Origin of the sequence: Aquabacter albus (genome assembly GCF_040049275.1) — a bacterium.
In the GTDB taxonomy this organism is placed as follows: Bacteria; Pseudomonadota; Alphaproteobacteria; order Rhizobiales; family Xanthobacteraceae; genus Aquabacter.
Window position 1 is genome coordinate 342,577 of sequence record NZ_JBDZDT010000008.1, and the last position, 54,426, is coordinate 397,002.

Annotated in this window: 57 protein-coding genes and 1 tRNA gene (1 of these 58 only partly in view); 39 read left to right on the plus strand and 19 right to left on the minus strand. The window is 66.4% G+C overall.

Features of this window, described 5'->3' with window-relative positions; all coding sequences use genetic code 11:
• The 4 genes in view from ABLE91_RS21735 to ABLE91_RS21750 are tightly spaced (each overlapping or abutting the next) and all read left to right on the plus strand, a layout consistent with a single transcriptional unit that may run on beyond the window.
• Positions 1–899 carry the 3' portion of an ABC transporter ATP-binding protein gene (locus ABLE91_RS21735; RefSeq protein WP_348934224.1) on the plus strand. Its footprint begins 109 nt before the window's first position, so the window shows 899 of its 1,008 coding nt (coding positions 110–1,008); the start codon falls outside the window, past its left edge; its stop codon occupies positions 897–899.
• The gene (locus ABLE91_RS21740; RefSeq protein WP_348934226.1) at positions 896–1,900 is read left to right on the plus strand and encodes an ABC transporter ATP-binding protein; all 1,005 of its coding nucleotides are present in this window, start codon (positions 896–898) and stop codon (positions 1,898–1,900) included. The genes ABLE91_RS21735 and ABLE91_RS21740 overlap by 4 nt, the downstream gene beginning before the upstream one ends.
• Positions 1,900–2,820 (plus strand): ABC transporter permease, encoded by a 921-nt coding sequence (locus ABLE91_RS21745; RefSeq protein WP_348934227.1) that lies wholly within the window; start codon positions 1,900–1,902, stop codon positions 2,818–2,820. Before ABLE91_RS21740 ends, ABLE91_RS21745 begins: the two co-directional genes overlap by 1 nt.
• Positions 2,817–3,746 (plus strand): ABC transporter permease, encoded by a 930-nt coding sequence (locus ABLE91_RS21750; protein WP_348934229.1) that lies wholly within the window; start codon positions 2,817–2,819, stop codon positions 3,744–3,746. Before ABLE91_RS21745 ends, ABLE91_RS21750 begins: the two co-directional genes overlap by 4 nt.
• Before the next feature lie 38 nt (positions 3,747–3,784).
• Here ABLE91_RS21750 and ABLE91_RS21755 read toward each other — a convergent pair whose 3' ends face one another.
• Complete coding sequence (locus ABLE91_RS21755; protein WP_348934231.1) at positions 3,785–4,537, minus strand: creatininase family protein; 753 nt, start codon at positions 4,535–4,537, stop codon at positions 3,785–3,787.
• Positions 4,538–4,860: 323 nt separating this feature from the next.
• On the opposite strand from ABLE91_RS21755, the gene ABLE91_RS21760 reads away from it, so the two are divergent.
• The 12 genes from ABLE91_RS21760 (at position 4,861) to ABLE91_RS21815 (ending at position 16,074) form a co-directional block, all read left to right on the plus strand.
• On the plus strand, positions 4,861–6,387 hold the full coding sequence (locus ABLE91_RS21760; RefSeq protein WP_348934233.1) for an ABC transporter substrate-binding protein: 1,527 nt from the start codon (positions 4,861–4,863) through the stop codon (positions 6,385–6,387).
• A 38-nt stretch (positions 6,388–6,425) separates the two neighbouring features.
• Positions 6,426–7,550 (plus strand): M20/M25/M40 family metallo-hydrolase, encoded by a 1,125-nt coding sequence (locus ABLE91_RS21765; RefSeq protein ID WP_348934234.1) that lies wholly within the window; start codon positions 6,426–6,428, stop codon positions 7,548–7,550.
• Positions 7,551–7,956: 406 nt separating this feature from the next.
• Positions 7,957–8,931 carry a CobW family GTP-binding protein gene (locus tag ABLE91_RS21770; RefSeq protein ID WP_348934236.1) on the plus strand — a complete coding sequence of 325 codons (975 nt, stop codon included), beginning with the start codon at positions 7,957–7,959 and terminating at the stop codon, positions 8,929–8,931.
• Positions 8,932–8,974: 43 nt separating this feature from the next.
• On the plus strand, positions 8,975–9,478 hold the full coding sequence (locus ABLE91_RS21775; protein WP_348934238.1) for a DUF1097 domain-containing protein: 504 nt from the start codon (positions 8,975–8,977) through the stop codon (positions 9,476–9,478).
• Positions 9,479–9,512: 34 nt separating this feature from the next.
• Complete coding sequence (gene nthB, locus ABLE91_RS21780; RefSeq protein ID WP_348934240.1) at positions 9,513–10,256, plus strand: nitrile hydratase subunit beta; 744 nt, start codon at positions 9,513–9,515, stop codon at positions 10,254–10,256.
• 27 nt (positions 10,257–10,283) lie between these two features.
• The gene (nthA, locus tag ABLE91_RS21785; protein WP_348934241.1) at positions 10,284–10,901 is read left to right on the plus strand and encodes a nitrile hydratase subunit alpha; all 618 of its coding nucleotides are present in this window, start codon (positions 10,284–10,286) and stop codon (positions 10,899–10,901) included.
• A gap of 13 nt (positions 10,902–10,914) precedes the next feature.
• A complete protein-coding gene (locus ABLE91_RS21790) occupies positions 10,915–11,250 on the plus strand; it encodes a nitrile hydratase accessory protein (RefSeq protein ID WP_348934243.1) in 336 nt (111 codons plus the stop codon).
• 59 nt (positions 11,251–11,309) lie between these two features.
• Positions 11,310–11,975: an energy-coupling factor ABC transporter permease gene (locus ABLE91_RS21795; protein ID WP_348934245.1), complete on the plus strand. Its 666-nt coding sequence runs from the start codon at positions 11,310–11,312 to the stop codon at positions 11,973–11,975.
• Positions 11,976–12,073: 98 nt separating this feature from the next.
• Entirely contained in the window at positions 12,074–13,120 is a 1,047-nt protein-coding gene (locus ABLE91_RS21800) for a GlxA family transcriptional regulator (RefSeq protein WP_348934247.1), read from the plus strand.
• Positions 13,121–13,282: 162 nt separating this feature from the next.
• A complete protein-coding gene (locus ABLE91_RS21805; protein WP_348934248.1) occupies positions 13,283–14,089 on the plus strand; it encodes an ABC transporter ATP-binding protein in 807 nt (268 codons plus the stop codon).
• The gene (locus ABLE91_RS21810; protein ID WP_348934250.1) at positions 14,086–14,865 is read left to right on the plus strand and encodes an ABC transporter permease; all 780 of its coding nucleotides are present in this window, start codon (positions 14,086–14,088) and stop codon (positions 14,863–14,865) included. The genes ABLE91_RS21805 and ABLE91_RS21810 overlap by 4 nt, the downstream gene beginning before the upstream one ends.
• A 150-nt stretch (positions 14,866–15,015) precedes the next feature.
• Complete coding sequence (locus ABLE91_RS21815; RefSeq protein WP_348934251.1) at positions 15,016–16,074, plus strand: ABC transporter substrate-binding protein; 1,059 nt, start codon at positions 15,016–15,018, stop codon at positions 16,072–16,074.
• 179 nt (positions 16,075–16,253) lie between these two features.
• Here the strand turns inward: ABLE91_RS21815 and ABLE91_RS21820 are convergent, their stop codons facing one another.
• On the minus strand, positions 16,254–17,276 hold the full coding sequence (locus ABLE91_RS21820) for a Gfo/Idh/MocA family protein (protein WP_348934253.1): 1,023 nt from the start codon (positions 17,274–17,276) through the stop codon (positions 16,254–16,256).
• A 188-nt stretch (positions 17,277–17,464) separates the two neighbouring features.
• On the opposite strand from ABLE91_RS21820, the gene ABLE91_RS21825 reads away from it, so the two are divergent.
• Positions 17,465–18,241, plus strand: a complete 777-nt coding sequence (locus ABLE91_RS21825) for an SDR family NAD(P)-dependent oxidoreductase (protein ID WP_348934255.1) — start codon at positions 17,465–17,467, stop codon at positions 18,239–18,241.
• Between the two features lie 23 nt (positions 18,242–18,264).
• Here the strand turns inward: ABLE91_RS21825 and ABLE91_RS21830 are convergent, their stop codons facing one another.
• On the minus strand, positions 18,265–18,951 hold the full coding sequence (locus ABLE91_RS21830; protein WP_348934257.1) for a GntR family transcriptional regulator: 687 nt from the start codon (positions 18,949–18,951) through the stop codon (positions 18,265–18,267).
• Between the two features lie 211 nt (positions 18,952–19,162).
• On the opposite strand from ABLE91_RS21830, the gene ABLE91_RS21835 reads away from it, so the two are divergent.
• The 4 genes from ABLE91_RS21835 to ABLE91_RS21850 are packed head-to-tail and all read left to right on the plus strand — an operon-like array spanning position 19,163 to position 22,987.
• Positions 19,163–19,870, plus strand: a complete 708-nt coding sequence (locus ABLE91_RS21835) for a fumarylacetoacetate hydrolase family protein (protein WP_348934258.1) — start codon at positions 19,163–19,165, stop codon at positions 19,868–19,870.
• Positions 19,871–19,877: 7 nt separating this feature from the next.
• Complete coding sequence (locus ABLE91_RS21840) at positions 19,878–20,747, plus strand: polysaccharide deacetylase family protein (protein ID WP_348934260.1); 870 nt, start codon at positions 19,878–19,880, stop codon at positions 20,745–20,747.
• Positions 20,748–20,781: 34 nt separating this feature from the next.
• Complete coding sequence (locus ABLE91_RS21845; RefSeq protein WP_348934261.1) at positions 20,782–22,026, plus strand: MFS transporter; 1,245 nt, start codon at positions 20,782–20,784, stop codon at positions 22,024–22,026.
• 34 nt (positions 22,027–22,060) lie between these two features.
• Positions 22,061–22,987, plus strand: coding sequence for an ABC transporter substrate-binding protein (locus ABLE91_RS21850; RefSeq protein ID WP_348934263.1), 927 nt, complete (start codon positions 22,061–22,063; stop codon positions 22,985–22,987).
• A gap of 69 nt (positions 22,988–23,056) precedes the next feature.
• Here ABLE91_RS21850 and ABLE91_RS21855 read toward each other — a convergent pair whose 3' ends face one another.
• Positions 23,057–23,815 (minus strand): alpha/beta fold hydrolase, encoded by a 759-nt coding sequence (locus ABLE91_RS21855; protein ID WP_510181984.1) that lies wholly within the window; start codon positions 23,813–23,815, stop codon positions 23,057–23,059.
• Positions 23,816–24,354: 539 nt separating this feature from the next.
• Here ABLE91_RS21855 and ABLE91_RS21860 point away from each other — a divergent pair.
• The 6 genes from ABLE91_RS21860 (at position 24,355) to ABLE91_RS21885 (ending at position 29,985) form a co-directional block, all read left to right on the plus strand.
• On the plus strand, positions 24,355–24,606 hold the full coding sequence (locus tag ABLE91_RS21860; RefSeq protein ID WP_348934265.1) for a hypothetical protein: 252 nt from the start codon (positions 24,355–24,357) through the stop codon (positions 24,604–24,606).
• A 221-nt stretch (positions 24,607–24,827) separates the two neighbouring features.
• Positions 24,828–25,211 carry a response regulator transcription factor gene (locus ABLE91_RS21865; RefSeq protein WP_348934267.1) on the plus strand — a complete coding sequence of 128 codons (384 nt, stop codon included), beginning with the start codon at positions 24,828–24,830 and terminating at the stop codon, positions 25,209–25,211.
• Positions 25,212–25,305: 94 nt separating this feature from the next.
• Positions 25,306–26,772 (plus strand): two-component system sensor histidine kinase NtrB, encoded by a 1,467-nt coding sequence (locus tag ABLE91_RS21870; protein WP_348934269.1) that lies wholly within the window; start codon positions 25,306–25,308, stop codon positions 26,770–26,772.
• A complete protein-coding gene (locus ABLE91_RS21875) occupies positions 26,769–27,425 on the plus strand; it encodes a response regulator transcription factor (protein WP_348934270.1) in 657 nt (218 codons plus the stop codon). The genes ABLE91_RS21870 and ABLE91_RS21875 overlap by 4 nt, the downstream gene beginning before the upstream one ends.
• 184 nt (positions 27,426–27,609) lie before the next feature.
• The gene (locus ABLE91_RS21880) at positions 27,610–29,004 is read left to right on the plus strand and encodes a DUF3300 domain-containing protein (protein WP_348934271.1); all 1,395 of its coding nucleotides are present in this window, start codon (positions 27,610–27,612) and stop codon (positions 29,002–29,004) included.
• A gap of 18 nt (positions 29,005–29,022) precedes the next feature.
• Positions 29,023–29,985: a DUF2950 family protein gene (locus ABLE91_RS21885; protein WP_348934272.1), complete on the plus strand. Its 963-nt coding sequence runs from the start codon at positions 29,023–29,025 to the stop codon at positions 29,983–29,985.
• A gap of 9 nt (positions 29,986–29,994) precedes the next feature.
• Here ABLE91_RS21885 and ABLE91_RS21890 read toward each other — a convergent pair whose 3' ends face one another.
• The 8 genes from ABLE91_RS21890 to ABLE91_RS21925 form a co-directional block, all read right to left on the minus strand.
• Positions 29,995–30,666 (minus strand): aspartate/glutamate racemase family protein, encoded by a 672-nt coding sequence (locus ABLE91_RS21890; protein ID WP_348934274.1) that lies wholly within the window; start codon positions 30,664–30,666, stop codon positions 29,995–29,997.
• Positions 30,667–30,678: 12 nt separating this feature from the next.
• On the minus strand, positions 30,679–31,311 hold the full coding sequence (otnC, locus tag ABLE91_RS21895; RefSeq protein WP_348934276.1) for a 3-oxo-tetronate 4-phosphate decarboxylase: 633 nt from the start codon (positions 31,309–31,311) through the stop codon (positions 30,679–30,681).
• A 5-nt stretch (positions 31,312–31,316) separates the two neighbouring features.
• Positions 31,317–32,594 (minus strand): 3-oxo-tetronate kinase, encoded by a 1,278-nt coding sequence (gene otnK, locus ABLE91_RS21900; protein WP_348934278.1) that lies wholly within the window; start codon positions 32,592–32,594, stop codon positions 31,317–31,319.
• Between the two features lie 33 nt (positions 32,595–32,627).
• A complete protein-coding gene (locus ABLE91_RS21905) occupies positions 32,628–33,572 on the minus strand; it encodes a 3-hydroxyacyl-CoA dehydrogenase (protein ID WP_348934280.1) in 945 nt (314 codons plus the stop codon).
• Positions 33,573–33,624: 52 nt separating this feature from the next.
• Positions 33,625–34,356 carry an ABC transporter ATP-binding protein gene (locus ABLE91_RS21910; protein WP_348934281.1) on the minus strand — a complete coding sequence of 244 codons (732 nt, stop codon included), beginning with the start codon at positions 34,354–34,356 and terminating at the stop codon, positions 33,625–33,627.
• The gene (locus ABLE91_RS21915; RefSeq protein ID WP_348934282.1) at positions 34,343–36,097 is read right to left on the minus strand and encodes a branched-chain amino acid ABC transporter ATP-binding protein/permease; all 1,755 of its coding nucleotides are present in this window, start codon (positions 36,095–36,097) and stop codon (positions 34,343–34,345) included. The genes ABLE91_RS21910 and ABLE91_RS21915 overlap by 14 nt, the downstream gene beginning before the upstream one ends.
• 10 nt (positions 36,098–36,107) lie before the next feature.
• The gene (locus ABLE91_RS21920) at positions 36,108–36,983 is read right to left on the minus strand and encodes a branched-chain amino acid ABC transporter permease (RefSeq protein ID WP_348934283.1); all 876 of its coding nucleotides are present in this window, start codon (positions 36,981–36,983) and stop codon (positions 36,108–36,110) included.
• Positions 36,984–37,102: 119 nt separating this feature from the next.
• A complete protein-coding gene (locus ABLE91_RS21925) occupies positions 37,103–38,242 on the minus strand; it encodes an ABC transporter substrate-binding protein (protein WP_348934284.1) in 1,140 nt (379 codons plus the stop codon).
• A gap of 209 nt (positions 38,243–38,451) precedes the next feature.
• Between ABLE91_RS21925 and ABLE91_RS21930 the strand changes: the two genes are divergently transcribed.
• Positions 38,452–39,078 (plus strand): GntR family transcriptional regulator, encoded by a 627-nt coding sequence (locus ABLE91_RS21930; protein ID WP_348934286.1) that lies wholly within the window; start codon positions 38,452–38,454, stop codon positions 39,076–39,078.
• Positions 39,079–39,265: 187 nt separating this feature from the next.
• Here ABLE91_RS21930 and ABLE91_RS21935 read toward each other — a convergent pair whose 3' ends face one another.
• Complete coding sequence (locus ABLE91_RS21935) at positions 39,266–39,547, minus strand: HdeA/HdeB family chaperone (protein ID WP_348934287.1); 282 nt, start codon at positions 39,545–39,547, stop codon at positions 39,266–39,268.
• Between the two features lie 267 nt (positions 39,548–39,814).
• On the opposite strand from ABLE91_RS21935, the gene ABLE91_RS21940 reads away from it, so the two are divergent.
• Both ABLE91_RS21940 and ABLE91_RS21945 read left to right on the plus strand, forming a co-directional pair.
• Positions 39,815–40,048 (plus strand): hypothetical protein, encoded by a 234-nt coding sequence (locus tag ABLE91_RS21940; protein ID WP_348934288.1) that lies wholly within the window; start codon positions 39,815–39,817, stop codon positions 40,046–40,048.
• Between the two features lie 62 nt (positions 40,049–40,110).
• Entirely contained in the window at positions 40,111–40,539 is a 429-nt protein-coding gene (locus ABLE91_RS21945; protein WP_348934290.1) for a hypothetical protein, read from the plus strand.
• A gap of 14 nt (positions 40,540–40,553) precedes the next feature.
• Here ABLE91_RS21945 and ABLE91_RS21950 read toward each other — a convergent pair whose 3' ends face one another.
• Positions 40,554–41,102: a hypothetical protein gene (locus tag ABLE91_RS21950; RefSeq protein WP_348934291.1), complete on the minus strand. Its 549-nt coding sequence runs from the start codon at positions 41,100–41,102 to the stop codon at positions 40,554–40,556.
• A gap of 13 nt (positions 41,103–41,115) precedes the next feature.
• A complete protein-coding gene (locus ABLE91_RS21955; protein ID WP_348934293.1) occupies positions 41,116–42,822 on the minus strand; it encodes a cache domain-containing protein in 1,707 nt (568 codons plus the stop codon).
• Between the two features lie 201 nt (positions 42,823–43,023).
• Between ABLE91_RS21955 and ABLE91_RS21960 the strand changes: the two genes are divergently transcribed.
• On the plus strand, positions 43,024–43,299 hold the full coding sequence (locus ABLE91_RS21960) for a con-10 family general stress protein (protein ID WP_348934294.1): 276 nt from the start codon (positions 43,024–43,026) through the stop codon (positions 43,297–43,299).
• 94 nt (positions 43,300–43,393) lie between these two features.
• Here ABLE91_RS21960 and ABLE91_RS21965 read toward each other — a convergent pair whose 3' ends face one another.
• The 3 genes from ABLE91_RS21965 to ABLE91_RS21975 form a co-directional block, all read right to left on the minus strand.
• Positions 43,394–44,098 (minus strand): outer membrane protein, encoded by a 705-nt coding sequence (locus ABLE91_RS21965; RefSeq protein ID WP_348934296.1) that lies wholly within the window; start codon positions 44,096–44,098, stop codon positions 43,394–43,396.
• Between the two features lie 574 nt (positions 44,099–44,672).
• Positions 44,673–44,748, minus strand: a tRNA-Ala gene (locus ABLE91_RS21970).
• 114 nt (positions 44,749–44,862) lie between these two features.
• Positions 44,863–45,267, minus strand: a complete 405-nt coding sequence (locus ABLE91_RS21975; protein WP_348934298.1) for a TIGR02300 family protein — start codon at positions 45,265–45,267, stop codon at positions 44,863–44,865.
• Between the two features lie 174 nt (positions 45,268–45,441).
• Here ABLE91_RS21975 and aroA point away from each other — a divergent pair, with 174 nt between their 5' ends.
• The 7 genes from aroA (at position 45,442) to ABLE91_RS22010 (ending at position 52,593) form a co-directional block, all read left to right on the plus strand.
• The gene (aroA, locus tag ABLE91_RS21980; protein WP_348934364.1) at positions 45,442–46,800 is read left to right on the plus strand and encodes a 3-phosphoshikimate 1-carboxyvinyltransferase; all 1,359 of its coding nucleotides are present in this window, start codon (positions 45,442–45,444) and stop codon (positions 46,798–46,800) included.
• Between the two features lie 8 nt (positions 46,801–46,808).
• Positions 46,809–47,435: a (d)CMP kinase gene (gene cmk, locus ABLE91_RS21985; RefSeq protein ID WP_348934365.1), complete on the plus strand. Its 627-nt coding sequence runs from the start codon at positions 46,809–46,811 to the stop codon at positions 47,433–47,435.
• 158 nt (positions 47,436–47,593) lie between these two features.
• Complete coding sequence (gene rpsU, locus ABLE91_RS21990) at positions 47,594–47,824, plus strand: 30S ribosomal protein S21 (protein ID WP_348934300.1); 231 nt, start codon at positions 47,594–47,596, stop codon at positions 47,822–47,824.
• Between the two features lie 378 nt (positions 47,825–48,202).
• Positions 48,203–49,675 carry a glucose-6-phosphate dehydrogenase gene (gene zwf, locus ABLE91_RS21995; RefSeq protein ID WP_348934302.1) on the plus strand — a complete coding sequence of 491 codons (1,473 nt, stop codon included), beginning with the start codon at positions 48,203–48,205 and terminating at the stop codon, positions 49,673–49,675.
• A gap of 191 nt (positions 49,676–49,866) precedes the next feature.
• Positions 49,867–50,574: a 6-phosphogluconolactonase gene (gene pgl / locus ABLE91_RS22000; RefSeq protein WP_348934303.1), complete on the plus strand. Its 708-nt coding sequence runs from the start codon at positions 49,867–49,869 to the stop codon at positions 50,572–50,574.
• Between the two features lie 16 nt (positions 50,575–50,590).
• Positions 50,591–52,231: a glucose-6-phosphate isomerase gene (pgi, locus tag ABLE91_RS22005; RefSeq protein WP_348934304.1), complete on the plus strand. Its 1,641-nt coding sequence runs from the start codon at positions 50,591–50,593 to the stop codon at positions 52,229–52,231.
• Positions 52,232–52,359: 128 nt separating this feature from the next.
• The gene (locus tag ABLE91_RS22010) at positions 52,360–52,593 is read left to right on the plus strand and encodes a hypothetical protein (RefSeq protein ID WP_348934306.1); all 234 of its coding nucleotides are present in this window, start codon (positions 52,360–52,362) and stop codon (positions 52,591–52,593) included.
• A gap of 77 nt (positions 52,594–52,670) precedes the next feature.
• Here ABLE91_RS22010 and oxlT read toward each other — a convergent pair whose 3' ends face one another.
• Positions 52,671–53,981 (minus strand): oxalate/formate MFS antiporter, encoded by a 1,311-nt coding sequence (oxlT, locus tag ABLE91_RS22015; RefSeq protein WP_348934307.1) that lies wholly within the window; start codon positions 53,979–53,981, stop codon positions 52,671–52,673.
• Here oxlT and ABLE91_RS22020 point away from each other — a divergent pair.
• Complete coding sequence (locus ABLE91_RS22020; RefSeq protein ID WP_348934367.1) at positions 53,899–54,189, plus strand: hypothetical protein; 291 nt, start codon at positions 53,899–53,901, stop codon at positions 54,187–54,189. The two genes, oxlT and ABLE91_RS22020, sit on opposite strands and share 83 nt — an antisense overlap.
• Positions 54,190–54,426 lie beyond the last annotated feature (237 nt).

The window sequence follows — 54,426 nt, forward strand, 5'->3', positions numbered from 1 at the left end:
GACTGGTCGGGGAATCCGGCAGCGGCAAGAGCATCACCGCCATGTCGCTCCTCTCCCTGATCGAGAGGACGAAGATCGCCCATCACTCAGGCGAGATCCTCTTCGAGGGACGGGACATCAGCAACCTGTCGTCGGCCGAGCTGCGCACCCTGCGCGGCAACGAGATCACCATGATCTTCCAGGAGCCCATGACATCGCTGAACCCGGTGCTGACGGTGGGCTGGCAGATCAGCGAAGTGCTCGTGCGCCACCGCGGCATGTCGCGCCGCGCGGCAGCGGCAGAGGCGGTGGAGCTGCTGGCGCGCGTGGGCATCCCCTCCCCACGGGAGCGGGCGCGGGATTTTCCCCATCGCCTGTCCGGCGGCATGCGCCAGAGGGTGATGATCGCCATGGCCATCGCCTGCCGCCCCAAGCTCCTCATCGCCGACGAGCCCACCACCGCGCTTGATGTGACGGTGCAGGCGCAGATCCTCGAACTGATCGACGGCCTGAAGCGGGAGCTGAACATGGGGGTGCTGCTCATCACCCACAATTTCGGCATCGTCGTGCAGACGGCGGAGCGCACCGCCGTGATGTATGCAGGGCGGATCGTGGAGAGCGCCGCCACCGTCGACCTGTTCGACCGGCCGGGCCACCCCTATACGGCCGGCCTGCTCGGCGCCATGCCGCGGCTGGGAGATCGGGCGCGCCACGGGCGCCATCGGCTGCGGGAAATTCCAGGCATCGTGCCGCGCCTCACCGTTGAGCGACGCACATGCAGCTTCGCGCCCCGCTGCAATCAGCGGTTCGCCGCCTGCATCGAGAGCCAGCCCCCCGCCTTCGAGCTGGAAGCCGGCCACAGCGCCCGCTGCTTTGCCGCCGCCCGCGAGGCGGGGCTCCTGACGGAGGGCGCGGCGTGAGCGAAGGCGACACCATCCTGCAGGTGCGGGGGCTCACCAAGCATTTCGTCGCCCGCGGCGGGCTGCTCGGGCGGGAAACCGGACGGGTGCGCGCCGTGGACGGGCTCGACCTCGACGTGCGGCGCGGCGAGACCTTGGGGCTGGTGGGGGAGTCCGGTTGCGGCAAGTCCACGACGGGTCGGCTGATCCTGCGCCTCATCGAGCCGGACGAGGGGTCGGTGCGCTTCGAGGGCCGGGACATCGTCGCCGGCAGCCAGGCCGACATGCGCCTGCTCCGGCGCGACATGCAGTTCGTGTTCCAGGACCCCTACGCCTCGCTGAACCCGCGCCTGTCCGTGGGCGAGATCGTCGAGGAGCCGCTCATCGTCCACGGGGTCGGCTCCCCCGGCGAGCGGCGCGAGCGCATCGCCACGACGCTCCGCCGCGTGGGCATCCGGCCGGAGCTCATGGGCCGCTATCCCCATGAGTTCAGCGGCGGGCAGCGCCAGCGCATCGGCATCGCGCGCGCCCTCGTGCTGGGGCCGAAGCTCATCATCGCCGACGAGCCTCTCTCGGCCCTCGACGTCTCGGTCCAGGCCAGCGTGATGAACCTGATGCAGGAGATCCAGGAGGAATTCGGCATCTCCTTCATCCTGATCGCCCACGACCTCGCGGCAGTCGAGCACATGAGCCACCAGGTGGCCGTCATGTATCTCGGACGGATCGTGGAAGTGGCGCCGGCGGAAGAGCTCTACGCCGCGCCAAAGCACCCCTACACGCAGATCCTGCTGCAGTCCGTCCCGCCCCTCGACCCGCATCTGCCGCGCTCCTGGCCGCGCATCGAAGGCGAGGTGCCGAGCCCCATGCGACCGCCCTCGGGCTGCCCTTTCCATCCCCGGTGCCCGGCACGGATGGCCGTGTGCAGTGTCGAGCGCCCGCCGCTTCAGGCCCTGCCCGGCGGGCGGCGTGTGGCCTGCCATCTCTACGACGCTGAAGGCTCGACGGAAGCGGGGGTCAACTGATGCTCACCTTCCTTGTCCGTCGACTCATGCAGCTCATCCCCGTGGTGTTCGGCGTGTCGCTGATCGTCTTCCTGATGATCCACGTCATCCCGGGAGATCCGGCCCAGCTCATCGCCGGGCCCGATGCCACGCCGGAGGACGTGGAGGTGGTGCGCACCTCGCTGGGGCTCGACCGCCCCTTGCCGGTTCAGTATCTGAGCTTCGTCGGCAAGGCGCTCACCGGCGACCTCGGCATGAGCTTCCGCACCGGCCGTCCGGTGACCGAGGAGATCGGCGCGCGCTACGGCAACACGCTGGCGCTGGGCCTCGTGGCCATGGCGTTCGGCACCCTGGTCGGCCTCGCCGTCGGCATCGTCACCGCGGTCTTCCGCGGCGGCTGGATCGACAACACGGTCCTCGGCATATCCCTTCTGGGCATATCCGTGCCGCCCTTCTTTCTCGGCATCCTCCTGATGCTGCTCTTCTCCGTGGAGCTGAACTGGCTGCCCCTCACCGGAATGGGAAGCTGGCAGAACTTCGTGCTTCCCTCCCTGACCCTGGGCATCCCCAACGTCGCCGTGATCGCGCGCATCACCCGCGCGAACCTCGTGGAGGTACTTCAGCAGGATTATGTGCGCACGGCCCAGGCCAAGGGGCTTCCGGGAACCGTCGTGGTCCTGCGGCACGCGCTGCGCAACGCGCTGATCCCCGTGGTCACCGTGGTCGGCCTCCAGATGGGCTACCTGCTGGGCGGCGCGGTGGTCACCGAGACGGTGTTCGCCTGGCCCGGCATCGGCCGGCTCCTGATCCAGTCCATCTCCTCGCGCGACTTCCCCATGGTGCAGGCCTCCGTGCTGATGCTGGCGCTGACCTTCGTGCTGATCAACCTCATCAGCGACATCCTCTACCGCCTCGTCGACCCGCGGATCGAAATCAAATGAGCGCGCACACGCAGGATTACGCGCCGCGGGAACTGGACACCTCCCTGCCCCTCCCGCTCGCCGAAGAAGAGGCCGCCGCGCCGCGCAGCCGGCTGCAGCGGCAATGGTCCCAGTTCCGGCGCTCCAAGCTGGCACTGCCGGGCGCGGTGATCGTCATCGTCTTCATCCTGCTGGCCATCGCAGCGCCCGTTCTGGCGCCGTGGGATCCTTATGAAAACAACCTGATGGATATGCTCGTGCCCCCGAGCTGGGCGCATCCGTTCGGCACGGACGAACTCGGCCGGGACATCCTCTCGCGCATCCTCTACGGCGCGCGCCTGTCCATGGTGGAAGGGCTATTCTCCGTGGGCCTCGCCATGATCGTCGGCGTGCCCTTCGGCATGCTCGCCGCCTATGTGGGCGGGCGCACCGACACCGTGCTGATGCGCATCATCGACGTGCTGCTGGCCTTTCCCGGCGTCCTGCTCGCCATCGTCATCGTGAGCATTCTGGGCGCGAGCCTCATCAACGCGATGATCGCGGTGGCGATCTACACCATGCCCATCTTCGCGCGCCTTGCGCGCGGCTCAACGCTCTCGGTCAAGCAGGAGCCGTATATCGAGGCGTGCCGCGCCGTGGGCATGACCCATTCGCGCATCCTGTTCCGGCACATCCTGCCCAACATCGCATCGACACTCTGGGTGATGGCGGCGCTGCGCGTGAGCCTGGCGATCCTCACCGCCTCCAGCCTGAGCTTTCTCGGCCTCGGCGCGCAGCCCCCCTCGCCCGAATGGGGCGCCATGCTGGCCACCGGGCGCAACTACATGCTCATCGCGCCGCATGTGGCGCTGTTCCCGGGCGCGGCCATCGTGCTGCTGGTGCTGGGGCTGAACCTGCTCCAGGACGGCCTGCGCATGGCCCTCGACCCCAAGATGGCGGAACGCTGATGCGGCCCGGACGCCATCTCCCGGACCGCATCCTCGCCTCAATAGGCGATGAAGGCGCGGTATGCCTCGGAGAGATCGGTGACCGTGGCCTTCAGCAGCTTCTCCCCGTGCTCGGGGCAGGACATGGACGGATCGGAGCCGATGCGCCCGTCGGGATAGCGCATGCGGTAGTCGGTGGAGTGGAAGAAGTCGGAGCGCGGGTTGGCCACCTTCGGCGACATCTCCACATGCTTGATGTCGTCGGGCCGGTAGAACTGGGCGAGCGAGATCTCGGCGGCCGTGGCGTGGCTCCCGCTATTGCCGTGATAGAATTCTTCCGCCAGCGCCCGGGTGCGCCCGCCCGCCTGCCACATCATGGTCATGCAGCGGATCTTGAACCCGGCGGGATCGGGGCCGAGCGAGCCGTCAGCATAGATCTCGTCGAACGCGGACTTCAGCGGCGTGACGTTGCCGCCATGGCCGTTGAGGAAGAAGAACTTCTCGAAGCCGTGGATGGCGAGCGACTGCACGATGTCGCGCACCATGAGCGCCATGGTGCTCGGCCGCAGCGTCACCGATCCGGTGAAGCCGAGATGGTGCTGGGACATGCCGTAATTGAGGGTGGGCGCCACGTAGGCGTTGCATTCCTCGCCGACACCCTTGGCCACCACTTCCGCGCAGAGATGGTCGGTGCCGATGAGCCCGTTGGGACCGTGCTGTTCGGTGGCGCCGATGGGAATGATGATGCCGCGTGTGGTGTCCTTGGCGAGATAATCCTCGACCTCGGGCCAGGTGGCGTGAGCGAGCAGCATGACGCGGAACTCCTGAAAGCAGGCTCCGGCAGACAGGCTCCGACACGGCGCGCCCGTCCTGGAAGCATTGAGATGAAGCACACTGCGGCCTTCGCCGGAGGAGATGTGGCGACCGCATTTGCAGGTCCGCATTCTCGACGCTGCGCCAAGATTGTCAATATAGTTGCCAAAAGGAATGGATTATGAGCTGAATATAATCAGATCAACTTTTGTAGATGAAACTTTATTACTTAATTATCCTGAGTTTTCAGGAACGAGTATGCTTGTCTTTCGAGGAATGATGTAACTCTCACCGAATGGAAGGGCGACCGATGTCCCAAGGCGTGTCTCGACGGACCCTGTTCAAAACCGCGGCTGTCGCCGGGGGCGCCTTTGCCCTCGGCCAGATGCCGGGCGGCGCGGCCGCGCAGGCGGCGACCACGCTGAAGTTCGCCACCGGAACGGACGCCGTGACGATGGACCCGCATCAGGCGGTGGACATCCCCTCCGCACGCGCCTTCATGCAGGTCCACGAAACCCTCGTGGCGGCCGGGCAGGACGGCCAGGTGCGGGGCGTGCTCGCCGAGAGCTGGACCACCTCGCCCGACGGCCTCGTGTGGACCTTCAAGCTGCGCAAGGGCATCTCCTTCTCCGATGGAACGCCGTTCAACGCGGAGGCGGTGAAGTACAATTATGACCGCCTCGCCGACCCGGCCATGGCCTCCCCGCGGCGCGTCAGCGCCACCAACGGCATCGCCTCGGTGAACGTGGTCGACGACAACACGGTGGAGTACCGCACCAAGACGCCGCTGGCCCCGCTGCTGCTGCGCCTCGCCCACTACAACTTCGCCATCATGAGCCCCAAGGCGGCGCAGGAAGCGGGCAAGAACTACACCCGCGCGCCGGTGGGCACGGGCCCGTTCAAGATGGCCAAATGGGCGCAGGACGAGATGATGACGTTCGTGCGCAATGACGGCTATTGGGGCACCAAGCCCAAGCTCTCCACGGTGGAGTTCCGCGTGGTGCCGGAGGACAATACCCGGCTCCTCATGCTGCTCTCGGGCGACGCGCACCTCATTGCCAACGTCACCCCCGTCATGGTGCCGCGACTGAAGGGCTCGCCCAAGGTGTCGGTCGCCCAGGTGCCGAGCACCCGCGTGATCTATATCGGCATGAACCGGAACGTGGCGCCCTTCGACAAGCCGCAGGTGCGCGAGGCGGTGGCCGCGGCCATCGATTCCAAGGTGCTGGTGGACCAGGTGCTGCGCGGTTTCGGCACCCAGGCGGGCGCGTTCGATCCGCCGTTCATTCCCGGCTCCACCACCCTGCCGCCCTACAAGTACGACCCCGACCACGCCAAGAAGCTGCTGGCCGAGGCCGGCCTGCCCAACGGCTTCACTGCGGACTTCTACTTCACCACCGGGCGCTACCTGAACGACAAGGACGTGGCCCAGGCCATTCAGGCGCAGCTCGCCAAGGTCGGCATAACCCTCAACATGCAGAGCCCGGAATTCGGCACCTTCATGGGCCTGATCGGCTCGAAGAAGGCCAGCATGTTCATGGCGGGCAAGGGCAACCCCGCCTTCGACCTCGATGGCGGCCTCTCGCTCTACGTCACCACCGGCGGCGGCATGAACTACACCAATTATGCCGACCCGGAGATGGACAAGCTGGTGGCGCAGCAGCGCACCATCATCGACCCGGAGGAGCGCAAGGCGCTGCTGAAGAAGATCCTGGAGAAGATCCGCGCCGATGCGCCGGAGCTGGTGCTCTATTACGAGCAGATGATCTTCGCCATGCAGTCCAACGTGAAGGACGTGGTGGTGACGCCGAACGAGTACGTCTCGTTCGTCAACACCACCATCAACTGAGGCGCGCTGCCATGACGCGAAGCGGCACGGACGGGGCGATGGCGTTTGACGCGGAGGACATCCTCGCCGGGCTCCGCCCCTGGGTGGAGTGCGAGAGCCCGAGCTTCGATGCCGCCGCGGTCAACCGCATGATGACGCTGGCGAGCCGCGACTTCGCGCTCGCCGGCGCCCATATCGACCGCATCCCCGGCCGCCTCGGCTTTGGTGATTGCGTCAGGGCGCGGTTTCCCCATCCCAAGGCCAGCGAGCAGGGGATCCTGGTCTTGTGCCATCTCGACACGGTGCACCCCGTCGGGACGCTCGCCGCCTTGCCTTTCCGGCGCGATGGCGGGCGATGCTATGGACCCGCCATCCTCGACATGAAGGGCGGCACCTACACCGCGCTGCGGGCGTTGAAAGCGCTCCAGCAAGCTGGCATCGCCACGCAGCTTCCAGTCACCTTCCTTCTCACCAGCGACGAGGAAGCCGGCACCACCGCCAACCGCGACCTCATCCTCGCCGAGGCGAGCCGGCACTGTTTCATCCTGGCGCCGGAGCGCTGCCCCACCAATGGCGGGGTGATCTCCAGCCGCGCAGGCATCGCCCGCTTCTCTCTCGACGTGCGGGGCAAGCCGAGCCACGCTCTGGCCGCCGCCTCGGCTGGCTCGTCGGCGGTGCGGGAGATGGCCCGGCGCGTCCTCGAAATCGACGGCATGACCAGCCCGGCCAGCACCTTCGCCGTGGGGGTGATAAAGGGCGGCCAATGGGTGAATTGCGTGCCCATCGCCTGCCATGCGGAATCCATGGTGGTCGCCAAGACGCAGAACGATCTCGATGACGCGATCGCCCGCATGCACGCACTTGCGGGGACCGTGAACGGCGCGACCCTCATTGTCACCCATACCAACACCCGACCGCTTTGGAAGACCAATCCGGCGAGCCTCGCGCTCTACGAGCAGGTGCGCACCATCGCCGCCTCCATCGGCCAGACGATCCCGCTGGAGCCGGGCGGCGGAGGCTCCGACGGCAACATCACCGGCGTTGCGGGCTTCGCCACCATCGACGGCCTCGGTCTCAGGGGCGACGGCCTCCACACCCTTGAAGAACATATCGAGGTCTCAAGCCTGGCCGAGCGGGCAAGCCTTATGGCCGCACTGTTCCAGCATCTCTCCCCGCCGGCTTGAGACTAGAGGGCTGGAAGGAACCGGCGTGGCGCCCGGGCGCCATTTGCGGGGGGCGGCATCGCGCCGCCCACGCTCAGGACAGCATGGCCCCGTCGGGAAGCGAGCCAAAGCCCCGGTTTGGCGATGCCCCGCAAGATAAGCCACTTCCATTTAGCCCAAGAATTAGGCACGCACACTTTTCGCTCTGTTTTGGCCGAAAATACCCATTCTTTGTCCGAAAATGACGCCCCCATGCCCTTGCCGACAAGGGCTTGCTGCGGTGCAATCAGCTTCGAAATCGAAGTGAGAATGCAGCATTAGGCGCATCTAGTCTTTGATCAAACCGTAATCGACACCGCCGATCGCTTCATCGGGAGGGCGCTATTTGCCTTTTCGGGAAAGAAGACGCGATCTCGTGGAGCAAGCAATGCACAAGATACCCACAACCATCTTGACCGGCTTCCTGGGTGCGGGAAAAACCACCTTGCTCAATCACCTGCTGTCGCATGAATCCGGTGAGCGCATTGCGGTGATCGTGAACGAATACGGCGAGGTGGGCATCGACGGCCAGCTGGTGGTGGGCACGCAGGACGAGGTGATCGAGCTTAGCAATGGCTGCCTGTGCTGCACCGTGCGCGGCGACCTCATCGCGGCCATCGGCGACCTCATGGCGAGCGGCCGCCCCATCGACCGCATCGTGATCGAGACCTCCGGCCTCGCCGATCCCGCTCCGGTGATCCAGTCCTTCGTGCTCGACGACGTGCTCTCCCGGCGCCCCGCGCTGGATGCAATCGTCACGGTGGTGGACGCACGGCATCTTCCCCTCCAGCTTTCACAGGACGAAGCGCGCGAGCAGATCGCGTTTGCCGACGTGATCCTCCTCAACAAGACTGACCTCGTCGACGCCGCCGCCCAGGCAGCCGCCGAGCGCGATGTGCGCCGGCTCAACCCCATGGCGCGGCTCCACCGCACCCGCGACTGCGCCGTCGAGCGCGCCCATGTCTTCGACATCGGTGCCTTCGACCTGCAGAACCTCCTCCGCATCGATCCCGCGCTCCTGGACGCGCACGAACACGAGCACGACGCGGACATCGCCTGCATCGCGGTGCGCCATGCCGGCGCGCTGGATCCCGTGCAGTTCAACCGCTTTCTTTCGCAGCTCGTCGCCGAGAAGGGCGCGGACCTTCTGCGCATGAAGGGCATCGTCGACTTTGCCGGTGAGGCGCGCCGCTACGTGTTCCACGGTGTCCACATGACGCTGGACGGCCGGCCTGGCCGGCCTTGGGCGCCGGGCGAAGTCCGGCTCAACCAGATCGTCTTCATCGGCCGCGGCCTCGACGCCGCGATGCTGACGGAGGGGGTCGCCTCCTGCCAGGCAAAACTGCCGGCGCTGGCATCCTGACCATCATGCGTACCCAAAAAACAAAACCCTCCGGAGCCCTGCCATGCCAACACTCCTCGCCTCCATGGTCAGCCTTGGGATCCTCGGCGCCATCGACACGTACATCACCGCCACCATCCTTCCCCTGCCCGTCTGGGTCACCTTCATCGCGTGGGCGTCATTCTTCGCCTGCGGCGGCGGCCAGCACGGCTTCATCAAGTCCGTTGCGTCCAACTGGACCGGCATCGTCATCGCCACCCTCAGCCTGCTGGCCATCGCGCACGGGTGGAACCACCCGCTCTACGCGGCCATCTGCGTCGGCCTCGGCACCTCGGCCATGATCCTCGCCTCGGCCGTGCCGCTGCTCAATTTCCCACCGGCCATCGTGTTCGGCTTCGCCTCCTTCGTCGGCACCTCGATCGCCACCGGCAAGGATGTCCTCACCACGGACCTCTCGCACCCCGCCCTCGTCACGGCGGCGGCGATGTTGCTGGGCGCCGCGTTCGGATACGCGTCCCAGCTCGGCACCCAGATGCTCGCCCGCAAGGGCGTCCCCGCCACCACCTGAACATCGCGATCAAGCGCTCGGAAAGGAGCACGCCATGAAGCTGCAGCATTATCTCGGCGGCCTTGAGGGGCTGGGGCCGGTGAGCGTGGAAACACGCGTCTTCGTGGAGCCGTGGGAAACCCGCATCTTCGGCATCCACACGGCCATGATGGCCCTGTCTTCCCAATTGCCCCTGCCGGCAACGCCCTCCACCTTCCACACGGTGTGGACCTGGGCGGACCTGCGCAAGGGGGCGGAATCCCTGAACCCCTTCGACTATTTCAAGTTCCGCTATTACGAGAAATGGCTGGGCGGCATCTGCGGCTATTTCATCGCCAACGGCTACATCACCGAAGAGGAGCTGGAGGCGAAGACCCGCGAATATTATTCGGACCCGGGCAAGCCCTTGCCGGAGGCCGGTTCAGCGGCGATCGACGCGCGGATCGTGCAGTACCTGGTGGAGGGCGACAGCCCGAAGCGGGATGTGGCCTTCACCCATGACTTCGCAGTCGGCGACACGGTCGAAATCCGCAATGTCCCGAGCGTGGAGCACACGCGCCTGCCCGGCTTCCTGCGTGGCCACAGCGGCGAGGTGGAGACGGTCTATCCGGGCGCCTACACCTATCTGTGCGACACCGGCGCCGACGGCATCGGAACGCCCATGCCGGTCTATTGCGTGAAGTTCGATCCGGCCGCCCTCTGGCCCGGCAATGCCGAGCCGAACTTCACCCTCTATGCGGACCTCTACGCCGCCTATCTCGCCGCGCCGGCCGAGGCCGACGTCGCCGCAGCAGCCTGAGCCTGTTCCCCCAGACCGGAGCATCCTATGGATCCCCGCTTCAATTTCCCCGAAGACCGCGAAGCCCGCAGCGCCGCGCGCGCAAGGGCGCTCGAAGCCCTCCTGATCGAGAAGGGCGTCATCACCGCCGGGTCGGTGGACACCGTGCTCTCCTTCTTCGAGACCAAGATGGGGCCTTTCAACGGCGCGAAGATCGTCGCCCGCGCCTGGACGGACCCGGCGTTCAAGGCGCGCCTCGTGGCCGACACCCCGGCGGCCATCGCCGAGCTGGACCTGCCGGCGGGCATGGCGGGGGCGGAAGGCGAGCACATGCGCGCCGTGGCCAATGGCGAAGGGGTGCACAACCTCATCATCTGCACGCTCTGCTCCTGCTATCCCTGGCCGGTGCTGGGCCTGCCGCCCTATTGGTACAAGGACCCCACCTTCCGCAGCCGGGCGGCACGCGAGCCGCGCGCCGTGCTCAATGAATTCGGCCTTGCCGTCCCCCCGGACGTGGAAATCAAGGTGTGGGATTCGAGCGCCCAGATCCGCTGGTTCGTGGTACCCGAGCGCCCCGCAGGCACCGACGGGCTCGACGAGGGGCAACTGGCGGCCCTGGTCACGCCCGAGGCGATGATGGGCGTCGCCGTGGCCAAGGCCGCCTGACGGGGAGGCTCCGATGCTGACCCGTTTCGAGCACTTCGCGGTGACCACCATGACCGGGGCGGCCGACACGCCGCCCCGCGCCAACGGCGCCCTCTGCTTCGGGCAGGAGTGGGAGCGCACTGCCTTCGGCGTCGCCCTGGCGCTCGCCCGGGATGGGCATTTCGAGTGGGAGGATTTCCGCTCGCAGCTCATCGCCTCCATCGAGGGATGGGAGCAGGGCCACGCCCTCGATGACCCCTCCTGGAACTATTACGAGCAGTGGCTTGCCGCTCTGGAACAGGCGGTGATCGAAGCCGGGCTCGCCTCCCGCGCGGAGATCGATGCGCGCCTCGGCGGCGCATCGGCCTAGGTCAATCGAACCCGGCGGCAGGGGCCGCCTTTCCTTCGCTGCAAGACTGGACACGCACCATGCACATCGAGCCCGGTATCCTCTCCGCTGGAAAAATCCTCGCCGCAAACGCGGCCGCCGTCGCCACCCTCGGCAGCCATGCGGGCGGCTTCCTCCGCCGCCCGCTGGACCTGGTGAAGACGCTCCTCGCGGCCGTGTTCTTCTCCATCTTCATGCAGATGTGGCACATGTCGGTCGGGCCGTCGGAACTGCATCTGATCGGCGCCTCCACCATCTATTTCACCTTCGGCTTTTTGCCGACCCTGTTCGGCTTTGCCCTCGGCCTGCTGCTCCAGAGCGCCCTGTTCGAGCCGCAGGACCTCATCCATCTCGGCGTCAATTCGCTCTCGCTGATGGTGCCGCTCATCGCCGCCCATGCGGCCGTGGGGCGGGTGTGCTTCCGCGACGGCGGCGCGGCGGGCGACATCGCCAAGCTGAAATGGGCCACGGTGTTCAAGTTCGACGGCATCTATTACAGCGGCGTCGTCGCCATGGTCGGCTTCTGGCTGGCGCTCGGGAACGAGGCCACGCCCTTCACCGACTGGGGCCTGTTCGCGCTGTCCTACCTGCCGCTGGCGCTGTGCGAGCCGGCCATCAGCCTCGGCCTGCTGCGCCTGCTGGCACGCTTTCGCGACACCGGCCTCATCCGCCGCTTCACGGCGCTCGACCGGCTGGAATTTGCCTGACCGGAGGGGCGGGGCAACACGCCCCACCCTTCGCCTCGCATGACGCCGCCGTGCAGGCACGTGCAGGCGAGGCTATGATTGACGGCTTGGAGGCGCCCATGCGCATCGTGATCCTCGCTCCACCCGGTGTTCAATCGCTGGACGTTGTCGGCCCCGCGGAGGTGTTCTGGGAGGCCGCCCGGCGGCTCGGCGACCCGAGTGCCTACGAGGTGCAGGTGATGGCGACCACGGACGAGCCGGTGCGCGGCACGGGCGGCCTTCGCTTCCTCGCCGACAGGACCATTCACGACCCCGACGAGCCCATAGACACGCTGCTGGTGGGTGGGGACCCCTCATTCCAGGTCATCGACCCGGCGGTGATGGACTGGCTTCGCCGAAGGGCGCCGGGCGTGCGCCGTTACGGCTCGGTCTGCACCGGCGTGTTTCTGCTCGCGGCTGCCGGCCTGCTGGATGGCAAGCGCGTCACCACCCATTGGGAGTGCGCCGGCCAGTTGAAGGCCGAGTATCCCCACCTCGCCATCGACACCGACCAGATCTTCATCCGCGACGGCGCGCTCGTGACCACCGCCGGCGTCACCGCCGGCATGGACCTCGCCCTCGCGCTGGTGGAGGAGGATTACGGCCGGGATCTCGCGCTCATCGTGGCGCGGTACATGGTCATGTTCCTGAAGCGGCCGGGAGGGCAATCGCAGTTCAGTGCGCATCTGGTGGCGCAGATGTCCGGCAAGTCACCCATCCAGCAGGTGCAGGAATTCGTGCTGGGCCACCTCGCCGAACCTTTGACCGTGGACGCCCTCGCCTCCCGCGCGGGCATGAGCACGCGCAACTTCTCCCGCGTCTTTCGGCGCGAGATGGGCATGACGCCGGCTGATTTCGTGGATGCCGCGCGGCTGGACCACGCCCGCCGGATGCTCCAGGACACGACCATGCCGGCCCAGCGGATTGCCGCGCTGTGCGGCTTCGGCAATGTCGACGCCATGCGGCGCACCTTCGTCCGCAATCTGGGGGTCAGCCCCGTCGATTACCGGCGCCGCTTCCGGACGGCGTGGACCGATGCCGGCGACAAGCTTCAGGCCGTGACCCTGAAGGAGGATGCGCGTTTCAGCGGCGCGTCTCGCCCCACCGCCGCTTCGGCGGCGGGCTGACGCGGGCATGGATCCGCGCAGCCCGCGCGGCGCAGGACCTGGAATTTAATTCTCCGTTTGATCTTCGCAGAACGGCTGTGGCGCAGCGGGATGCTTCCTGTCACAATCTGTAGGCATGCCTACCAAAGCGGCAGACATCGCGCGTCCGTAAGCGGAGACGTTATGCTGGAGACAGTGAGCCAGGCGTCCGATTTCATCGTCATCAACGATATCGACGTGACATATGGAGAGGGCGAGGACGAAGTCCTTGCCGTCAAGGGCGCATCCATGACCATCAGCGAAGGCGAGTTCGTCGCCGTCGTCGGGCCGAGCGGGTGCGGCAAGTCCACCATCCTGAAGGTGGTGTCCGGGCTGCACCGGGTCAGCCGGGGTTCCGCCAAGGTGGAAGGCGAGGAGGTGGTCCGCCCCACCAAGATTTGCGGCATGGCGTTCCAGAACGCGACCCTGCTGCCCTGGCGCACGGCTCTCGACAACGTGCTGCTCTCGCTGGAGATCTCCCCGGCCACGGAGGCGCAGTTCCGCGGCCGCAAGGCCGAGTTCCGGGAGATGGCGCTGGAGATCCTGGCCCTGGTGGGCCTCAAGGATTTCGCCTCGAAGTATCCATGGGAGCTGTCGGGCGGCATGCAGCAGCGGGTCTCGCTCTCGCGGGCCCTCATCCACAAGCCGCGCATGCTGCTGTTGGACGAGCCGTTCGGCGCGCTCGACGCCTTCACCCGCGAAGACCTCTGGAACGTGCTCCAGAAGCTGTGGTTCGAGCTGCGCCCCACGGTGATCCTGGTGACGCACGATCTGCGCGAGGCGGTGTATCTCGCCGACACGGTGTACGTCTTCTCTCCCCGCCCCGGCCGCGTGCTCTCGCGCACGCCCATCGACATCCCGCGTCCGCGCAGCCTCGAGACCACGTTCGAGCCCGGCTTCCAGGATCTGGTGAACGGCCTCAGGACCCAGATTCAAAGGCCCGCGTCATGAGAAAGAAGAAGAAGAACCGCAACGCCGTGCTCGTGCCGCTGCTCATCACGGTGGCCTTCTTCGTGCTGTGGGAGCTGTTCTGCTGGGCGTTCAAGGTGGATGTGTTCATCCTGCCGCGTCCGAGCGTGATCCTCGCCTCCATGTGGAACCACCATACCATCATCCTCACCAACTCGATCCAGACCTTCGTCACCACCATGCTCGGCTTCGGGCTCGCGGTGGCGGTGGGGCTGCTGCTGGGGATGCTGGTGGGGGCCTCGCCCGCCGTCTACCAGGGGGTCTATCCCATCATGGTGGGGCTCAACTCCATCCCCAAGGTGGCGATCGTGCCGATCCTGGTGATCTGGTTCGGCATCGGCGCCGTGCCGGCGGTGCTCACCGCCTTCTCCATCGCCTTCTTCCCCATCATGGTGAACGTGGCGACGGGCCTTGCCACCATGGAACCGGAATTGCGCGACGTGCTGCGCTCACTGGGCGCGCGCAAGTCGCACATCCTCTGGAAGGTGGGCGTGCCCCGCTCCATGCCCTTCTTCTTCGCCTCCCTGAAGGTCGCCATCGGCATGGCCTTCATCGGCTCGGTGGTGTCCGAGACCATGGCGTCGAACAACGGCATCGGCTTCCTTATGATGACCGCCAGCGCCCGCTTCGACGTTCCGCTCGTCTTCGCCGGGCTCTTCGTCATCGCGCTGATGGGCGTCGGCATGTACGAATTCTTCGCCGCGCTGGAGCGGCGCGTGACCTTCTGGGCCATGCGCGGCAACGAAATCGTGACATGACGCGCGGGATGTCTTTTCCTCGCGGAGGACCCGACAATCCCTGCGCGGAGCGCCGCGCCGGCACCCCGCCGGCCTGAAACGTCACCCCTCGCCCGAAGATACAAAGCACGCGGGCGAGGCTCCCCATCTTCCAGAGAAGGACCTCAAACCATGCTGACTGAGTTCCGCAGCCAAGGCGCCCTTGCCGGTGCCGTGCTTTCAGCCCTGCTTTGCGCCAGCGTCCCGGCGGCGGCGCAGGTGGAGAAGAAGGACATCAAGATCAGTCTCGACTGGGCGTTCCAGGGGCCGCAATCCATCTTCACGCTGGCCGAGGCCAAGGGCTATTTCAAGCGCGAGGGGCTGAACGTCACCATCGACCGGGCGTCCGGCTCCAACGAGACCGTGACCCGCGTCGCCTCCGGCGCCTACGATTTCGGCTGGGGCGACTTCCCCACCATGGTGAAGTACGACGCCACCAATCCCGGCAACCGGCTCATGGGCGTCTACATGTCCGGCGACAAGTCGGCCAATGCCATCATGACCATCAAGGGCAAGGGACCGGCGACGCCGAAGGAGCTGGAAGGCAAGACGCTGGGCTCCACCGCCGGCAGCGCGGCCAATGCCATGTTCCCGCTGTTCGCCGAGAAGGTCGGCATCGATCCCGCCAAGGTGCAATGGAAGATGGTCAGCGGCGCGCTGCGCGAGCCCATGCTGGCGCGCGGCGAAGTGGACGGCGTCGCAGGGTTCGTGACCTCCTCCTTCATGAGCCTCGTGGAGCTGAATGTCCCCGCGAAGGACATCATCGTCATGAACTACAACGATTACGGCCTCACCCAGTATGGCACCACCATCTGGGCCAAGGCGGAGTTCGTGAAGGCCAACCCGAAGACGGTGGCGGCCGTGGTGCGGGCCTATAATGCGGCGCTGAAGGACGCCATCGCCGACCCCGATGCCGCGGTGGCGACCCTGAAGTCGCGCGACGGGCTCCTCAACATGGATGTGGAGTGCAAGCGCCTCATGGTGTCGCTCGCCCTCACCGCCACGCCCAATTACGAGAAGGAAGGGCTGAGCACGATCGACGAGAAGCGGCTCAACGATTCCATCGGCGAGATCCGCCGCGTGTTCGGCTTCAAGGAGGAGATCCCCGCCGACACGGTCTTCACCTCCGAATTCCTGCCGCCGAAGGCGGAGCGGATGCCGCCGAAGCTCGGCGCCTGCAAGGCGGGATGAAGACGGTTTTCACGCGCGCAACGCTCCCCTCCTCGACGAGACGGAGCATTCGCATATGAAGCAAAAAACCGTCATGGCCGGGCCTGTCCCGGCCATCCACGGGGCTCCGCCAGGTGCGCGCTTAAGGGATGGCCGTCATGCCCGGGACAAGCCCGGGCATGACGGCGCACCGGATGTGATCATCGCGGAACGACAGCCTTCCCCTCATGGGCCGCCGATTCCACGATCCCCTGCATGATCGCCACGTTGTGGATCGCCTCTTCCGGCAGCACGCGATAGGAGCCGCGTCCGGCGCAGGTGTCGGCGAACTCCTCAAGCTCCGCCGTCAGCGTGTCGATGGGATCGAAGGTCTTCACCTCCTCGGGGCCGCCCGGAGCCTTGGTCCAGCCGCCCGGCGCGCCCGCCGGCCGCAGCCAGCCGGTGTTCGCTTCCGGGGCGATCTGGGCGATGCCCTTGGTCCCGTAGACCGTGAGGAAGGATTGGAACGGGGACACGAAGATGGTGCCGAGATAGCCGGTGGCACCGGAGGAGAACTGGAACAGCGCCGAGGTGGTGTCGTCCATGTCCACGGGCACCGCGCGGCGGATGGCATTGGCGTTGAGCCGGGTCACCGGCCCGAGCAGCCAGGTGAGGAGGTCGATCATATGGATGCCGAGGCCGGAAATGGCGCCTCCGGGGCTCTCCGTACGGTTCGCCCGCCAGCGGTCCTCGGTGTAGCCGAGCGCGCCGGGCGCAGAGATGTTCGCCTCCGCATGCAGGATCGTGCCGAGCGCGCCGCTGTCGATCTGCTCCTTCAGCCACGCGCCGCCCGAGGAGAAGCGCCGGTTGTGGCCAACCGCCAGCACGACACCGGCCTTGCGGCAGGCCTCGGTGGCGTCGGCACCGTCGCTCGGCTGGAGGGTGAAGGGCTTCTCCACGAACACATGCTTGCCCGCCGCCGCAGCCATCCGCACATGATCGCCGTGCATGGAATGGGGCGTGGTGAGGATGACGCCGTCGATCTCGGGGTCGGCCAGCGCCTGCTCGTAGGTTTCGATCGGCCGCGCGCCGAAGCGGGCGGCGAATGCATCGCGCTTCGCCTTGGAGCGCGAGACGCAGGCCACGATCTTGATCTTGTCGGACCCTTCGACGGACTTCGCCAGCTCGTCGGACCACCAACCAAGGCCAATGGACGCGACTTTCAAAGGCAACTGGGACGGCATGGCGTGTTTCCTCGTGCGGTTTGGAAATTGGCGGTGCGAGGCACAGGGCTGCTGATATAGAAAAACATCACCCTGCGAGGCGTTCGCAGCGCGCCGGGATGATCGAAGCAGGAGCACGAAAAGACAATGCCGTTTGTCGTACTCCGTTACATCAGGGCGCACGTTGTCGTGTCGTCGGGAAGCCCATCATGACAAACCGTGTGGTTCAGGCATCGAAGGTTGCCATCGTCACCGGCGCCTCGCGCGGCATCGGCGCCGCCTGCGCCATCGCGCTGGCGAGAGGGGGCCTGCGCGTCTACCTCGTCGCCGAGGGGACCGAGGAGGAGCTGCGCGCGGTCTCCGCCGACTGCGTCGCCGCCCATCCCCAGGCGGCGGAGTGCGCCTACGGCCTGTTCGATCTCTCGAAGCCCGAAGCTGCCATTGCTGTGGCGGAGGCGGCGGCCTCCGCGCTCGGGCGGGTGGACGTGCTCGTCAACAATGCCGGCATCCGCATCCGCAAGCCGTTCGGCACGTTCTCCAGCGCGGAGTTCGACGAGGTGTTCGCGGTCAATCTGCGAGCCGCCTTGCTCCTCAGCCAGGCCGTGCTGCCCTTCATGCGCGCGGAAGGCGGCGGGCGCATCATCCATATGGCAAGCCAGCTCGGCCTCGTGGCGGACCCCGGCGCCGCGCTCTACGGCATGACCAAGGCGGCGCTGATCCATCTCACCCGCGTCATGGCGCTCGAGCTTGCGATGGAGAACATCCAGGTCAATGCGGTGAGCCCGGGGCCCATCGGCACCGACTATTATCTCGAGCGGGTCAGGCAGGAGCCGGATCTGCTCGCCCGCCGCCTCGCCGCCGTGCCCATGAAGCGTCTCGGCACGCCCGAGGAGGTCGCCGAGGCGGTTGCCTTTCTGGCCACCACGAACGCCAGCTACATCCAGGGCCACAATCTGGTGGTCGATGGCGGCTTCATCATCCACTGAACGCTGGCGACCGCCAGTTCTTCTCAGCGGCGGTCGCTGCGGTGGGCGATGCTTCGGATCATGGAGAGCTCCACCGCGAGCACATGCTGACGCATCAAGGCTTCGGCCTCGCTCGTGTCCTGGTCGAGGATGGCCGCGTAGATGCGGTGGTGGGCCCGGTGGCGCTCGCGCACGTCGGCAAGGTCGAATGCCACGACATTATGGGCCGACGCCTGGGGGATGCGCTGGCACAGGCGCACCACGTCCTCGACCAGAGTGGAGCCCCCCGCCGCGATGATGGCGGAATGGAAGATCTCGTTGTTGCGGGCATAGGCCGCCCGTTGCGCCTCGCGGTCCCCTGCTCCGGCGAGGACGCGGTCGCCGTCCTCCAGTGAGTGCTCGATGATGCGCCGGGCGTCCTCGGGCAGGCCCCGCTCGGCCGCAAGCCGCGCCGCCAGCCCCTCCGCCAAGGCGCGCATCTCATAGGCCTCGACGATTTCCGAGAGACGAACCTCGCGCACGGTGAAGCCGCGATTGGGCACGTAGCTCAGGAGCCCTTCGCCGGCCAGCGTCTGCAGCGCGGCGCGCACGGGCGTGCGGGAGACGTTCAGCTCCTGGCTGAGATGCACTTCGTTGAGGCGGCTGCCCAGGGGGTAGATGCCGTCCAGCAACGCCTGGCGCAGATGCTCCAGAAGCCAGGCTGAGCGCGTCGGCCTGGCTGTGCTTTCCACGTCTTTTTCCAAAACCTTCTGCTGCCTGGACTGCACGCTGCGGATTCCGTTCGCCGTCAAAGACTCGATGCGCCTGTCGCACACGTTCTTATCACGAATTCCGCCCCGCCCCAGCCGGCTGCCCCAGCGTAACTGTACACACTTATTGCTTGACCGCCGACTAAATGTATACAGTTATCGCCTGACTTGAATTTGTGATGGGAGATGGGGCTTGAGCTTGCCTCGCAATTTCGTGGTTTCCCCCGAGGTCCATGCGCTGCCGGTGGCAGGGTCTGAGGCGCTGTTCGCCGTGCGGCGGATCTATTGCGTCGGCCGCAACTATCTCGACCACATCCGCGAGATGCAGGAGGCGGACGAGCGCGACCCGCCCTTCTTCTTCCAGAAGCCCACGGACTCACTGGTGCAGGACGGCGCCACGGTCCCCTACCCGCCTTATACGGACGACTACCAGCATGAGATCGAGCTGGTGGTGGCCATCGGCCGCCCCGGCACGTCGGTGTCGGTGAAGGACGCCGAGAGCCTCGTCTTCGGCTATGCGGTCGGGCTGGAAATGACCCGCCGCGACCGCCAGCGGGAGGCGCGGGACCGCGCCTGGCCGTGGGAGATGGGCAAGTCTTTCGACCAGTCCGCCCCCTGCGCGGTGATCCATCCCGTGAGCGAAGTGGGCCACCCCAAGAGCGGCGCCATCACCCTTTCGGTGAACGGCGCGGAGCGGCAGAGGGGCGACCTCGCCGAGCTGATCTGGAACGTGCCCGAGATCATCTCGAACCTCTCCCACCAATATGAGCTGAAGCCCGGCGACCTGATCTTCACCGGCACGCCGGCCGGTGTCGGCCCCCTCAAGCCGGGCGATCGCCTGGAAGGCGCCATTGCCGGCCTCGGCACCCTTCACCTGACCATCGGCCCCAAAGGCGAGTGAGGTGGCCATGCTTCCTACCGAACGCATCAGCTATTCCCCCATCGCCGGCCGCAAGCCGCTGAAGCTGCCGGACGGCGGCCGGGTGGCCGTCTGGGTCATCGTGAATGTGGAAGAGTGGGACCCGCGCGAGACCATGCCGCGCACGGTGCTCACCCCGCCCGCCGGCGGCGCCCCCACGCCGGACATCCCCAACTGGGCCTGGCACGAATACGGCAACCGCGTGGGCTTCTGGCGCATGCTGGAAGTGCTGGACGGCCTCGACATCACCGCCGCGCTCGCCATCAACGGCACGGCCATCCACAGCTATGAGCCCATCTCCCGCGCGGCGCTCGACCGCAAATGGGAGTTCATGGGCCACGGCCTCACCCAGAAGAACATGCAGAAGGTGGCCGACGAGCGCGCGGACATCCTGAAGACCCGCGACCTCATCAAGGACTATACCGGCGCCGCCCCGCGCGGCTGGCTCGGGCCGGGGCTCACGGAGACCTGGGAGACCCCTGACCTCCTGGTGGAAGCGGGCTTCGACTATGTCTGCGACTGGGTGCTGGACGACCAGCCCGTGTGGCTGAAGACCCGCACAAAGCCGATCCTCAACGTGCCCTACACGCAGGAATGCAACGACGTGGCCATGATGCTCATCCAGCATCACGTCGCTGCCGAATACCGCAACCGCGCCATCGACCAGTTCGAGCAGATCTATGCGGACGCCCGCGAGTCCGCGCGCGTCGTGGCGCTTGTGGTGCACCCCTACATCATGGGCGCCCCTCACCGGCTGCGCTACTTCCGCGAAGCGCTGGAACACATCCGCAAATACAAGGATGCGCTGTTCTGGACGGGCGCCCAGATCCACGACTGGTACATCCAAGAAACCCGCTAAACCAAAGCACCTTCCAGAAATATAGGGGATTATAATGGCTGCAATCGATACGTCCGGGGCCAAGAACCAGGGCGCCGGATCGAAGATAACCTTTGCCGTCGGCATCGCCGTTCTGGTGATGATCCTGTCCTACTGCGTCAACGCCATGGACCGGACCATCTTCCCGCTCATCCTCTCGGATGTGCGCAAGGAGTTCGGCTTCAATCTGCAAGATGCCGGGCTGATGTCGACGGTGTTCACCTTCGGCATGGCCATTGCCGGCCTTCCCACCGGCTATCTGATGTCGCGCCTGTCCCGCAAATCGGTGATGCAGGTCGGCATCCTGATCTATTCGCTCGCCACCATCGTGACCATCTGGGCCACGGGTTTCGCGGACATGCTGTTCTACCGCGCCGTCTCCGGTGTCGGCGAGGCCATGCAGCTCACCGCGCTGCTGGCGATCTTCTCCAGCTATTTCCAGAACAACCGCGCCGCTGCCGTTGGCACGCTGAACATCGCCTATGCGGTGGGCGCCATCGTCGGCCCGGCGCTGGGCACCACGCTGTGGACCGGCTACGGAAACTGGCGCGCGCCCATGGTGTGGTTCGGCATTATCGGCCTCGTGATGATGGTTTTCATCGCGCTCGTCGTGCGCCCCTGGCTCAGCGAGGCCAACGCCGCCCCCAGCGCCGGCGCGAAGCGCACCACCGGCGGCGCCACCACGCTGCGCAACCCGAACACGGTGGTCCTCGCCGTCCTCGCCGTCGTTCTGGGATTCGCCCTCTACGGCTTCCTCGGCATGTATCCCACCTTCCTGCGCGAACAGCTTCATTTCGCCCCGCAGGATATCGGCCGTGTCATGAGCTTCTATGGGCTCGGCGCTCTCGTCTCGGTGGGCGCCGGCTGGCTCGGTGACCGCTTCTCGCCCCGCGTGGTGCTGCCGCTCAGCTATCTGTTCGGTGCCGGCGTCTGCGCCCTGCTGTTCAACGGGCCGACGGCGTTCGTGGCGCAGGCTGCTTTTTCGTTCGCCCTCGGCATGGCGTTCAGCGGCATGATCTTCGTCAATCTGGTGGGCTACAGCGTGAAGGCGGTGAGCGGCGAGCTGGCGGGACGCGCCTCCGGCATCTTCGTCACCTGCCTTTATGGCGCTGCCACGGTCGCGGGCTATCTGATCGGCTGGCTCGCGGGCCAGGTCGGCTGGGTGACGGCGGGCAACACCCAGCTCGTGGGCCTGTGCATCGTGGGCGCCGCGATTTCGCTTCTGATTTCCCCCTCTAAGATGGCCCGGCCCGCAGCGTGAGCTGCGGGTCGCCGTTTCAACAAAGGCTCATTTCATGTCCGATGCGCGGTCCGACCTCCCCGTGGTGAAGGTCAATGTCTTCCCGGGTGGCTTCAACTGGGGCGTCTATGTGGGGATCGACAAGGGCTTCTTCGCCGAGCACGGCATCGCCGTGACGGTGGAGGGCACCCCCAATTCGGTCACCCAGATGACCGACTTCTCCCAGGGCAAGTTCGACATCGCCATGACGGCGGTGGACAACATCGTCGCCTATGTGGAGGGGCAGGGAGAGGCGCCCATCGGGCCGCAGCCGGAATTCACCGCCTTCATGGGCAGCGACAACGGCTTCCTGAGCCTGGTGACGCAGCCGGCCATGAGCAGCGTCGCCGCCCTTCGGGGTCAGGTGCTGTCGGTGGACGCCATGACCACGGGCTATGCCTTCGTGCTGTTCGACATCCTGCGCCGCGCGGGCATCGGGCTTCAGGATTGCTCCATCGTGCGTGTCGGCGGGATGATCCAGCGCTATCGCAGCCTCCTCGCGGGCAATGAGGTGGGAACGCTTCTGTCTGCCCCCTACAATCTCATCGCGCAGGCCAACGGCCTTGTGGAGCTTGTGAAGGCCCACGCTGTGATCGGCCCCTATCAGGGAAACGTCGCAGCGGCGCGCCGGCCCTGGCTCGCGGCCAACCGGGACAAGGCACAGGCCTATGTCCTCGGCTATCGCAAGGCCATCGACTGGCTGGTCGATCCCGCCAACAAGGCCGAAGCCATCGCCGTGCTCCGGCGCAACCTGCCGGATATGGCGCCGGAAGTGGCCGAGGGAAGCTATGGCGAGCTCCTTGACCCCGCCCATGGCTTTTTCCGGGGCTGCAAGATCGACATGGATGGGCTCAAATGCGTCCTCGAGCTGCGCAGCCGGTATACCGGCGTGGCGCTGGACCTGGCCGATCCGCTCAAATACTGCGACCTCAGCTTCCAGTGAGCGAAGCGGGCCGTCGCCCACTGAACTCATGAGGTGGGGCAATGCCCCACCTTCCCTCCGGAACGGCATTCAGGCGGGCTGCTGCCCGGCTGCCTCCAGGATCAGCGCACTGATCGCATCCGGATGCGAGATGAGCGAGAGGTGGCTTGCCCTCACCTCGATGGTCTTCGCGCCCATGCGCTTGGCCATGAAGCGCTCGAGATCGGGATTGATGGTGCGATCCTCGGTCGAGACGGCGTAGAAACTGGGCTTGGACCGCCACGCGGCATGCGCCGTCTTTCCCGCCAGAAGCGCCTTCTGGAAGGGCTGCTGAACCGCATAGAGAACCATCGCTTTCTCACGCGGCAGATCCCCCGCAAAGTCGCGGAGAAACGCCTCCTGGCTCAGCCGCCCTTCGTCGCCGTCGAAGACGATGCCTGATGAGGCCGGCGGCGTCGGATAGGTTTGGGCCAGGGCTGTATAATCCTCTCCCGCATCCGGCGCGCGCGCGGCCACGTAGACGAGCGAAGAGACGTTGGGGTGCACGCCCGCTTCGGTGACCAGCATTCCGGAGAAGGAGTGTCCGACCAGAACGGTCGGGCCGTCCTGCCGTGCCAGCACGCGCTGGACCGCCTCTACGGCCTCGGGCAGCGTCGTCAGCGGGTTCTGCACGGCGGTTGCGTTCAGGCCCGCCGCCTGGAGCCGCGCGATGACCTCGGACCAGCAGGAGCCGTCCGCGAACAATCCGTGCGCGAGCACCACGTTTCTGGTCTTGCCTGGAGCGGCCGTGATCGGAGCGGCGCCGGCCGGAGCGGCATTCGCCGTTGCGCGAGCGCCCATCATCGCCATGGCGGCGGCGCCGGCCAGAGTGGCGGAGAACATGCGTCTGTTCATCATAGTCATCTCGGTGCCCTTTTCGATGCGGCCGCCGGTTTCAGCGGACCGGGGCGGTTGCGATACACCAACAGGATAAATGCACCCCGGTTCATCTCAAGTAAAATTATAAGTAATATCGTTTAATGACCGCGATTACTTTGTTTATGCATTTAATACCTAGGTATATGCGGCATGCCTGAATATGGAACAGCCACATATCCCGGGACAGGGATTCGGCGAAGGGCGCCTCGCGCGATCACAAGATCGGCGTCTGCCAGCAGCCCTCACGCACGCGCGTGGGGAGCTGATGGCCCACGCGGTGGGACCCGGGCGCCAATGATGCAGACCGCCCGCGCCATCGTCGGCGGGCCTTTTCCAGGCAGGGGAGGCAGCCCCACCTATACCTTGGTTTGGTGGCCAGCAAACCAAGAGACATAAAACAAAACCTCTGTAGAATTATAAAATCGTCCAGGCAGATCTAGCATGTCCTTACTCAAACAGGAGTGAGGAACATGAATACCTTCACGAAGACGCTTGCGGTTGCTTCCACCCTCGCCGTGATGGCGGCCTCCACTGCATTCGCCGACCCCTATGTCGGGCCGGAGAATGAGCAGCAGTACCAGGTCTCCAGCCAGGAAGTGCTGAGCCCTTATGTGGCTGCGAAGCCGAACGCGGCGATGACCTCCCCCGCCGCCCGGCCTGTTCTGACCACCCCGACCGCCGATCCCCACTGGGGCCCGGCTTTCGACCCCGACGTCGACTGACCCCCGCACGACGTCGGGCACGGAAGATCGAAATGGAGCGCAATATCTCCATGGATCTTCAGGTCACCATTGCCGTCAGTACGCTCGTGCTGACGGCAATGGCCGACGACGAACCACGGCAGCAAACCTGCGTATGATTCAATTTTCTCGCGTCAGGGCCCATCTTGCTTTCAGGCAGTGTCGCGTTCGCACGGACCGCGAGGGCTTCGCCCCACGAGAGGATGTCCAGGGTGTCCAAGTCTCCCATGATCACCATCGTCGATGACGACGAGGCGGTGCGCACGGCCATCGGAAGTCTGGTGCGTTCGCTCGGCTTCCGGGCCAGCACGTTCGCGTCGGCCGATGCATTCCTTCATTCGGAGCGCGTGCACGACACATCCTGCCTGATCACCGACATCCAGATGCCCGGCCTGTCCGGCATCGAGCTTCAGGCCCGGCTGCGCGCCGAGAGCAATGCGGTGCCCATCATCTTCATCACCGCCTTCCCGGAGGAACGCATCCGGCGCCAGGTCATGGCGGCCGGGGCAGTCGGCTTCCTGAGCAAGCCGTTCGACGGCGGCGCCATCATCGACTGCATCGAGCGGGCGCTCGGCGCCCCCGCATGATGATGCGCCTGGCCGGCCACCCATGCTCGCGCACTTGCAAATCGCGAGACTTGAGAGAGTAAATCCACAACCACGTCTGGAAGCCGAGGACCCGATGTCCAGATCAGGCGGTGCGATGCTGGAGGATGCCGCAGCGACCGGCACCGCAAAGCGGTGGCTCATGCCGGCCATGGCCGCGAGCCTCGCCGCGGCAATCTTCATCGTCGACACGCTTTCCCCCCTCGATATGGCGATCGCGGTGCTCTACGTGGTCGTGGTGTTGCTTTCCGCCGGCTTCGTCGAGCGTCGCGGTCTGCTTCTCGTGGGCTTCGCATGCATCTGCCTCACGCTGCTGAGCTTCATCATCATCCATGGGCAGGACTACAACCTCGCCTCCACGATGCGCGGCGTGGTGGGCGCCGCCGCCATCACTGTGACGACGCTGCTCTCGCTTCGAAACCAGAAAGCGACCCGTTCGCTGCGCGAGCAGGCCGACCTCCTCGATCTGACGCACGATGCCATCTTCGTGCGCGATGACGCCGACACCATCACCTATTGGAACCACGGCGCCGAGAAACTCTATGGCTGGTCGCGGGCGGAAGCCCTTGGGCGGAAAGCCGCCCGCCTGCTGCAGACGGTCTTCCCGTCCGCCACCGCCGAGATCCGCGTTGAGCTCCATCGCACCGGACGGTGGGAGGGCGAGCTCGTTCACACCAGGAAGAACGGCGCGCGCCTCGTGGTCATGAGCCGGTGGTCGCTCCAGCACGACGAGCGGGGCCGGCCCATGGCGACCATGGAGACGAACAGCGACATCACGGAACACAAGCGCGCCGAGAACGCGCTTCACCAGGCGCAAGCGGAGCTGGCGCACGTGACGCGCATCACCACCATGGGCGAGCTGACGGCATCCATCGCCCACGAAATCAATCAGCCGCTCGCGGCCGTGGTCACCTATGGCGAGGCGTGCCTGCGCTGGCTGGGGCGGGACGTGCCCGACATCGGCGAGGTGCAGGCCTCCGTCCAGCAGATCATCCGCAACGGCCGCCGGGCCAGCGATGTGGTGGCCCGGCTGCGCTCGCTCGCCCGCCGCAGCGATCCCGAACATGTGCCGGTGGATGTGAACGAGGTCGTCGACGACATCCTGCTGCTGCTCGAGCGCGAACTGTCCAGCCACCGCGTCGCGCTGCACCTTTCCCTGGGCGCGGGCCTGCCGCGCGTGCTCGGCGACCGGGTCCAGCTGCAGCAGGTCGCCATCAATCTCGCACTGAACGCGATCCAGGCCATGGACGCCGTCCCCGAGGGGCAGCGGCGCCTGGAGATACGCACAGTGGTGGACCACGCAGAGGCGGGCGAGACTGTCCTTATGGACGTCAAGGATAGCGGCCCGGGGGTGGACCCTCAGACCATGCCCATGCTGTTCGATGCCTTCTACAGCACCAAGACGGAGGGAATGGGCATGGGCCTGTCCATTTCCCGGTCGATCATCGAAGCCCATGGCGGCCGGATCTCCGCCGCTCTGAACGATGAGGGCGGAATGTGCTTCAGGGTAACGCTGCCCGTGAACGAGGAAACCGTGTCGTGACCAGTCCTTCGGCGTCTCGCCACACCGCGCAACCGACCGAGCCGCTCGTCATCGTCGTCGATGACGACGACGCACTGCGCGAAGCACTTTCCAGCCTGTTCCGGTCGATCGGCCTCAGGGTGGAACTCTTCGCGTCCGCGGGAGAGCTGCTCGCAGCCACGCTGCCGGATATCCCGCGCTGCCTGGTACTCGACATCCGGCTGCCGGGGGTGAGCGGCCTCGATTTCCAGGCCCAGCTCGCGAGGACCGCAGTGGACATGCCTATTATCTTCATGACCGGGCACGGCGACATTCCCATGTCGGTTCGGGCGATGAAGGCCGGCGCAATCGACTTCCTGACCAAGCCGTTCCGCGACCAGGACATGCTCGATGCGGTGGCGACCGCCATCAATCTCGACCGCGCGCGGCGGGAGGCCAGGAAGGCCGTCTCCAGCATCCAGGACCTCTACGGGACGCTCACCCCGCGCGAAAAGCAGATCATGGCGCTGGTTACGTCCGGCCTGATGAACAAGCAGGTGGCCGCCGAGGTGGGACTGAGCGAGATCACCGTCAAGATCCACCGCGGGCACGTCATGAAGAAGATGGAAGCCCGCTCGCTGGCCGATCTGGTCCGCATGGCCGAGACGCTGGGCCTTTCAGGCGCCGGGATGTGAGATCCGCGGCGAATGCCGGGCATCTGCGATTTGCAAGCGCCCCCTCCTTAAGGGTGATCGGGAGACGGAAATAAAATGGTAGGATGGGTGCCGACGGATGCCTTGGCCCGCCAGATACAGCCGAGGTGAAGACCCGCTGCGCCGGACAGGAGCGCCCAAAACACGATAAGGGAGGGAGCGCGCGATGCCTCGCAAACGCCTCTGGAACGTGTTCGCCGTTCTGCTTCTCTCGTGCCTCGCCACCGGAGCGGGACTTGTTCCCGCCGCGCTGGCACAGGGCACCGCGCCTGCGGCCGATACCAATCAGGCCAAGGCGCCGGAACCGCTGAGCGAGGACGAGCTGGAAGTCCTGGTGGCCCGCATCGCGCTCTATCCGGACGAGCTCGTCGCCCTCATCTCCAGCGCATCGCTGTTTCCACTCCAGATCGTCGAGGCGGCGCGCTTCCTCGATCGCTACGCCAAGGACAAGACCCTCAAGCCGAAGCAGAGCTGGGACGGCAGCGTGATCTCCCTGCTCAACTATCCCCAGATCGTGGAGATGATGAGCGACGATCTGGAATGGACGCAGGCCTTCGGGGATGCCCTGACCTTCCAGCAGAAAGATGTTCTGGTCGCCATCCAGCAGCTGCGCGAGGAGGCCGTCGCCAAAGGCGTCATCAAGAGCGATGACAAGATCAAGGTCACCCATGAGCAGGACAATGTGATCATCCAGTCGGCCAGCACGGAGCATATCTATATCCCCCGCTATGAGCCGGAGATGTTCTATGAGCCGGGCTACGCCATGGCCCCGGTCACCTATTATTCCGACTCCTATCCCAGCTATTACTATCCGGGCGCCACCTTCTTCGCCGCCGCGGTGACCGGCGCGGTCTTCGCGGCGGCAGTGGATTGGAACGACTGGGGCGTGTGGGGTGGCCGCTGGAATGGCGACGTCGACGTCAATTGCAACAGGTGCCTCAACAATGTGGACATAGACCGCAAGATGAACTTGAACGACATCGACTGGAGGAATGTCGATCGCGACAAGATCAGCATCGATCGGGATCAGTTCGCCAAGTTCGACCGCACCAATATCAGGAACGACATCAAGGCCGACCGCTCCAACAGCTTCAAGGAGAGGGCCGCCAGCGTGAACCGCGACCGCCCGGCGACGCAGCCAGGCCGGGCCTCGCAGGCGAGTGACATCCGCAAGAATGCCATCGAGGGCTTGAAGACGCCGGGAGCCGTCGCCGCCCGACCCAATGTCGCGCGCCCGGACGCCGCGCGGCCCAGAGCGGGCAGCGATGTCAGGCGGCCCGATACACCCCGCCCCGCAGCCTCTCGGCCCGACACGCCCCGTCCGGCGGCCTCGCGGCCCAACGTGAACAGGCCCCAGGCCTCGCGACCCTCGGGGCCTCCAAGGGCCGGCGCCAGGGTCGATCACCGTCCCGCGCACCCCTCCGGTCTCGGCAATGTGCAGGCCGGCCGGGTTTCACAGATCCAGTCCCACCGCGGCGCGCAGGCCATGGGCGGGGGACATCGCGGCGGCGGCGCGCCCAGGGCCATGCCGCATGGTGGCGGCGGCGGCCGCAGGCGTTGATCTCTCGGGGAGGCTCACATGATCCAGACCATCCTGTCGGTTCGCATCCCCCTTCTCCTCATGCTCGCCATCTCGGCGGGCGCGACGGCCGGCTTCGCCCAGCCGCAGCCGGGCGCCGCCCCGCCATCGGGCCTCGCCGCCCTGGCGGCGACGAACCCGAAGCAGCCGGTGTTCGACGATCCGGCGGCCGCGGCCGAGGCGTTCCGCGCGCTGCTTGCCGCGGACAAGTTCGATGAGATCGCCGATCTCCTCGGGCTCGACAGCGCGAAGCTGAAGGCGAGCGACGGCACCCAGCAATCCTATGCCGACATCCGACAAGCCGCCGCGGAGGGGATCATCCTCAAGGATCTGGGGGACGGGAAAGTGCTTGAGCTGGGGAAGAAGCTTTGGCCGTTCCCCTTCCCGCTCAACAGGGACGCCAAGGGCAAATGGTCCTTCAATACGCAGGTGGGCCTTGAGGAGATCCGCAACCGACGCATCGGCGAGAACGAGCTGGAAGCCATCGCCACCGTGCGGGCCTATGTGGACGCCCAGCGGCTCTATGCGACCGTGGACCGGGACGGCGACGGCGTGCTCGAATTCGCGCAGAAGCTGGTGAGCAGCGAGGGCCAGACCGATGGCCTTTACTGGCCCGCCGACCAGGGCGACGGTGAGAGCCCGGCCGGGGACATGGTCGACACCGAGGCGATGGACAAGGCACGGCGCGGCGAGGGGTATTTCGGCTACCGCTTCCGCATCCTCACCGGCCAGGGGGACAATGTGGCCGGCGGCAAATACGACTACATCATCAACGGCAACATGATCGCCGGCTTCGCCCTGCTGGCATGGCCGGTGACATACGGGGAGACGGGCGTCCACACCTTCGCGGTGAACCAGAACGGCATCGTCTACGAGACCGACCTCGGCCCGAACACGGAAACGATGGTGCGCTATATCGACCGCTTCAATCCAGATGACGACTGGCAGGTCGTAACCGACTGAGGGTGGGCGTCAGCGGGCAAGGGCGCTGGCCATGTGCGCGACGCCGAGTTCCGGGCTGGTGAGGACAGGCACGGACGACGCCGAGCCCTCGAGCGCGCGCGCCATGGAGGCCTGCGCCAGGACCACCACGTCCACCTCGGGTGCAATCGCGAGAAGGCCGGCGCGCACGAGATCGTCATGGGCGGCGCGGTCGCCGGCCGCGAGCTTCGCGAAGGCGCCGTCGCACAGATGACTCGCAATGCGGACGTCACGCCCAGCCTGGGCGGCGTGGCGCTCCAGAAGCGCAGTCGTGGGCGCGAGCGTGGTGGAGAGGGTCGCGAGAACGCCGATGCGGCGGCCCTTCTCCAGCGCTGCCAGCGCCATGCCGTCATCCACGCGGAACAGCGGCACCGGGCACAGAGGGATGGCGGCATCCACCGCGGGGCCGAGGGAGGAGCAGGTGACGAGGATGGCCTGCGCCCCCGCATCCACCGCCGACCACACATAGGTGGCCAGCCGCCGCATGGTGAGCTGGGAGAGGCTGCCCTCGCGGATGGTGTTCCGCAGCAGGCTCTCATCGACGATGTTGAACGGCGCCCAGCCGGGCAGATGGCGCGCGGCCAGCTCCTCGAACACCGGCACGAGGCCCGCGACGGTGTGGATCAGCGCGAGCGAACGGGGAGAGGCGTCAGGCGCGGGCATGGGTCGGTCCGGCTATTTCGGGAAGGCGGTGTTCAACTCGTCGATCTGGGCCTGCGTCAGCAGGCGCGGCTGGCGGTCCCGCAGCAGCACCAGGAGCTTGGCGGTCTCTTCCAGCTCCTCGGCGGCATAGATTGCGGTCTGGAGGTCCTTCGCCGTGACCACCGGGCCGTGATTGGCCAGGAGCACGGCGGCGCATTCGCCCTTCAGCTCGCGGATCATGGTGCCCATGGCGGGGTCGCCGGGCCGCACATAAGGCAGCAGCCGCACGCGGCCGACGCGCATCACCACATAGGGCGTCAGCGGCGCGATGCAGTTGGAAGGATCGATCTCCGGCAGGCAGGAGAGCGCCGTGGCATAGGTGGAGTGCAGGTGCACCACCGCCCCGGTCTCGGGCCGCGTCTCGTAGAAAGCCTGATGGAGGAAGATCTCCTTGGAGGGCTTGTCGCCGGAGACATGGCGCCCTTCGCGGTCGAGCTTGGAGATGCGCTCAGCATCGAGGAAGCCCAGGCAGGAATTGGTGGGAGTGATGAGGATGCCGTCCTCCACCGCCACGCTGATATTGCCGGCGGACCCCACGGAATAGCCGCGCTCGAACAGCGAGCGCGACAGGCGCACCAGCATCTGGCGGGCAGCGGCCTCGTCCATGGCGGTCATGCTCCCGTGCCGGAGATGGCGCCCAGCGCCTTCTCAAAGAAATCGACGCCGCCGAAATTGCCGGATTTCAAGGCCATGCCGAGCCCGGTGCCATCCTCCGTCACCAGGACCGGCACGCCGGGATCGATCTCCGGCCCGATGCGGAAGGACGTGACGCCGAGCGCGGAGACCACCGCGCCGGAGGTCTCGCCCCCGCCCACCACGATGCGCCGCACACCGGCATCGAACAGCGCCTTGGCGGCCTGCGCGAACAAAGCGTCCAGCTTGTGGGCGACCGCTTCGCGGCCATACTTCTCCTGAAGCGCCGCCACTTCTTCGGGCTTCGAGGAGGAATAGACCAGGGGCGCCTTGCCGTGATTGGCGCGCACGAAGGCGACGAGGTCGTCGGCCTTAAGCGTGCCGTCCATGACCTTGTTCACATCGATGGCGAGGACGGGATGGCCTGTGGAATGCCGCTCGATCTGCGCCAGCGTGGCGCGCGAGCAGCTTCCCACCAGCACGGCGTCGAGCCCGTCTATGGCATCCACTTCGGGCTTTCCGCCCTTCGCAAGCCCGGCCTTGATGAAGTTGCGCGGCAGGCCGAGCGCGATGCCCGAGCCGCCGGTGAGCAGCTTCGCCTCGGCGCAGGCGGCGGCGATGGTGAGGAGGTCGTCATTGGCGAGGGCATCGACGATGACCAGCGTCTCGCCCTTCTCGCCGGCGGTTACGAGGGCGGCGCGCACGGCGTCCGGCCCGCGCCGGATCACGCTCCAATCCACCAGCCCCACCGGGTCCTTGCATTGAAGGCCGAGCCAGCGGCGCAGGTCCGCATCCGTCATGGGGTTGAGCGGATGGTGCTCCATGCCGGATTCGTTCAGCAGCCGGTCGCCGACGAAGAGGTGGCCCTTATAGATGGTGCGCCCCGCATCGGGGAAAACCGAGCAGGCGATCACGCCCTTCTCGCCGAGCCGCTTCGCCAGCGCCTCACCCACCGGGCCGATATTGCCCTCGGGGGTGGAATCGAAGGTCGAGCAATATTTGAAGATAATCTGCCGGCAGCCCTGGGCCTCCAGCCAGTCCAGGGCTTCCAGCGACTGCGCCACTGCCTCGGCCGCCGGGATGGACCGGCTTTTCAGGGCGATGACGCAGGCTTCCACATCAGGCGCGGCATCGGTCCTGGGCACGCCGAGATACTGCACGGTGCGCAACCCGCCTTCGGGCGCGATGCCCTTGGCGATGGTGTTGGCGATGTCGCTCGCCCCGGTGAAATCGTCGGCGATGACTCCGAGCAGCATGGCGTGCCTCACTTTTGGCGATACGTCAGAGGGTCAGGCGTTTTCCTTCAGCACCGCGCGCTTGGCCTTCACCAAAGCGGCAAGGCAGCGGTCGCGCCATGCCTTGCGGGCGTCGAGCTGGTCGGCGGGGGTCTTCTCGCGGCGCTGCGTCTCGACGGTGGCCACCAGCGCTTCCCCCCACGGCCGCGGATCGGCCTGTTCCTTGGCGAGATCGTAATACATCGGGCCGAGCTTGGCGCAATAGTCCGCGACACCGCCCTGGGCGTTGAGGTCGATGGTCTCGAACGGGCCCATGAAGAACCAGCGCAGGCCGAGCCCTTCGGACACCGCAGCATCCACGTCGGGCGCCGAGACGATGCCGTCTTCCACGAGGCGGAAGGCTTCCGCCAGCATGGCGCTCTGGAGGCGATTCACCACAAAGCCGGCGATCTCGCGATTGAGCCGTATCGGCACCTGGCCGAGCTGCTTCATCAGCGCGTCGGTGCGCTCCACCACGCTCGGCGCTGTCCAGGGCGCGGGGATGATCTCCACCAGCGGGATGAGATGCGGCGGGTTGATGGGGTGCGCCACCACGCAGCGCTCGCGGCCCTCGATGTCTGCCGTGAAGGAGGAGGCCGGCAGGCCCGAGGTGGAGGAGGCGATCACCGCGTCCGGCTTCACCACCGCGGCCAACTCCTTGTAGAGCGCCTGCTTGATGGGCAGCCGCTCGGGCGCGCTCTCCTGGATGTAGTCGGCATCGCGCACCGCATCCGCAAGGCTCGCGGCGGGCTTCAGGCGGGCGATGACGGCGGCGGGATCCTGGCCGTTGAGCAGGCCCTGCTCGGCCAGCGCCGGCGCAGCGCCGCGCGCGAAGGCGAAGGCGGCTTCCATGGAGGCCGGCGAGGGATCATAGAGCGTCACCTCGAAGCCAGCGCGGGCGAACACAAGGCCCCAGGAGCCGCCGACGAGGCCGCAGCCGACAAGAGCGATTTTCGTCATGAGGGTCTGTCCTATCTACAGGAGAGGCGGCCGGCACGCGGCCGCCGGATGCTCAGGCGGAGGCGGCGAGGCCGCCGAGATAGGCGGCGCGGACCTGGGGGTCGCTCCACAATTCGTCCGGCTTGCCGGAGACGAGCAAGGTTCCGGCCTCCAACACGTAGCCGCGGTCCGCCACGGAAAGCGCCATGTTGGCGTTCTGCTCCACGAGGAGAACCGTGGTGCCGCGCTCGCGGATCTGCGAGATGATGCGGAACACCTGCTGCACGATCAGCGGGGCGAGGCCGAGGGAGGGCTCGTCCAGCAGCAGCAGCTTCGGCTTCGCCATCAGCCCGCGCGCCACCGCCACCATCTGCATCTGGCCGCCCGAAAGGCTCCAGCAATAGGCCTGCTCCAGCCGCTTCAGATCGGGGAAGAAGTCGAACATCTCGTCCGCCTCCTTCTCCAGCTGCCCGCGCGAGACGCCGGCGCGGTTGGAGGAGCCCAGCAGGATGTTGTCGCGGACGGTGAGGCCGGGGAACAGGCGGCGGCCTTCCGGCACATGCGCAAGGCCGAGCTTGGCGATGGCCTCGGTCTTCATGCCGAGGACGGACTGGCCGGCGAAGGTGATGGTGCCGGAGACGTGGGGCACCAGCCCGGAGATGGAGCGCAGCGTCGTGCTCTTGCCTGCGCCGTTGGAGCCCAGCAGGGCGACGATCTCGCCTTCCTCGACGGTGAGGTCGAGGCCCTTGAGCACGTCGCCGGCATTGTAGCGTGCGGTGAGGCCCTTGATCTCAAGCAGCTTCATTACGCGGCTCCCCCAGATAGGCGGCGATGACTTCGGGATGGGCGAGCACCGTGCGGGGCTCGCCATCGGCGATGCGCTTGCCGAAGTTCAGCACGGTGATGTGGTCGGCCACCTGCTCGATCAGCTTCATGTCGTGATCGATGATGACGATGGTGAGCCCGTGGCCCTTCAGGCGCTTCAGCAGCGCGGCCATCTCGCCCTTCTCTGTGAGGTTGAGGCCGGCGGCGGGCTCGTCCAGCAGCAGGATCTCCGGCGAGCCGGCGAGCGCGCGGGCGATCTCCACATAGCGCTGGTGGCCGTAGGGCAGATCGCCCACCGGCAGGCCGGCCACATCGCGCAGGCCGACGAAATCGAGCGCGGCGAGCGCCCGCTCCATGGTGGCGTCGGCGCCCGACACGTCATTGCCGTCGCGCTCGGCACCGATGGTGACGTTCTCCAGGACCGTGAGGCCGCGGAACACGCGGATGTTCTGGTAGGTGCGGCACATGCCGAGCTTCGCCCGCTCGTGCGGCGGCAGGCCCGTAATGTCACGCCCCAGCAGCTTCACATTGCCGGCGGTGGCCACGTAAAGCCCGGTGATGACGTTCAGCATGGTGGTCTTGCCCGAGCCGTTCGGGCCGATGAGCGCGTGCACGGAGCCCTTGCGCACCACCATGTCCACGCCGTCGAGGGCTTTCAGGCCGCCGAAATGCTTGGCGAGGCCCTTCACCTCCATCACGATCTCCTGGGAGGCCGTGCCGGTGCGGCTGAGCAGAGGCAGGGGCGTCACCGGGCCGAAATCCACCGGCACCGCCTTGAAGAAGCGGTCGGTGAGGAGCCCCCACACGCCGCGCGGCAGGAAGATCATGATGGCGATCACCGCCGCGCCATAGACCGCCAGATACGCTTGGCGCAGGAAGCGCAGCCATTCCGGCAGCAGCACCAGAAGGATGGTGCCGAGCAGCGCGCCGATGGGCGACTGCACGCCGCCCAAGAGCGCCATGGTCAGGAGCACGATGGATTCGTTGAAGGTGAACTGGTCCGGGCTGATATAGGAGAACGCGCCCGCGAACAGCCCCCCGCCGAGCCCGCCCAAAGCGGCACTGATGCCGAAGGCCACCGTCTTGGTGCGGAACACGTTGATGCCGCAGGTGGAGGCGGCGATCTCATTGTCGCGCACCGCCTGCATGGCGCGGCCGAGCCGGCTGGTCTTCAGGAAGGCGGTGTAGAGCGTCACCACCACCAGGAAGATCAGGCAGAGCGCGAGATAGGCGGAGCCGCCGGACAGGTCGAGCGGGCCCAGCACCGGCCGGGCGACGCCGGAAATGCCGTCCGGCCCCCGGGTGAAGGAGATCCAGTTGGTCAGCACCATGGTGACGATCATCTGGAAGCCGATGGTCACCATGGCGAGATAGTGCCCGCCGAGGCGCAGGCTGGCGAGGCCGAGGAAGATGCCGCCGAGCGCGGTCGTCACGACGCCGATGGCCAGCGCCACGAAGAATGGCAGGCCGTAATCCACGGTGCCCAGCGCGACGCAATAGGCGCCGATGCCGAGGAACGCCGCCTGGCAGAGCGCGAGCTGGCCGCAATAGCCGAGCACGATGACGACGCCGGCCACCGCGATGGCATAGGTCGCCGCCTGCATCATGATGTTGAGGTAGTAGCCGTGGGTCGGCACCACGAAGGTGATGGCCACGGCGGCGAGGATGGCGAGGCCGCCTGCAAGGAGGTAGCGGCTGCGGGAAGAGGCTGAACGGGTCATGGTCTCCTCCTCACGCCTTCTCGGCGATGCGTTCGCCGAACAGCCCCTGCGGACGCACCAGCAGCACGGCCAGCAGCATCAGGAAGGCGAAGGCGTCTTTGTAGGGAACGGAGATGTAGGCGGCGCCCAGCGTCTCCACGATACCGATGAGGAGGCCACCGAAGATGGCGCCCGGAATGGAGCCGAAGCCGCCGATGATGTTGGCGGCGAACGCCTTCAGCGCGATCAGCGGGCCGATGCCCACGGAGACGAACAGGATGGGCGCCACGAGGATGCCGGCGAGGCCGCCGAGCGCCGCGCTATAGGCGAAGGTGCCGAAGATCATGGCGATGACCGGAATGCCCAGAAGGCTCGCCATCTCCTTGTCCTGGGAGGTGGCCTGGAGCTTCTTGCCCACCATGGTCTTCTCGAAGATGAGATACTGCAGCGAGACCAGGATCGCCGTCACCGCGATGATGCAGAGATACTGGCTGTCCATGAACACGTTGCCCACCAGGAAGCCGGCGCCGTCGAACAGGCCGGGCAGCACCTGCGGGCTCGGGCCATAGGTGGCGAGGATCAGGTTCGAGAGCAGGATGGTCGCGCCGATGGTGGAGATGATCACCGGGATCTGCCCCCGGTCGCGCAGCGGCCAGTAGGTGATGGAGGCGAAGACGACGCCGAACACCGCCATCGCCACCACGGCGAGCACCAGCGAGAAGACGTAATGCACGCCGAAGCCGGTGAGCAGGATGACCATGGCGTAAGCGCCCAGCATCGAGAACTCGCCCTGGGCGAAGTTCACGACATTGGCCGAGCGGATCAGCAGCACGAAGCCGAGGGCCACCATCGCATAGATGGAGCCGATGCCGATGCCGGTGAACAGAAGCTGAGGAAGCAGATCCATCGCCGATCCTGCGCGCGAGGGGTCAAGGTCCGCCTCCCGGCCGGCTGCATGGCCGGGCCGAGAGGCGGGCGAAGTGCGATCAGGAGATCACGTGAGGGAGATGATCGCGCCGGGTGCGATCACTTGTCGAAGGCGATGTGCCGGTCGAAGACGATCTTGCCGTTGTCGTTGCGGACGATGTTGTAGCCGCGCAGGCCGTCGCCATTCTCGTCGAAATTATAAACGCCTTCGGTGCCCTTGAAGTCCTTGATGGAGAGCAGGGCTTCGCGGAGCTTGGCCGGGTCGGTCGAGCCGGCCTTCTTGATGGCTTCGGCCAGCAGGAGCACTGCGTCATAGGCCCAGGCGGAGGTGTAGTCGGGCGCGCGGCCGACCTTCTTCTGGAACTCCTCGTAATAGGCTTTGGCCTGCGCGTTGGAGTCCGCATTGAAGTCCGCCACCGCATAGGTGCCGTAGAGCGCCGGGCCGGCGAGCTGCATGGCAGTGGTGGAGGCGACCGAGGCCGAGCCGATCCAGGGCGCCGTCACGCCGAACTGCTTGAGCTGGCGGGCGAGCACCGCCACGTCGTTCTCGAACGCGGTGTAGGTGGCGATGATGTCGGCGCCGGACTGGCGCACCGCGAGCACCACGGGGGTGAGGTCGGTCTGGCCGTTATTGAAGCCCTGCACCAGGACCGGCTCGATGCCGAGATCCTTGAGCTGAGCGATCAGCGCCTTGGAACCATTGGTGCCGAAAGCGTCGGTGGAGTGGAGGACGGCCCACTTCTTCTTCTTCAGCTCGTTGACGCCGAAAGCGGCGATCACCTTGGCCGAGAAGAGATCATTCGGACGGGCACGGAAGAACCAGGGATTGCCGGAATGGGTCAGCGTCGGGTCGGTGCCACCGAAGAACACCGGGATGCCGGCCTTCTTGGCATCCGCCGAGATGGCGTTCACCTGGGTGGAGCGCACCGAGGAGAGCACCGCCGCCAGATCGCCGCGGTTGATCAGGCGCGAGAAGGCCAGAACGATGCCGGGATTGGTGGTCTGGTCGTCCTCGACCACCAGCTCCAGCTTGCGGCCATTGATGCCGCCGGCGGCGTTCACGCGCTCGATGCCGAGCTTGGCGCCTTCCTGCTGGAGGTGGCCGATTTCGGCGGCGGCGCCGGTCAGCGGCGCGGTCATGCCAATCTTGATGGCGTCCTGCGCGGCAGCGGGAACCAGCGCGCCCAGAAGGGCGGCGGCGGATAAAAGGCCAAGCGTGGAACGGCGAGAAAGGGTCATTGAGCGGTCTCCCGATTTCCGATCCGATTTGATATCGGATTGTTGGAGGGGACCTTTGCTGCTAGCTTCCCGCTGAGTCAAGGGGCCGCGCGTGTGGTGATGACGTTTCGTTGACTTTGGAGCTCCTAAAGAGACATTCTCTTGCGCATGCCCGAAGCTGGACGCCTATGAACAGTACATATCAAATTTCCAAGCCTGTCCGCCTCGGCATGGAAGTGTACGACATCCTTCTGAAGAAGCTGATGTCGCTCGAAATTCAGCCGGAAGAGCGTATAAGCGTCGATAAGCTGGCGCGCGAGCTAGGTGTTTCGCAAACACCGATCCGCGAAGCGCTCAGCCAACTTGAAATTCAGGGCCTTGTCCTCAAAGTCCATTTGTCGGGCTACCGTGCAGCCTCGCAGCTCACGCGCAAGCAATTCGATGATTTGTGCGAATTGCGCCTGCTGCTGGAGCCTGCCGCGGCGGCGAAGGCGGCGACGCTGATGTCGGTCGGCGAGCTTGATGAATTATCGACGCTCGCAGCGCGGATGGAGGAGCCCTCCCCCAGCGATCCGCGCTCGGCCTACAACGCCTTCGCCCAGCAGGATGCCCGCTTCCACGCCGAGATCGCCCGGGCGAGCCAGAATGACCTGCTCCGCGAGATCGTCACCCAGCAGCGCGTGCACCTGCATCTGTTCCGGCTGCGCTTCTATGCACGGGTGACGCAGGACGCCATCGTGGAACACGCTGCCATCCTCGATGCCTTCCGCCGCCGTGATCCCTCCGGCGCGGCCACGGCCATGCGCGCGCATATCGAGAACGCCCACGCCCGCTTCAAAAGCGTCTACGAGGATTAGGCGGAAGGCCCATTAAGTGTGAGGTGATGAGCTCGGGCCCTGCTGAAGGAGCCGCCGTTGCGCAGAACGGCTTTCAGCGCCGGATCGCGAAATCCGGCGCTGGCTGGCAGGACGACCCCTGCTTTAGAACATGGTTCCGTGAAATCCGTGCCGCAGCACCTGAGGCGAACGGCAGGATGGGGGCCGGTCAGTCGAAGACCGAATCCGCTGCCGTGATCAGGCCCAGCGTGGGATTCTTGCCGCAATATTGGCCGAGCTTCTCGGCATTGGCGAGGAAGGTGTCGGTGTCGATCACCGGCGGCGCGTCTTCATCCTTATAATAGGCGTCGAGCCAGGTCAGGATGATCATCACAGTGGTCTTGTCGGAACCGACGAACTGCTGGCAGGTCATCGTCGACAGATCCATTTTCTCGGCTGCCGCCGGGGTCACAATGCCAAGAAACAGCGCCGCAACAATCGCGAACTTCATCGCTTAAGCCCCATATCCCAAAAGCCCGGGGCACGCTATCACGGCTCCGCTCCAGCTGCCACGCTCGGCTCTGCTCTTTCGTTCAGCCGCCTCAATAACGACGCTCGCCTGCTGCAGGTGGGGCTCGCCCAAGGCGCTCGACAGACGCATGATCACAGGGCAAACACCCGGCACCCGGAGCGTGAATCGCCCGCTATCTTTTTCCGCCACAGCGACGGATCCTGCTTTCAGCTTCAGGCGAGGCCTCGCAGATCCCGGAGACACCTTATGGCCGACATTCCCGCTTCGATCCTCACCGGCCTCAGGGTCAATTTCATCCACCCGGATGGTCTCGGAAGCGCGCTGCTGCTCGACCTCACCACGGATGAAGGCGAGCACCGCTTCGTGCTGCCCTGCGACCCGGCGCTGAGCAGCGCCGAGGTGGAGAAGATCGGCGACGAACTGATGGCCGCGCTCGACAAGCTCATCGCCCCGTCCGATGGGGAGGAAGAGGCAGACTAGGCCCGCGCGGCACAAATTGCGGGCCCCGGCGTTTCCACCTGGAACACAGCCGTGAGGACGCCATGCCCAGTCACGTTGCCCGCGCCGCCGCCATCCTGATCAGCGCCGCTCCCATGGCGGCGCTGGCGCAGGCGCCCGCAGCGCCGCCTCCGGCCGTGGCGCCCGTTCCGCCCACCCCACCGGAGCCGCAGGCAAGGGCCTCCGCCAAGGCGGAGGCGGAAGGCAAGCAGGACACCGCCCTGGTGCTGGCCTGCAAGGCGCGGGCGCTCTCCATCCTCAAGCAGCGTTCGCCCTCCATCGAGGACATCTTCATCGACATGGACGGCATCACCGTCGCGAAGGCCGACCTCTCGGTGGAGGACACCAAGGTCCACACCGTGATCATGGGCGAGGCCTATATCCAGCGCGACCAGACCGACAAGGTGCATCGCTTCCTCTGCCTCACCGGGGAAGGCGGCAAGGTGCTGATGACCTTCTTCACCGAGCGTTAGATCGCCATCCCGCCCTATTGCCGCGCGATGCAGCGCACCGGGCCGGAGAGTTCCTCCTGGCCGTCCGGCAAGGTGATGACCGCCTGCTGCGCCAAAGCGGCGCCGAGACCCTTGGCGGCGTAGTCCTTGAACTGCCGGCACGTGGCAGGCTCACCCGGCCCCGTCACCGCCCAGAAAGTGACCTTCCCCGCCTCCACCTTCACCGGCACCTCGTCGTCATAGGACCGCGTGAAGCTCGTGCGGCGGGTGGCCAGGTTGTAGAATGCCAGCATCCGCGCCGGCCCGGTGCCCTCGTCGAGGACCAGCACATCGCCGCTGAGGCCGAGCACATAGAAGGTATCCTCCGGCCCGCCGACGCTGAAGTCGCCCACCCAGCGCCTGAACATGCACGGGCGGTTCTGGCCGGGGCGGAGGGGCTGGACGACGATATGGCTTCCCGGGCTTCCCGTGCGCGGCATGTGGACCACCTGGAAACGCGTGCTCTGCAGGCACTTGGGCGGTGCCGCCTCGGCGGCGGACGCCAGCAGGAGCAGGCTGAGGATCACGACGACACGGCGGCGCATTGTGGTGTTCCGTTCAAATCTTGCTGGGGTCGCGCTTGATCAGCGCAGCAGGCAGCCAGAGCGTGGCGCGGGCCGGTGCGCCCCGCTCCTCGTCGAGCACCAGCATACCGTCACTCTGCGCCGCAAAGCGAGCGACAAGGCGCAGCCGCGTCTCGCCCCTCACGTCGGCGGTGCGTGACGCGCCGCCCTCATTGTCCAGTTCGAAGTCGATGGCCACGTAGTCGCCCGCCTCCAGGCCTTCGGGCCCGGCGGTGCGCACCGCGCGCCGCACAGCTTTCACCTTCAGCCGCGCGCCCGCTGGGGCGATTTCCTTCAGCCCCAGGGCGAGGTCCAGCAGCGCGAGGTCGAACCGGGCGGGATCGACGAACACGTCGGTGGAGGATTCGATGGCGGCTTCCGCGAAGTCCGGCGGCGGCCAGACCGCCCCCGTCATCAGCTTCCGCAGTGCGGCGAGCGCGGTTTCGACATTGACGATCCGCGCCTCCGCCCCCCGGGTCCGGGCCCCCGCGACGAGGCGCTGGGCGGCGGAAACACCATGGACCGCGCCGTCTACCGCGTCCTGCAGGGCGATGGACGCGGCGGGGCGCTCGCCTGCCTGTGGTGCGTTCGGCAATTGCCGGCGGACCTGCGCGAGGACCGCGAGGACCACGCGGAGCAGCGTATCCACGCCGCGCTCGACCCCGCTGGCCGGCTCGGCTGGCGCGCTGCGCCGATCGCGGGCCATGAAAGGCGGCTCCTCATCCGCCGCCACGCCCCGCCTTCGCGCGGGGCCGAAGAGAACCAATGCCCCGCCCGCCGCCAGCGCCCCGCTGGCGCAGGCTGCCGCGATGCCGTAGCCGACAAGCCGCCCATACCAGGCGGACAGAAGGTCGGTCTCGTTCACCGCATAAACCAGGGTGAGCGGCACGGTGGGCAGAGTGCGGAAAGCCGTCAGGCTTGGCCGGGTGTCGAGCGTGACCTTGCCGGTGATGAGGCCGGAGCTCTGGAGCGCCGTCTGTTCCACCAGTTCGGAGGAGGCGAGCATGGGTTCGGCCGGCACGCGCGGATTGGGCGAGCGGAAGATCAGCATGCCGTCCTTGCGCATCAGCGCCGCGGAGGCGTGGCTCTCGGGAAGGAAGGCGCCACGATACAGCGAATGGAAATATTCCGGGAAGATGGTCACCGCGACGATGCCCCGGAACGTGCCCTGGCGTGTGATGGGGCGGCTGGCGGTAAAGGAGACCGAGCGCGAGAGCTCGCCCCGGAATGGCACGGAGAGAAACAGCCCCTCATGCCCTGCTTTTCCCACCGTGAAATATTCCCGGTGCTGCACATCGTAGGGCGGCATGGGGAAGGCGCGGCTGGAGGCAGCGATGCTGCCGTTCTCGTCCACGAGGAAGACCGATTCCAACGGTGGAAGGCGCCGCCGCACATCCACCAGCATCTGGTGAATCCGGCCGTCGGTCCGCACGTCCGAGAACGGCCGATCCTCTATGGCAACGTCCAGCTGGAGCAAGGCGATGTCGATGGCGCTGAACACCGCGTCCGCATGCTCTGCGAGGGTGTAGGCGGTGGCGAGCGCCGCCTGGCGCGCGGTCCGCAGCTCAGACGCACGATCATACCACGACACCACCCCGAAGATCAGAAGCGGCATCGCCGCGCAGAGCGCGAGCAGCCCCGCTCGCCAGCGGCGCCCATGGGCGACAGGTGCGGGCCGTGAACGGGTAAAGCGACTGAACATGCGGGTGTCCCACCCCCCGGGGACTTGCGGAAGATATTCCAGCGCGCGCGAACGAGCCAACCATAAGCGCATGGAAAGTGCCGCCGGCTATCGGTTGGCCGATGAAAATGCCGCTGCAGCGGGAACCCGCCTCCCTCCTACTGGTTGAGAGAGCTTGAACTGGGCACGCCGAAAGCCACCGGGATCCAGAAAAGCGAGGTCATGACCATAATGGAGAAGCCGAAATCGCTTCGCGGGTTTGCAGCAATGGCGCCGGAAAAGCGGCAGGCCATCGCCCGCCTGGGCGGCCAGAGCCTCCCGCCGGAGAAACGCAGCTTTTCGCAGAACAAGGAACTGGCTGCGAAAGCCGGGGCTCGGGGCGGAAAAAGCGTCGCCAACGAGAAGCGGAGCTTCTCCGTGGATCGCTCGCTGGCCTCCAGCGCCGGGCGCAAGGGCGGAAAGCACGCCCCGGTGCGGGTATCGAAGCCGGCGGACTGACGCAGCCGGTCCGCCGCACGTCCCCGAGCACGCATAAAATGAAACGCCCGCCTCCCCTCGGAGGCGGGCGTTTCAGTGTGACTCGTACCGGGCGTCAGAACTTGTAGTTCACGCCCACCTTCAGCACGCTCAGCTGATTGTCCGCGCTGATGGAGCCGAGGGTCGAGGGGATGGTGTAGCTGCTGCCGTCGAGATCGATGTACTGGTACTCGATCTTGGCGGTCCAGTTGTTGGTGAAGGCGTATTCCACGCCGCCGCCAATGGTCCAGCCCCAGTTGGTCTCGGACGTATCGACACCATAGATGGAGCCGTAATCCGAACGGCCCCAGGCGAGACCACCCGTGATGTAAGGCAGCACGCGATCGAAGGCGTAGCCGAGGCGGGCGCGGACCGTGCCGAACACGTTCAGGCTCGCGTCGGTGAGGCCGGCCGCGAACGGGCCGAACGGAACGATGGCGACGCTGTTGGAGCCGAGATCGGCCCAGTTCACGTCGGCTTCGATGCCGAGCACCACATTGTTGGCGAACTGCCAATTGTAACCGGCCTGAAGACCGCCGGTGAAGCCGTTGGCATCGCCGACGCTGAGGCTGGTCGGGGGAATGCCAAAGGCGGGGGAGACCGTGAGGTCGTTGTTCAGCCAGGCCCAGCCGACGTTGCCGCCGATATAGAAGCCGGTCCAGGAGAAGATAGGAACCACCACAGGCGGCGGTGCCTTCACAGGGTAACGAGCCAAGTCAGCCGCGACTGCCGGAATGGACATAACCAGCAGGGCGACGCCGGAGAGCAGGATCTTTTTCATATGGAACCTCCATCAATCACCATCGACGACCCTAACTGCGCGAAATTGTGAATCGTCTCACCAACTTCACCCCGAAAGCTGCATTTCCCCCGGCCCTGGCAAAATTGTCACAGATTTGTAACCCGGCCTTACAACTGAGCGGTGCCATGCTGCCGACTCACGGCCACGGCGTCGGCGAGGCTTAAAATCCTACCGCCGGGCGCGTGACGCCTTGGATCGCCGGTTTGCCGAAAATGAAGAGACCCCTCCTCAAGCCGAGGCGGAGGTCGTCCATAGACGGCCTCAGCATCATGACGCCGCGGCCAGGAACTTTATTTCGAGATGAACTTTTCCACGGGGGGGCCGGTGTCGCCCCTGAACGCCCTGCGCCGGTATCGCGGCCATCGCTTGCGTCGCGCAGAAGCGACGAGCCGGAAAACGAATCAGCTGGGAGATGGGGCCTGACCATTTTGCACAGGAGGGCGCGCGGCCATCGCGCGAGCCATTCTGGCACAACTACGCGAGCACGGGTTGGAAGCGCTGCCCTGCGCCGGGTCGAAACTGGGTGGGAAGGTGCCCTTCAGGGCTTTAGATTTGGTGGAGCCAGGCGGAATCGAACCGCCGACCTCTTGAATGCCATTCAAGCGCTCTCCCAACTGAGCTATGGCCCCACCGGGCCGCGGGCTGAGCGCTTTATGAAAGCGCTTCGGGAAGACCCGCGGCGGGATGCCCGGGGGGTGTGCCCCCGAGCGAGAGCGGCCTTTAAGCACAAGCCGCTGCGAGCATCAAGTCTCTTCATCGTCCTCGAGGCCCTCTCCGATCAAATCGGAGACGTCATCCCCATCATCTTCGTCTTCTTCGAGGAAGGTGTCGTCCTCGTCGCCATCGGCGGCGATGTCCTCGTCCACGTCGATATCGTCGTCGGCCACAGCCACCTTGGTGCCCGCAGCCTCCTCATCGGCCTCCTCGAGGCTGATCACCTCGACATCAGCAACTTCGTCCTCGGCCTCCTCAGCCACCGGCGCAGCACGCGTCTCGCTTCGCGAGCTGCCGCGGACGGCAGGCTCGAAAAAGGAGCGCGGGTAGGATTCCCCGGTGTACGGCGACACCACAGGGTCCTTGTTGAGATCGTAGAATTTTCGGCCCGTTACGGGGCAGATGCGCTTAGTGCCTAGTTCAGGCTTCGCCACGGCAAGGACCCTTCGGTGGCTTCAAAAAGGAGGGTGCTCAATTGACGAATGCCCATGGCGCTGTCAAGGCAGAATCAGCGACGGCGCCTTGGTTCGCCGTGCGGGCCCGTGATAGAGCCTGTCGCAACCCATAAGCCACGACCATTTCGAAGGCTGCTCATGTCCAGCGCCCACATGCCCACATCCTCCGCCACCGGCCATGGCACGGGTGACCCCGTGCCCGCGCGCAGCCGCCCCTCTCCTGCCCTTTCGGGGCGCGTGCGGGTGCCGGGCGACAAGTCGGTGTCGCACCGCGCCCTCATCCTCGGCGCGCTCTCCCGCGGCGAAACCCATATTCGCGGCCTCCTCGAAGGCGAGGACGTGCTCAACACCGCCAAGGCCGTGGGCCAGCTCGGTGCGCAGGTGGAGCGGCTGGGGGACGGCGAGTGGCGGGTGAAGGGGGTCGGCGTCGGCGGCTTCCGCGCGCCCGACGCGCCGCTGGATTTCGGCAATTCCGGCACCGGCGTGCGCCTGATGATGGGGGCGGTCGCCGGCAATCCCATCGCCGCCACGTTCGATGGCGATGCGAGCCTGCGCAAGCGCCCCATGCGGCGCGTGCTCGACCCACTGGTGACCATGGGCGTTGAGGTGGTGGATGCCGCCGAGGGCGGCCGGCTGCCGCTGCGCATGCAGGGCCTCGCGGACCTTTCCGCCTTCACCTATGAGACCCCCGTTCCCTCCGCCCAGGTGAAGTCGGCGGTGCTGCTGGCCGGGCTTGCCGCCTCGGGCGAGACGGTGGTGAAGGAGCGCGAGGCCACCCGCGACCACACCGAGCGCATGCTCGCCCATTTCGGCGCCGAGCTGAAGGTGGAGCCCTTCGGCACCCATGGCCGCACCATCACCCTCCCCGGCCGCCCGGACCTCGTGGGCGCGCCCGTGGTGGTGCCCTCCGACCCCTCCTCTGCGGGCTTCCCGCTGGTGGCGGCGGTGATCGTGCCCGGCTCCGACATCATCATCGCCGACATGATGATGAACCCGCTGCGCATCGGCCTCCTCACCACGCTGAAGGAGATGGGCGCGAACATCGAAATCCTCGCCGAGCGCACCGAGGGCGGCGAGGCGGTGGCGGACATCCGTGTCCGGCATTCGCGCCTGCGCGGCGTCGAGGTGCCGGCGGAGCGCGCGCCGTCCATGATCGACGAATATCCCGTCCTCGCGGTGGCCGCCGCCTTCGCTGAAGGGCGCACAATTATGCGCGGCCTTGCCGAGCTGCGGGTGAAGGAGAGCGACCGGCTGGCGGCGGTGGCCGACGGCATCGCCGCCTGCGGCATTCCCCACGAAGTGGTGGGCGACGACCTCATCGTGGAGGGCAGCCCCGTGGTGCCGGGCGGCGGGCCCGTGGCGACCCACATGGATCACCGCATCGCCATGGCCTTCCTGGTGCTGGGCCTTGCGACCCGCGACGGCGTCGCCATCGATGACACCACCTTCATCGCCACCTCCTTCCCCACCTTCATGCCCATGATGCGCGGCCTCGGCGCCGTCATCGATTGAGCGCGAACGTGGTCATCGCCATCGACGGGCCGGCGGCATCCGGCAAGGGCACCCTCGGCCGGCGCATCGCCGAGGCGCTGGGTCTCTCCCATCTGGACACCGGCCTGCTCTATCGCGCGGTCGCCGCCCGCTGCCTTGCGGACGGCACCCTCGCCGATGAGGCGGCGAGCGTCGCGGCGGCGCACGCCCTCGACCTCTCCACCCTCGACCCCGAGGCGCTGCGCGGCGGCGAGATGGGCGAGGCGGCCTCCGTGGTGGCGGCGCGGCCCGCCGTGCGCGCGGCCCTGTTCGACCTGCAGCGCCGCTTCGCCGCCCGCCCGGGCGGCGCGGTGCTGGACGGGCGCGACATCGGCACCGTCATCTGCCCGGACGCAACCGTGAAGCTGTTCGTCACCGCGACCCCGGAAGTGCGGGCCGAGCGGCGCTACAGAGAGCTTGCGGCGCGTGGGGCGGGCACCAGCTTCGAAGACGTGCTCGCCGACATCCGGGTGCGGGACGCACGGGATTCCGGCCGCTCCGCCGCCCCCTTGATGAGGGCCGACGACGCCCTGCTGCTGGACACGACCCATCTCACCGTGGAGGGGGTATTCAGCGAGGCCATGAAGCTGATCCGCGCGAAAATCGGGAAGGTGTGACGGCGCTGCTTTGCCCGTGTGGACAAGCCTGAGCGGGTCTGATAAGAGAACGCTCCTCCCGGCAGAGGTGTCCTTGTGCGCGAGCATGGCGTCGCTGGTCCGGGCCGTTTCATATCAGTGCGAAATGCGATCGGCGCAACAGCTCGAAGAGGCAACACGTGCAAGTTCTCGTCCGCGATAACAATGTTGATCAGGCCCTCAAGGCGCTCAAGAAGAAGATGCAGCGCGAGGGGATCTTCCGCGAGATGAAGCTGCGTGGCCATTACGAGAAGCCGTCCGAGAAGCGGGCCCGCGAAGAGGCGGAAGCCGTCCGCCGCGCCCGCAAGCTGGCCCGCAAGCGCGCGCAGCGCGAGGGTCTCATCCCCTCGAAGCCCCGCCCCCCGCGGTGAGCTTTCCCCGCGCTGGTTTCCGGCGCGGTGCCTTCGACTCCCACTGATCGCTTGATGCTGAATCCGCGTGGCTCCGCCGCGCGGATTTTTGCGTTGCGCGCATCGACCTCTCGCGAAGACCCCTCAAGATGAAGCCGGGCGGCGCCACGCCCGACCATCTCGCCCCCCTCGGCACCCTCTTCCTGGGCGGAGCGGGAAAAGCCGACTCCGCACGCGAAACCAAACCTGTCATGGTGCGTTGCACACAGGGGGCGTGGATTAGAATCCCGGACAGGCGGATTTTAATCGATTACATGAAATCGTAAGCGCTTTCATGTAGATCGAACCCGAAATTGTGCGGGACGGGCAGAGGCGCGTCGCGGTTATCGGAGGGCGGGTATGGTTGCTCGGGTCATTTCGGTCGAACCCTTCGATATTGTCGTCTTCGGAGCAACCGGCGACCTCGCCAAGCGCAAGCTGCTTCCGGCCTTGTACGAGCGGGAGGTGGCGGGCCAGATGCCGGCGGATGCCCGCATCATCGGCGTTTCGCGCCGCCCCATGGCCCAGGAGGAATTCCGCGCTCTCGCCCGCGAGTCGGTGGAGGAAAGCGACCCCCATGCGGAGCCGGAAGCCCTGGCGCGCTTCCTCAAGCAGATCGACTATGTGGCGGTGGACGCGCTTTCCGACGAAGGCTGGGGCGATCTCTGCCAGCGCCTGTCCGCGCGCGAGGACCGCGTCCGCGTCTTCTATCTGGCGGTGGGGCCGGACCTGTTCGACGACATCTGCGCCCGCATCGGCGCAAGCGGCCTCGTCACCAAGAAGACCCGCGTGGTGGTGGAGAAGCCGGTTGGCAAGAATCTCGAATCCGCCCGCGCGGTGAATGCGGCCGTGGGGAAGGTCTTCCCCGAGGAGTCGGTGTTCCGCATCGACCATTATCTCGGCAAGGAGACGGTGCAGAACCTGATGGCGCTGCGCTTCGCCAACGCCCTGTTCGAGCCGGTGTGGAACCACGCCCATATCGACCATGTGCAGATCACAGTCGCGGAGAGCCTCGGGGTCGCGGGCCGCGCCGGCTATTACGACACGGCGGGCGCGCTGCGGGACATGGTGCAGAACCACATGCTCCAGCTCCTGTGCCTTGTGGCCATGGAGCCGCCGGTCAGCATGGACGCGGATTCGGTGCGCGACGAGAAGCTGAAGGTGCTGAAAGCCCTGGAGCCCATCGACGAGCGCAACGCCCAGCACGTGACCGTGCGCGGCCAATATCGCGCCGGCGCCTCGGCGGGCGGGGCGGTGACGGGCTATCTGGAGGAATTGGGCGCGAACGAGCCCAGCAATACCGAGACCTTCGTCGCCATCAAGGCCGAGATCGGCAACTGGCGCTGGGCCGGCGTGCCCTTCTATCTGCGCACCGGCAAGCGCCTCGCGAGCCGGGTGTCGGAGATCGTGGTGGCCTTCAAGCCCATTCCCCATTCGGTGTTCGACGGCAATGCCGGGCAGATCATGGCCAACCGGCTGGTGATCCGCCTCCAGCCGGACGAGGGCGTGAAGCTGTGGCTGATGATCAAGGATCCCGGCCCCGGCGGCATGCGGCTCCAGCACGTGCCTCTCGACATGAGCTTCGCAGAAGCCTTCGGCGTGCGGAACGTGGACGCATATGAGCGCCTGATCATGGACGTGGTGCGGGGCAACCAGACCCTGTTCATGCGGCGCGACGAGGTGGAAGCGGCCTGGCACTGGATCGACCCGATCCTCGATGCCTGGCGCGCCTCCCGCGAGCCGCCGAAACCCTACACCGCCGGCACCTGGGGGCCATCGGCCTCCATCGCGCTCATCGAGCGGGACGGGCGCACCTGGATGGACGATGCGTGAGGCTCATGAAGGGCGCAGTCTTGTTCCCTCTCCCGCTTGCGGGGGAGGGCTAGGGAGGGGGAACAGCGCGACAGGGCGATCCGTCGCACATCCACCCGGCTGACGGCCCCCTCCCCACCCCTCCCCCGCAAGCGGGAGAGGGAGTCTGCGGTGCATCTGTCCATAGTGCCGTGCTTAGGGAACCAGAGCACATGACCGCCTCCCCCATCGCCCTCACAGCCTATCCCGATGCCGACGCTCTCGCCCGCGCGCTGGCCGTCCATGTGGCCGAGGCGCTGCGCGCCCGCAGCGCCAAGGACGGCATCGCCGCGCTGGCCGTCTCCGGAGGCCGCACGCCGACGCGATTTCTGGAAGTCCTCTCCAACGCGCCCATCGACTGGACGCGCATCATCGTCACCTTGGTGGACGAGCGCTGGGTGCCGGAGACGTCGGAACGCTCCAACGCCGCTTTGGTCCGCCACCATCTTCTGAAGAACGCCGCGCAGACCGCGCGTTTCGTGCCGCTCTGTACCGGCGCGCCCACCCCCGAAGACGGGCTCGCCGAAGCGGAGAAGACGGTCGAGGCCCTTCCTCTCCCCTTCGCGGCCATGGTGCTCGGCATGGGCGATGACGGACACACCGCCTCCTTCTTCCCCCATGCGGAAGCGCTTCCCGTAGCCATCGATCCCAGAACACCGGCGCTTCTCGCCGCCGTGCGGGCGGAGGCGGCGGGCGAGCCGCGCATCACCTTCACCCTCCCGCCCGTTCTCGCTGCGGACGCGCTATTCCTGCATATCGAGGGCGCGGGCAAGCGCGCGGTCCTCGACAAGGCCTGCGAAGCCGGGCCCGTGGAGGACATGCCCATCCGCGCCGTGCTGCGCCACGCCGCCCGTCCCCTGGACGTGCTGTGGTGCCCCTGATGGAGACCTGAAAGCCATGACCGACCGCTCGAAGCTCCCGGAAATCTGGCACGCTTTGTCCGCCGCCCGCGAGGCCGGCGCCGGCACGCGCATCGCCGATTTGTTCTCCCACAAGGACCGCTTCGCGCGATTCTCGGCCAGCTTCGGCGACCTGCTGCTGGATGCTTCCAAGACCGCGCTCACGGACGACACTCTCGCGCTTCTCCTCGACCTCGCCCGGGCGGCAGGGGTGGAGGCGCGGCGCGACGCCATGTTCTCCGGCGCCCACATCAACGCCACCGAGGACCGCGCGGTGCTCCACATGGCGCTGCGCGACGGCTCGGACGAACCTCTCACGCTCGATGGGACGGACGTGAGGACGGACGTGCGCACGACCCTCGAGCGCCTTGGCGCCTTTGCCGCCGCCGTGCGCTCGGGCGCCATTGCCGGCAACCGGGGCCATGCCTTCACGGACGTGGTGAATATCGGCATCGGCGGGTCGGACCTCGGCCCGGCCATGGCGACGCTGGCGCTCGCACCCTATCATGACGGCCCGCGCACCCATTTCGTCTCCAATGTGGACGGCGCGCACCTTGCCGATGTGCTCAAGCCGCTGAACCCGGCGAGCACCCTCTTCATCGTGGCCTCCAAGACCTTCACCACTGTTGAGACCATGACCAATGCCCGTTCGGCCCGCGCCTGGATCGCGCAGGCGCTGGGCGAGGACGCGGTGGGGGACCATTTCTGCGCGGTCTCAACGGCGCTGAAGGAGGTGGCCGCCTTCGGCATCTCGGCGGAGCGCACCTTCGGCTTCTGGGACTGGGTGGGCGGGCGCTATTCGCTCTGGTCGGCCATCGGCCTGCCGTTGCAGATCGCCATCGGCCCGCATCTGTTCAAGGATTTCCTGGTGGGCGGCGCGGCCATGGACGGGCATTTCCGCTCCGCCCCGCTGGCAGAGAATCTTCCGGTGCTACTGGCGCTGGTGGGGGTATGGCACCGCAATGTCTGCGCCTATCCGAGCCGCGCCATCATTCCCTACGACCAGCGCCTCGCCCGCTTTCCGGCCTATCTCCAGCAGCTCGACATGGAGAGCAACGGCAAGAGCGTGACCCTGGACGGCGGCACCCCCGCCACCGCCACGGGACCCATCGTATGGGGCGAGCCGGGCACCAATGCCCAGCACGCCTTCTTCCAGCTCCTCCACCAGGGCACGGACATCGTGCCGGTGGAATTCCTCATCGCGGCGGAGGGCCACGAGGCCCATCTGAAGCATCACCACGAACTGCTGAAGGCCAATTGCCTCGCCCAGTCCGAGGCGCTGATGCGGGGGCGCTCCATCGCGGAGGTGGAGGCGCAGCTCCGGGCCAAGGGCCTGGACGACGCTGCCATCGCGCGACTGGCCCCGCACAAGGTGTTCCCGGGCAACCGCCCCTCCGTGACCATCGCCTATCCCCTCCTCGACCCCTTCACCCTGGGCCAGCTCATTGCGCTCTATGAGCACCGCGTGTTCGTGGAGGCGGCTATCTGGGGCATCAATGCCTTCGACCAATGGGGCGTCGAGCTGGGCAAGGAAATGGCGACCGAACTGCTTCCCGCGGTTCAGGGCGGCGCCGCGCCGGCCGGCGCGTCAGGCTCGACCCTGGGGCTTCTTTCGCATTTGCGAATTAGTCGAGGGTAACAATGCTGCTATGCAACATTGCATGGCGCATCTGTGTATTATGTATACCACAGATGCCGTGAAATAGGTCAGGATGCCTTCGCAATTCAGGGCGGCCCATATGGGGCTGCCTCGGTCTGGAGGCTCAGATGACCCTGCTCGATCTTACCGCTTTCGCCCTGGCCGGCGTCGCCCTCACCGGGGCGGTGCTGCACTTCGCGAGCCCCGTGCCCTTCATGGCGCCGGCGGGCGGCCCCGGCATTCCGGCGGAAGTGGCGCTCCAGCCTGACACCACGACTCGCACGGCCGCGACCCGCTTCGGCGGCGACAAGGGCGAGACCAAGGCCGATCCCGCCTGGGCATCCTTCCCCCGCGCCTTCTGAAACAAAAAAGCCCTCCCCGGCGGGTGCCGGAGAGGGCTTCAGTCAGGACGTCCCGCGCATGGCGCGGGGCGGGAGGATCAGTGGGTGACTTCCGCCGCGCGGCTCGCCGCCACCGCGTCTTCCGCCTTGGCATCCGCCACGAAGCGGGCGCGCATGGGCTTCAGCACGAACAGCGCCATCAGGGCCGCGATGGCGTTCACCGCCGCGGTGATGGTGAACACCAGGTCCCAGTTGCCATACCTGGCCACCATGATGCTCGCCAGCGGCACCACCAGGGAGGCCGTGCCCTTGGCGGTGTAGAGGAAGCCGGCATTGGTGGTCGCGAACTTGGAACCGAACGTGTCGCCGCAGGTCGCCGGGAACAGCGAGTAGATCTCGCCCCAGGCGAAGAAGACGAGGCCGGTGAGGATCACGAACAGCACCGGATTGGTGCCGAAATGACCCAGCGCCAGCACGCCGACCGCCTCGAGGGCGAAGGCGATGAACATGGTGTTCTCACGGCCGATATTGTCCGACACCCAGCCGAAGAAAGGCCGGCAGACGCCGTTCAGCACGCGGTCGATGGACAGCGCGAAGGTCAGCGCCGGCATGGTGAGACCGAGCATGGAGACCGGCACGCCGGCGATGTTGAAGTCCTTGGCAATGGAGCCGAGCTGCGCGGTCGCCATGAGGCCGCCGCCCGCCACCAGAACGAACATCAGGTACATGATCCAGAAGACCGGCGCCTTCAGCATCTGCCCCGGCCCGTATTCGCGGCGGGACTGCATGACCGCCTTGACGGGGGACGGCGGAAGCTGGCCCGGCTTCGGGCTCTGGAGGAACAGGGAGGCCACCAGCACCACGCCGCCCTGGATGAGGCCGAACACGAGGAAGGTCTGCTGATAGCCTGACGAGGCGATCATCGCCGCGATGGGGACGATGGTGAGCGCCGAGCCCGCGCCGAAGCCGGCGGCGGTGATGCCGGCGGCAAGGCCGCGGCGGTCGGGGAACCATTTCAGCGCCGCACCCACGCAGGTGCCATAGACCGCGCCCGCGCCCGCGCCGCCGATGGCCGCCGACACATAGAGCAGGGCCAGGCTATCGGCGATGGAGTTCAGCGCCCAGGAGGCGGCGCACAGGATGCCGCCGATGAAGACGACGATGCGCGGGCCGAACTTGTCCACGAACCAGCCTTCGACCGGCACCAGCCAGGTCTCGAACAGCACGAAAATGGTGAACGCCACCTGGATGGAGGCGCGGCCCCACTGGTGCGTCTCGTTCATGGGCTCGACGAACAGCGTCCAGCCATACTGGAGATTGGCGATCATGGACATGCAGAGCACGCCGATCGCCAGTTGGAGCCAACGTCCACCCACGGGGCCGCTGCGCACGGATTCAATTGCTGGCATTTCCTTCCCTTCCTTCTTCGGGATCATCGCGTTCTGTGACGATGAACGGTCCCGTGACGGTCACCATTCGTTTCCGCATGGGCAGGCGGTGCCGACACGCATGCGGGTGAGGAAGGCGATTATGCATGGTGTATACGGCATACAGGACGCAAGTTTCGGCTATGTAACCGTTATTATCGCTGTATCGCGCAAGAATTTTTTAAAATAACCAAAATAGCGCAACAAAATTACACGTGAATTATACACGAGCATACGTACTTTATTCCAAATACTTGCCACATGTGGATTTGGAATCACCCGTAAACTGGCTCGTTATTACATAATCTTACTCAGCTCGCAAAAGGCGAGAAGAGGGCGTGAGCGGGGCTCGGGCGCGAAAGCCAAAAAAAAGCCCCGGCTTTCGCCGGGGCTATCAGGAGCCGCCCGAAAGCGGCTGGAGGGACTT

What these genes read in the sequence shown, in the direction of transcription:
- ABLE91_RS21745 (WP_348934227.1), top strand. Translation starts at nt 1,900, where the DNA reads ATGCTCACCTTCCTTGTCCGTCGACTCATGCAGCTCATCCCCGTGGTG.
- ABLE91_RS21750 (WP_348934229.1), top strand. Translation starts at nt 2,817, where the DNA reads ATGAGCGCGCACACGCAGGATTACGCGCCGCGGGAACTGGACACCTCC.
- ABLE91_RS21755 (WP_348934231.1), bottom strand. Translation starts at nt 4,537, where the DNA reads ATGCTGCTCGCTCACGCCACCTGGCCCGAGGTCGAGGATTATCTCGCC.
- ABLE91_RS21765 (WP_348934234.1), top strand. Translation starts at nt 6,426, where the DNA reads ATGGCGTTTGACGCGGAGGACATCCTCGCCGGGCTCCGCCCCTGGGTG.
- ABLE91_RS21770 (WP_348934236.1), top strand. Translation starts at nt 7,957, where the DNA reads ATGCACAAGATACCCACAACCATCTTGACCGGCTTCCTGGGTGCGGGA.
- ABLE91_RS21775 (WP_348934238.1), top strand. Translation starts at nt 8,975, where the DNA reads ATGCCAACACTCCTCGCCTCCATGGTCAGCCTTGGGATCCTCGGCGCC.
- nthB (WP_348934240.1), top strand. Translation starts at nt 9,513, where the DNA reads ATGAAGCTGCAGCATTATCTCGGCGGCCTTGAGGGGCTGGGGCCGGTG.
- nthA (WP_348934241.1), top strand. Translation starts at nt 10,284, where the DNA reads ATGGATCCCCGCTTCAATTTCCCCGAAGACCGCGAAGCCCGCAGCGCC.
- ABLE91_RS21790 (WP_348934243.1), top strand. Translation starts at nt 10,915, where the DNA reads ATGCTGACCCGTTTCGAGCACTTCGCGGTGACCACCATGACCGGGGCG.
- ABLE91_RS21795 (WP_348934245.1), top strand. Translation starts at nt 11,310, where the DNA reads ATGCACATCGAGCCCGGTATCCTCTCCGCTGGAAAAATCCTCGCCGCA.
- ABLE91_RS21800 (WP_348934247.1), top strand. Translation starts at nt 12,074, where the DNA reads ATGCGCATCGTGATCCTCGCTCCACCCGGTGTTCAATCGCTGGACGTT.
- ABLE91_RS21805 (WP_348934248.1), top strand. Translation starts at nt 13,283, where the DNA reads ATGCTGGAGACAGTGAGCCAGGCGTCCGATTTCATCGTCATCAACGAT.
- ABLE91_RS21810 (WP_348934250.1), top strand. Translation starts at nt 14,086, where the DNA reads ATGAGAAAGAAGAAGAAGAACCGCAACGCCGTGCTCGTGCCGCTGCTC.
- ABLE91_RS21815 (WP_348934251.1), top strand. Translation starts at nt 15,016, where the DNA reads ATGCTGACTGAGTTCCGCAGCCAAGGCGCCCTTGCCGGTGCCGTGCTT.
- ABLE91_RS21820 (WP_348934253.1), bottom strand. Translation starts at nt 17,276, where the DNA reads ATGCCGTCCCAGTTGCCTTTGAAAGTCGCGTCCATTGGCCTTGGTTGG.
- ABLE91_RS21825 (WP_348934255.1), top strand. Translation starts at nt 17,465, where the DNA reads ATGACAAACCGTGTGGTTCAGGCATCGAAGGTTGCCATCGTCACCGGC.
- ABLE91_RS21840 (WP_348934260.1), top strand. Translation starts at nt 19,878, where the DNA reads ATGCTTCCTACCGAACGCATCAGCTATTCCCCCATCGCCGGCCGCAAG.
- ABLE91_RS21845 (WP_348934261.1), top strand. Translation starts at nt 20,782, where the DNA reads ATGGCTGCAATCGATACGTCCGGGGCCAAGAACCAGGGCGCCGGATCG.
- ABLE91_RS21850 (WP_348934263.1), top strand. Translation starts at nt 22,061, where the DNA reads ATGTCCGATGCGCGGTCCGACCTCCCCGTGGTGAAGGTCAATGTCTTC.
- ABLE91_RS21855 (WP_510181984.1), bottom strand. Translation starts at nt 23,815, where the DNA reads ATGGCGATGATGGGCGCTCGCGCAACGGCGAATGCCGCTCCGGCCGGC.
- ABLE91_RS21860 (WP_348934265.1), top strand. Translation starts at nt 24,355, where the DNA reads ATGAATACCTTCACGAAGACGCTTGCGGTTGCTTCCACCCTCGCCGTG.
- ABLE91_RS21865 (WP_348934267.1), top strand. Translation starts at nt 24,828, where the DNA reads ATGTCCAGGGTGTCCAAGTCTCCCATGATCACCATCGTCGATGACGAC.
- ABLE91_RS21870 (WP_348934269.1), top strand. Translation starts at nt 25,306, where the DNA reads ATGTCCAGATCAGGCGGTGCGATGCTGGAGGATGCCGCAGCGACCGGC.
- ABLE91_RS21880 (WP_348934271.1), top strand. Translation starts at nt 27,610, where the DNA reads ATGCCTCGCAAACGCCTCTGGAACGTGTTCGCCGTTCTGCTTCTCTCG.
- ABLE91_RS21885 (WP_348934272.1), top strand. Translation starts at nt 29,023, where the DNA reads ATGATCCAGACCATCCTGTCGGTTCGCATCCCCCTTCTCCTCATGCTC.
- ABLE91_RS21890 (WP_348934274.1), bottom strand. Translation starts at nt 30,666, where the DNA reads ATGCCCGCGCCTGACGCCTCTCCCCGTTCGCTCGCGCTGATCCACACC.
- otnC (WP_348934276.1), bottom strand. Translation starts at nt 31,311, where the DNA reads ATGGACGAGGCCGCTGCCCGCCAGATGCTGGTGCGCCTGTCGCGCTCG.
- otnK (WP_348934278.1), bottom strand. Translation starts at nt 32,594, where the DNA reads ATGCTGCTCGGAGTCATCGCCGACGATTTCACCGGGGCGAGCGACATC.
- ABLE91_RS21905 (WP_348934280.1), bottom strand. Translation starts at nt 33,572, where the DNA reads ATGACGAAAATCGCTCTTGTCGGCTGCGGCCTCGTCGGCGGCTCCTGG.
- ABLE91_RS21910 (WP_348934281.1), bottom strand. Translation starts at nt 34,356, where the DNA reads ATGAAGCTGCTTGAGATCAAGGGCCTCACCGCACGCTACAATGCCGGC.
- ABLE91_RS21915 (WP_348934282.1), bottom strand. Translation starts at nt 36,097, where the DNA reads ATGACCCGTTCAGCCTCTTCCCGCAGCCGCTACCTCCTTGCAGGCGGC.
- ABLE91_RS21920 (WP_348934283.1), bottom strand. Translation starts at nt 36,983, where the DNA reads ATGGATCTGCTTCCTCAGCTTCTGTTCACCGGCATCGGCATCGGCTCC.
- ABLE91_RS21925 (WP_348934284.1), bottom strand. Translation starts at nt 38,242, where the DNA reads ATGACCCTTTCTCGCCGTTCCACGCTTGGCCTTTTATCCGCCGCCGCC.
- ABLE91_RS21930 (WP_348934286.1), top strand. Translation starts at nt 38,452, where the DNA reads ATGGAAGTGTACGACATCCTTCTGAAGAAGCTGATGTCGCTCGAAATT.
- ABLE91_RS21935 (WP_348934287.1), bottom strand. Translation starts at nt 39,547, where the DNA reads ATGAAGTTCGCGATTGTTGCGGCGCTGTTTCTTGGCATTGTGACCCCG.
- ABLE91_RS21940 (WP_348934288.1), top strand. Translation starts at nt 39,815, where the DNA reads ATGGCCGACATTCCCGCTTCGATCCTCACCGGCCTCAGGGTCAATTTC.
- ABLE91_RS21945 (WP_348934290.1), top strand. Translation starts at nt 40,111, where the DNA reads ATGCCCAGTCACGTTGCCCGCGCCGCCGCCATCCTGATCAGCGCCGCT.
- ABLE91_RS21950 (WP_348934291.1), bottom strand. Translation starts at nt 41,102, where the DNA reads ATGCGCCGCCGTGTCGTCGTGATCCTCAGCCTGCTCCTGCTGGCGTCC.
- ABLE91_RS21955 (WP_348934293.1), bottom strand. Translation starts at nt 42,822, where the DNA reads ATGTTCAGTCGCTTTACCCGTTCACGGCCCGCACCTGTCGCCCATGGG.
- ABLE91_RS21960 (WP_348934294.1), top strand. Translation starts at nt 43,024, where the DNA reads ATGACCATAATGGAGAAGCCGAAATCGCTTCGCGGGTTTGCAGCAATG.
- ABLE91_RS21965 (WP_348934296.1), bottom strand. Translation starts at nt 44,098, where the DNA reads ATGAAAAAGATCCTGCTCTCCGGCGTCGCCCTGCTGGTTATGTCCATT.
- aroA (WP_348934364.1), top strand. Translation starts at nt 45,442, where the DNA reads ATGCCCACATCCTCCGCCACCGGCCATGGCACGGGTGACCCCGTGCCC.
- zwf (WP_348934302.1), top strand. Translation starts at nt 48,203, where the DNA reads ATGGTTGCTCGGGTCATTTCGGTCGAACCCTTCGATATTGTCGTCTTC.
- pgl (WP_348934303.1), top strand. Translation starts at nt 49,867, where the DNA reads ATGACCGCCTCCCCCATCGCCCTCACAGCCTATCCCGATGCCGACGCT.
- pgi (WP_348934304.1), top strand. Translation starts at nt 50,591, where the DNA reads ATGACCGACCGCTCGAAGCTCCCGGAAATCTGGCACGCTTTGTCCGCC.
- ABLE91_RS22010 (WP_348934306.1), top strand. Translation starts at nt 52,360, where the DNA reads ATGACCCTGCTCGATCTTACCGCTTTCGCCCTGGCCGGCGTCGCCCTC.
- ABLE91_RS22020 (WP_348934367.1), top strand. Translation starts at nt 53,899, where the DNA reads ATGGACATGCAGAGCACGCCGATCGCCAGTTGGAGCCAACGTCCACCC.
- oxlT (WP_348934307.1), bottom strand. Translation starts at nt 53,981, where the DNA reads ATGCCAGCAATTGAATCCGTGCGCAGCGGCCCCGTGGGTGGACGTTGG.